This is a genomic window from Microbacterium sp. CIAB417 (genome assembly GCF_022788845.1).
Genome location: NZ_JAHZUT010000003.1, coordinates 623,520 through 680,325, shown reverse-complemented (window position 1 = coordinate 680,325; position 56,806 = coordinate 623,520). Strand labels below are relative to the sequence as shown.

Below are 56,806 nucleotides of genomic sequence, written 5' to 3'. Positions count from 1 at the left end.
GATCTGGGCGTCATCGTGGCGTACGGTGGCCTCGTTCGCGAACCCCTGCTGAGCACACCCCGTCTCGGATGGATCAATCTGCACTTCTCGTTGCTGCCGCGCTGGCGGGGAGCGGCCCCCGTGCAGCGGGCGCTCATCGCCGGAGACAGCGAGACCGGAACGAACGTGTTCCAGCTCACCGCGGGCCTCGACGAGGGCGACGTGTACGGCGGCACGAGGTACCGCATCCCCGCGACGGCCACGGCCGGCCGGGTCCTGGAGGATCTCGCGCGCGACGGCGCGACGGCGCTGGTCGAGGTCGTCGATCAGTTGGCGGCGGGGACGGCTCGTGCCCTCCCGCAGGCGGGCGAGAGCACGTACGCGGGCAAGCTGACAGCCGAGGACGGCCGTCTCGACTGGACGCAGCCGGCGGATGCGGTGCTGTCGCGCTTCCGCGGCACGACGCCCGAACCGGGCGCCTTCACGACGGTCGACGGCGTACGCGTCAAGATCCACGACATGCATCGCGCGGATGGTGCCGCGACCTTGGCCCCCGGCGCCATCCGCGCAGTGCGCTCCGAGGTGCTCATCGGCACCGCGACCGAGCCGGTGGCGCTCGTGCGGGTGCAGCCGGCGGGCAAGGCGGCGATGGCGGCCGGCGACTGGCTGCGAGGGCTCCGCGCGGCGGACGGGCTGGTGGCGTCGTGAGCCGCTTCGATCCGCGACGGGTGGCCTTCGACACGCTGCGCGCCGTCGCGGCATCCGATGCGTACGCGAACCTCCTTCTGCCGGTGGAGATCGCGCGCGCCGGGCTCGACGCGAAGGATGCGGCCCTCGCCACCGAGCTGACGTACGGCACCCTTCGGCGCCTCGGCACCTACGACGCGATCATCGCGTCTGCGGCGGGCCGATCCACCGACGCGATCGACGAGGACGTGCTCGACGCCCTGCGGCTGGGTGCGCACCAGTTGCTCTCGACCCGGATCGCCTCCCACGCGGCCGTGCACGAGACGGTGGCGCTCGTGCGCGAGACGATCGGCGCAGCACCGACCGGATTCGTCAACGCGGTGCTGCGGCGGATCTCGCGCGATACGCCTGGGGAGTGGCTCGCCCGCATCGAGGCGGCGGCCCGCTCCGACGACGAACGACGGGGGCTCGCATACGCGCACCCGGTCTGGGTGATCCGCGCCTTCCGACGGGCGCTGGCCGCCGAAGGTCGCGCAGACGAACTCGACGACCTCCTGCGTGCCGACAACGCCTCACCGCGGGTGTCGCTCGCCGTGCTCCCCGGGCTCGCCGAACGGCCGTCCGAACTCGCACCGACCCGGTACTCGCCGGTGGGTGCGCTCTCGGCGGGCGGCGACCCCGAGCCGCTCATCCGCGCGTCCGGCGGCCGCATCCGCGTGCAGGACGAGGGCTCGCAGCTGGCGGCGCTCGCGCTCAGTCGCGCCGAGCCGGTGCGCGCCGGCGAGCGATGGCTCGATCTGTGTGCGGGGCCCGGCGGCAAGACCGCCCTGCTGGCCGCCGAGGCCGTCGCCGGCGGTGCCCTGCTGGAGGCCAACGAGATCGCGCCGGCCCGTGCAGGACTCGTGCGTCAGGCGCTCGCGGGTGTTCCCGCAGAGGTGGCGGTCAGCGAGGAGGACGGGCGTTCGCGCGCGGGGCGCGGGCGTTACGACCGCATCCTGGTCGACGCGCCGTGCACGGGCCTGGGCGCCCTCCGTCGCCGGCCCGAGGCGCGCTGGCGGAAGTCGCCGCAAGACGTGGCGGCGCTCGCGAGCCTGCAGCGGGAGCTGTTGGAGAGCGCACTCGACGCGCTGACGCCGGGCGGCATCGTCGCCTACGTCACGTGCTCGCCCCATCTGGCCGAGACGAGTGCCGTCGTGACGGAGGTACGAGAGCGCCGAGGCGACGACATCGAGGAGATCGACGCCCGCGCCGTGCTGCAGGATGTCGCGAATCAGCCGATGGATCTCCCAACGCCCGCCGACGGCAGCGGACGAGCCCAGCTGTGGCCCCACCGCCACGGCACGGACGCTATGTCGATCTCGCTGCTGCGGCGGCGTGCGTGACGCTCGCCGATAATGGCAGGGTGAGCGCTCCCCGCATCAACCCCTCGATCCTCGCCGCCGACTTCGTCAACATGCAGGCCGAGCTCGGCCGCATCTCCGGCGCCGATTTCGTGCACGTCGACGTGATGGACAACCACTTCGTGCCGAACCTGACGTTCGGTCCGCAGATGGTCGAACGGGTGCAGGCGACGAGTCCCGTCCCTCTGGACGTGCACCTGATGATCGACGACCCCGACCGATGGGCGCCGGGATACGCAGAGCTGGGCGCGGCCTCGGTGACCTTCCATCTCGAAGCCGCCGCGGAGCCGGTTGCGCTCGCACGACGGCTGCGTCAGATCGGTGCACGCGCCGGGGTCGCGATCAAGCCCGGGACCTCAGAGGAACCGTTGCTGGAGTTGCTGCACGAGTTCGACCAGATCCTGGTGATGACCGTGGAGCCGGGCTTCGGCGGACAGTCGTTCATGCCCGAGACGATGCCGAAGCTCGCGCGCCTCGCCGACGCCGCGCGGCGTGTCGATTCGGCGGTCTGGCTCCAGGTCGACGGCGGCATCGCTCGGGGCACCATCGAACAGGCGGCGTCCGCGGGCGCCGACACGTTCGTCGCCGGATCCGCCGTGTTCGGCGCGGAGGATCCGGATGCGGCGATCGCGGGGCTCCGGGCGCAGGCCGCCGGTGCGATGGCGCACCGGCACTGAGGGCGGCATCCGCGCCGGTCGGCGGACGGTACCCTAGGACGGTGAAGACGTTCGACGACCTGTTCGCGGAGCTCGAGCTCAAGGCCCGGACGCGCCCCGCCGGATCCGGCACCGTCGCGGAGCTGGATGCCGGTGTGCACGCGATCGGCAAGAAGATCGTCGAAGAGGCGGCAGAGGTCTGGATGGCCGCCGAGTACCAGAGCGACACCGAAGCGGCGGAGGAGATCTCCCAGCTGCTCTACCACCTCCAGGTGCTCATGTTGGCCAAGGGCCTGACGCCGGCGGACGTGTACCGACATCTCTGATGCCCGCACCCGCCGCATCCGTCACCTTCCAGAGAGTTTCCCCATGCTGAGAATCGCCGTGCCCAACAAGGGCTCCCTTTCCGAGACCGCGGCGGCCATGCTCGCCGAAGCGGGGTACAAGGGCCGCCGCGATCCGAAGGATCTGCACGCCATCGACCCGCTCAACGACGTCGAGTTCTTCTACCTGCGTCCCAAGGACATCGCGACCTACGTCGGCTCGGGCGCCCTCGATGTCGGCATCACCGGGCGCGACCTGCTGCTGGATGCGCGCATGCCCGGCGCGCGCGAGATCGAAGCGCTCGGCTTCGGCGGCTCCACCTTCCGCTTCGCCGGCCCCCCCGGTCGATTCACCGAGCTCGCAGACCTCGAGGGGATGCGGGTCGCCACCGCGTATCCCGGTCTCGTCGACGCGTACCTCGACGAGCACGGCGTCGCGGTCGATCTCGTGCCGCTCGACGGCGCCGTGGAGTCGGCCGTAGAGCTCGGCGTCGCCGACGCGGTGGCAGACGTCGTCTCCACCGGCACCACGCTCCGCCAGGCTGGGCTCGAGATCTTCGGACCGGTGCTCCTGGAGTCGGATGCCGTGCTGATCACCGGCGCCCAGGAACCCGCAGGGCTCGAGACCCTGCTGCGGCGCCTGCGCGGCGTCATGGTCGCGCGAGAGTACGTGCTCATCGACTACGACCTGCCCGCCGACCTCGTCGACGAGGCGATCGCGGTCGCGCCGGGTATCGAATCGCCCACGATCTCGCCCCTGCGGGATCCGTCGTGGGTGGCGGTGCGCGTCATGAGCCCGCGCAAGGGCGTGAACCAGGTCATGGACGCGCTCTATGCGATCGGCGCGCGGGCGATCCTCGTGACCGAGATCCACGCGGCGAGGCTCTGATGAGCGTGGTCTGCCGGGTCATCCCGTGCCTGGATGTGGCGGCGGGACGCGTGGTCAAAGGCGTGAAGTTCGAGAACCTCCGCGACATGGGGGATCCCGTCGAGCTCGCGAGGCTCTACTTCGAACAGGGTGCGGACGAGCTCACCTTCCTGGACGTCACCGCGACCGTCGACGAACGGGCGACGACCTACGACGTCGTGCGTCGCACCGCGGAAGAGGTCTTCATCCCGCTGACCGTCGGCGGCGGCGTGCGCTCTGATGAGGACGTCGCACGGCTGCTCGGGGTGGGCGCGGACAAGATCGGCGTCAACTCCGCGGCGATCGCCCGCCCGGCCCTCATCGACGAGATCGCGGACCGCTTCGGCGCCCAGGTGCTGGTCCTGTCGTTGGATGTCAAGCGCGCCGCAGGGATGCCGTCCGGCTTCGCCGTCACGACCCATGGCGGCCGAACGCTCACCCGCCTCGACGCGCTCGCCTGGGCCCGCGAGGCCATCGAACGCGGCGCCGGCGAGCTGCTGGTCAACTCGATCGACGCCGATGGCACGAAGAACGGTTTCGACCTCGAGCTCGTGGCTCTCATGCGGGAGATCTCCCGCGTACCGGTCATCGCCTCGGGCGGTGCCGGCCAGGTCGGTGACTTCGCACCTGCGATCCGTGCCGGTGCGGACGCGGTGCTGGCCGCATCCGTCTTCCACTCCGGCCAGCTCACGGTCGGCGACGTGAAGGACGCGCTGGTCGACGAGGGGATCGAGGTGCGGCGATGAGCGAGAGCGTCGACGAGCGCATCTCCCGGGTCCGTTTCAACGACCAGGGTCTGGTCGCAGCGATCGTGCAGCAGTGGGACACCCGTGAGGTGCTCATGATGGGCTGGATGGATGCGGAGGCGCTCCGGCGCACGCTGACCTCCGGCCGTGCCACCTACTGGTCGCGGTCGCGGCAGGAGTACTGGCGCAAGGGCGACACGTCCGGCCACATCCAGGTCGTGCGCGGTGCCCGTCTCGACTGCGACGGCGACGCTGTGCTCCTCTCGGTCGAGCAGACCGGCCCCGCCTGCCACACCGGCACCCGCACCTGTTTCGACTCCGACGATCTGGAGCCCGTGCGAGGCGGCGAGTGATCCGTCGCGCACGCTCGACCTCGGTTATCGCGATCCTCGCGGCGGGCGCTGCGAGCACCCTGGCAGCCACGCAGACCTGGATCCACGTCTCGCTGACAGACGGTGCTGCCGCCGATGTGGCGGTCGCGGGAACCGCCGCCATCCCCGTGCTGACGCCGCTGAGTCTGGCGGTGCTCGCGCTGGGCGCCGCGCTGTCGATCGTCGGCCGAGTGCTCCGTATCGTGTTCGGCGCGCTGACGGTGGCCGCGGCGATCGGTATCGCATCGGTCACGGCGCCCGTCGTCTTCGACGTGCCCATCGACGCGTATGCGCCGAGCGTGACGGAGACCACGGGGATCACCGGCGACTCCTCGGTGGCCGCACTCGTCGCGAGCGCCAGCGTCACCGGGTGGCCGGTCGTCGCCCTCCTCGCTGCCTTCCTGCTGCTGGTGGCGGGCTCCTTCGTCCTCGTGACCGGCTGGCGCTGGGCGGGCGGAGGACGCAAGTACGACGCTGCACGACGGCGGACCGTCGTCGCCGACGACGTACCTCTGGATGCGATCGACTCGTGGGACGACCTCTCACGCGGCGATGATCCGACCTTCCCCGACCCGCCCCGCTAGACTGGATCCGGCCGTCACGTGGCCGCACCCGAAGGAGAGACATGAGCAATTCCATCGACGACCCCGGCCACGGACACTCCCCGGCAGCCTGGACGGCCGTGGTGATCATGCTCGTCGCCGTCGCGCTGGGCACGGTGTTCTTCGTGCTCGACATGCCCGTGCTCGTCTGGGCGTCGGTCGGTCTGCTCGTGGTGGGTCTGATCACCGGGTGGGCGTTGGCCCGCGCCGGCTGGGGCGTCAACGGCCCGAAGTACGTCGCGAAAGAGCACTGATGGTGCTCGCCGACCTCACGGCCGGCGCAGTCGAGGATGCCCGCGAGCGTGAGGCGCGCACGCCTCTCGCGATCGTGGAGCGCGCTGCCCTGGACCGTCCCGCTGCGCTCGACGCCCTCGCGGCCCTCGCCCCGGCGGACCGTGTGAAGATCATCGCCGAGGTGAAGCGCGCGAGCCCGTCGCGCGGCGATCTGGCGGCGATCCCGGATCCCGCCTTCCAAGCCTCGCGCTACGAAGAGGGCGGGGCGAGCGCGATCTCCGTGCTGACGGAGGGTCGCAAGTTCAAGGGCAGCCTCGCGGACCTCGAAGCGGTCCGCGAACGCGTCTCCGTGCCGGTGCTGCGCAAGGACTTCATCGCCACCCCGTATCAGGTGCTCGAAGCCCGCGCGGCCGGTGCCGATCTGGTGCTGCTGATCGTCGCGGCCCTCGAGCAGCCGCTCCTGGCGCAGCTGCACGATCTTGTCCTCCAGCTCGGGATGACGCCGCTCGTGGAGACACATTCCGTCGAGGAACTGTCCCGCGCATCCGATCTGGGAGCACGCCTCATCGGCGTCAATGCGCGCAACCTCAGCACCTTCGAACTCGATCGCGACCTGTTCGGCCGTCTCGCCGATTCGTTCCCGAGCGATGCCATCAAGATCGCCGAGTCGGCGGTGCTCACACCCGACGATGTCCGCCACTACCGCTCCGGCGGCGCGGACGTCGTCCTCATCGGCGAAGCACTCGTGACCTCGGAACCGGTGGCGACCCTGCACGCTTTCCTGGAGGCTGGATCATGAGTCTGCGCGATGTCAAAGGACCCTTCTTCGGTCAGTACGGCGGGCGGTACATGCCCGAGTCGCTCATCGCGGCGATCGACGAACTGACCGCCGTCTACGAGTCCGCCATCGTCGATCCTGCCTTCCAGGCCGAGTTCGCGGAGTTGCTCCACTCGTATGCCGGGCGTCCGTCGGTGCTGACCGAAGTGCCGCGATTCGCTGCCCACGCGGGGGGAGGACGCGTGTTCCTCAAGCGCGAGGACCTCAACCACACCGGCTCGCACAAGATCAACAACGTGCTCGGGCAGGCGCTGCTCACCAAGCGCCTGGGTAAGACGCGTGTCATCGCAGAAACGGGGGCGGGCCAGCACGGCGTCGCGACCGCCACGGCTGCGGCGCTGTTCGGCTTCGAGTGCACGGTCTACATGGGCGAGGTCGACACCGAGCGACAGGCGCTGAACGTCGCGCGGATGCGGCTGCTGGGCGCCGAGGTCATCCCGGTCACGACGGGCTCCCGAACCCTCAAGGACGCGATCAACGAGGCATACCGGGACTGGGTGGCGAGCGTCGAGACGACGAACTACATCTTCGGCACCGCGGCAGGGCCGCATCCGTTCCCCGCCCTCGTGCGTGACTTCCAGAAGGTCATCGGCGAGGAGGCGCGCGCCCAGTTGCTGGAGCAGGTAGGCCGGCTCCCCGACGCCGTGTTCGCCTGCGTCGGCGGCGGATCGAACGCTATCGGCATGTTCGACGCGTTCCTCGACGACGAGTCCGTGGCGCTCTACGGCGTCGAAGCGGCGGGCGACGGAGTCGACACGCCCAAACACGCGGCCTCCATCGAGCGCGGCCGCGCCGGCATCCTGCACGGCGCCAAGACCTACGTGCTCCAGGACGAGGACGGGCAGACCGTAGAGTCACACTCGATCTCTGCGGGGCTGGACTACCCGGGCGTCGGTCCCGAGCACGCCTGGCTGGCCGATATCGGCCGCGCGTCCTACATCCCGGCGACCGACGACGAGGCCATGCAGGCGTTGCGTCTGCTCTCGCGCACCGAGGGCATCATCCCTGCCATCGAATCGGCGCACGCGTTGGCCGGGGCGCTCCGCATCGGCAAGGAGCTCGGCCCCGACGCGGTCATCGCCATCAACCTGTCCGGTCGCGGCGACAAAGACATGGACACGGCCGCCCGCTACTTCGATCTGTACGACGCGGCCGGCGACGAGGGGTCGCCGGTCGACGTCGCGCCTCCGGCCGACGAGGCGCGGGGAGAGGGGACCGAGCTGTGAGTTCACGCGTCGCCGCGGCCATCGAGGCCGCCCACGCCGAGGGACGCGGGGCGTTCGTCGGCTATCTGCCGCTCGGTTTCCCCGACATCGCCACGAGCATCGAGGCTGCCGTCGTGCTCGCCGAGAACGGTGCCGACATCATCGAGCTCGGCCCGCCGTACTCCGACCCGGTGATGGACGGCCTGGTCATCCAGGAGGCGACCCAGGCCGCCCTGGCCGCCGGCTTCCGCCTGCGCGACCTGTTCCCGGCGATCAAGGAGATCACGAGCCGCGTCGACGTGCCCGTCGTGGTCATGACCTATTGGAACCCCGTGTTCCAGTACGGCGTCGACCGGTACGCCGACGACCTGCTCGCCGCCGGGGGAGCGGGACTCATCACCCCCGACATCACCCCCGAGGCCGCTGCCGAGTGGATCGCCGCGAGCGAGCGCACCGGGCTCGACCGGATCTTCCTCGCGGCCCCCACCTCGAGCGACGAGCGTCTCGAGCTGGTCGTGCAGAACTCCACGGGGTTCGTCTACACGGTCTCGACGATGGGCATCACGGGGGAGCGCGCCGAGTTGGACGCGGCGGCACGCACGCTCGTGTCGCGGCTGCGCGAGCGGGGGGTCGAGCACGCGGCCGTGGGCATCGGCATCTCGAACGCGGAGCAGGTCTCGGGCGTCCTGGAGTACGCCGACGGCGCGATCGTGGGCACCGCGCTGGTGCGGGCGCTCCGTGACGGCGGGCTCGAGGAACTGGCACGCACCGCCCGCGCTCTGGCCGACGGCACTCGTCGCTGAGCCCGCTCGCGCGCTGCGTGCGGTTCGCGTAGCGTCGCCGAGGTGACTTCCTCCACGATCCCGCTGTCGCACCCGCTCTACGGGGCGTCCTGGCCTGGCGCCGGCTGCACGACGTGGATAGCAGCGGGCTCTGGTTCTTCCTCGTGCTGATCCCGCTCATCGGGGTGATCGTCCTGCTGGTGTTCACGACCGGGCGTTCCCGTCCCGCGGGCGCCCGCTTCGACAGGTATCCCTGAGCGCGCACGAGGGCGCCATCGACGCCTTTAGACTCGTCGTCATGACGTTCGCCCTCACGAGCGCGCCCGCAGGCGTGCTCGCCAGCATCCCGAGCCCTCCGATCAACGGATTCAACCTGTGGCCGGGCGGCCCGGAGATCCGGTTCTACGCGCTGTGCATCATCGCCGGCATCGTCGTGGCCACACTCCTCACGAACAGGCGCCTCACCAAGCGCGGGGGCGAGCCCTGGGTCGTGGTGGACATCGCGCTGTTCGCGATTCCGCTCGCGCTCATCGGCGCTCGAGCCTTCCACGTGCTCACGCACCCCGGGTTCTACTTCGGCGACGGTAAGAACACCTGGAACCCGTTCGAGCCGGGGTCGGTGTGGGCCATCTGGGAGGGCGGCATCGCCATCTACGGCGCCCTGATCGGCGGCGCGATCGGCGCGCTCATCGGCTGCCGCTGGACCGGCATCCGGTTCTGGAGCTTCGCGGATGCCCTGGCTCCGGGCCTGATCATCGCCCAGGCGATGGGCCGTTTCGGCAACTACTTCAACCAGGAGCTGTTCGGTCAGCCGACCGACGCCTGGTGGGGGCTGGAGATCGCCCGACCCAACGACGCGATCCCCGTCGGACTGCCAGAGGGCACGCTTTTCCAGCCGACCTTCCTGTACGAGGTGATCTGGAATCTGTTGGGCGCTGCCGTCATCCTGTGGGCCGGTAAGCGCTTCACGATGCAGTGGGGCCGCCAGTTCGGTCTGTACCTCGTGTGGTACTCCGCGGGCCGAATCGTCTGGGAGAACATCCGTATCGACCCCAGCGAGGTCTTCCTCGGACTCCGCTCGAACGTCTGGGCCGCGATCTTCGGCGTGATCCTGGGTCTCGTCATCCTGGTGGTCCAGAAGGTGCGTCACACGGGCTTGGAGGCCTCGCCGTACCGGCCCGGTCGCGAGTGGGTGGACAAGACGGCTGTACAATCGCAGAACACCGAGGACTTCGTCGATGTGAGCGCACCCCCCGCCGACGAAACCATCACGACTGGCAGCGCCACAAGCACCGCCGCCAAGTAACTCTCCGGGCCGACGTCGTCCCAGCAACAGCAACAATCGAGGACGGTTGGTATGGCTTCGAGCCCCCGTCACAGCGCCCCCGGATCTCCGGGCTTCGGCGCCTTCCCTGCCAAGCAGGGCATGTACAACCCCGCATTCGAGAAGGATGCGTGTGGTCTGGCCATGGTCGCGACTCTTCGCGGCGAGGCGGGCCACGACATCATCGATCTCGCCCTGACGGCGCTTCGCAACCTGGAGCACCGCGGCGCAATCGGCTCCGACGCCGGAACCGGCGACGGCGCGGGCATCCTCACCCAGATGCCGGACGCGTTCCTGCGCGCCGTCGTGGACTTCGACCTGCCGCCGGTGGGGGAGTACGCGGCGGGCCTCGCGTTCCTCCCGCGCGACGGTGAGGAGCGCGCCGCGCAGAAGGCCGGCATCGAGCGGATCGCCGCGAGCGAGAACCTCGTGGTGCTCGGCTGGCGCGAGGTGCCCACGGAGGAGGAGCACCTCGGCAAGCTGGCCCTCGAAGCGCGACCGGCGTTCGAGCAGGTGTTCCTTTCCCGCCCCGCGGTGGGCGACGCGCCCGCGCTCAGCGGCATCGACCTGGACCGTCGGGTGTTCCGACTGCGCAAGCGCGCCCGCAACGAACTCGACGCCTACTTCGTCTCGCTGTCCAGTCGCACGCTCGGATACAAGGGCATGGTCACGACCCTGCAGCTGGAGCCCTTCTATCCCGACCTGCAGGACGAGCGCTTCGCCTCCGAGCTGGCCGTCGTCCACTCCCGTTACTCGACCAACACGTTCCCGTCGTGGCCGCTCGCGCAGCCGTTGCGGATGGTCGCTCACAACGGCGAGATCAACACGGTCAACGGCAACCGCAACTGGATGCGGGCGCGCCAGTCGCAGCTCGAGTCCGAGGTGCTGGGCGACATCCGTCCGCTCCTGCCGATCTGTACCGACGGTGCGAGCGACTCCGCATCCTTCGACGAGGTGCTCGAGCTTCTCACCCTCACGGGCCGGAGCCTGCCGCACGCCATCATGATGATGGTCCCGGAGGCGTACGAGAAGCAGCCCGACATGGACCCGAAGCTGCGGTCGTTCTACGAGTACCACTCCATGCAGATGGAGCCATGGGACGGCCCCGCCGCACTCATCTTCACCGACGGCACCGTCGTAGGGGCCACCCTCGACCGCAACGGCCTGCGTCCGGGACGCTGGACCGAGACGACCGACGGACTCGTCGTCATCGGCAGCGAGACCGGTGTGCTCGACTTCGAGCCCGAGCGCATCAAGCGCCGCGGCCGGCTGCGGCCCGGTCGCATGTTCCTCGTTGACACGGCACAGCGCCGCATCATCGAGGACGACGAGATCAAGAACGAGCTCGCGACGCTCCAGCCGTGGCAGGAGTGGTTGGATGCCGGTCGCGTGCGCCTCTCGGAGCTTCCGGAGCGCGAGCACATCGTGCACCCCATCGCCTCCATCACGCGTCGTCAGCGCACCTTCGGGTACACCGAGGAGGAAGTCCGCATCCTCCTCACGCCCATGGGTCAGACGGGTGCAGAGCCGCTGGGTGCAATGGGCAGCGACACTCCCGTCGCGGTTCTCAGCGACCGCCCGCGGCTGCTGTTCGACTACTTCACGCAGCAGTTCGCGCAGGTGACCAACCCGCCGCTGGACTCGATCCGCGAGGAGGTCGTCACCTCGCTCTCGCTGGGACTGGGCCCCGAGCCGAACCTGCTGAGCTGGGGCGCGGAGCACGCGCGCACGGTCACGCTCGACTTCCCGGTCATCGACAACGACGAGCTCGCGAAGATCCAGCACATCGACACGGCCCTGCCGGGGCGCACCTCTGCCACGATCCGCGGCCTCTACCGCGTGCAGGCCGGCGCGAAGGGCATGGAGAAGCGCCTCACGCAGATGTGCGCCGAGGTCGACCGTGCCATCGAGGACGGTGCCGAGTTCATCGTGCTCAGCGACCGCGACTCCAACGCGGACCTGGCACCCATCCCGTCACTGCTGATGCTCGCGGCCGTGCACCACCACCTCATCCGCAACGAGACCCGCATGAAGGTCGGTCTCGTGGTCGAGGCAGGTGACGTGCGCGAGGTGCACCACGTGGCCACCCTCATCGGCTATGGCGCGTCCGCGGTGAACCCCTACCTGGCGATGGAGAGCGTCGAGTACCTCGTGCGCGCCGGGTTCATCACGGGCATCTCGCCGGAGAAGGCGGTCAAGAACCTGATCAAGGCGCTTGGCAAGGGCGTTCTCAAGATCATGTCGAAGATGGGTATCTCCACCGTGTCGTCGTACGCGGGCGCCCAGGTGTTCGAGGCGGTCGGTCTCTCCGAGGAATTCATCGCGTCCTACTTCACCGGCACCGAGTCGAAGCTCGGCGGCGTGGGCCTCGACGTGATCGCGGCCGAGAACGCGGCACGCCACGCCTTCGCGTACCCCGAGGATGCGGCCGCGCGTGCGCACGAGCGGCTGTGGACCGGTGGCGAGTATCAGTGGCGTCGCGACGGTTCGCCGCACCTCTTCAACCCGGACACCGTCTTCCGGCTCCAGCACGCCACTCGCGAGCGTCGCTACGACATCTTCCGCGAGTACACGAAACTCGTGGACGACCAGGCGAGCGAGCTCAAGACGCTGCGGGGCATGTTCGGCCTGCGCACCGGCGTCCGGCCTCCCGTGCCGATCGACGAGGTCGAGCCGATCTCGGCGATCGTGAAGCGCTTCTCCACCGGTGCGATGAGCTACGGCTCGATCTCGAAGGAAGCGCACGAGACCCTCGCGATCGCGATGAACCGCATCGGCGGCAAGTCGAACACGGGCGAGGGCGGCGAGGACGTCGAACGTCTGCTCGATCCCGAGCGGCGCAGCGCCATCAAGCAGGTGGCGTCGGGCCGGTTCGGCGTCACGAGCCTGTATCTCACCGAGGCCGACGACATCCAGATCAAGCTCGCGCAGGGCGCGAAGCCCGGCGAGGGCGGGCAGCTGCCCCCGCAGAAGGTGTACCCGTGGGTGGCGCGCACCCGTGGCGGCACGCCCGGCGTCGGGCTCATCTCGCCGCCTCCGCACCACGACATCTACTCGATCGAAGACCTCAAGCAGCTCATCTTCGACCTCAAGCGCGCGAACCCTTCGGCGCGTGTGCATGCCAAGCTCGTGAGCCAGTCGGGCATCGGCGCGGTGGCCGCGGGGACGGCGAAGGCCCTCGCCGACGTCATCCTGGTCTCCGGGTTCGACGGGGGAACGGGCGCCAGCCCGCTCAACTCGCTCAAGCACGCAGGAACCCCGTGGGAGCTGGGTCTCGCCGAGACGCAGCAGACGCTGATGCTCAACGGCATGCGCGACCGGGTGGTCGTGCAGGTCGACGGACAGCTCAAGACCGGCCGCGACGTGATCATCGGTGCGCTGCTGGGTGCCGAGGAGTTCGGATTCGCGACCGCACCGCTCGTGGTCTCGGGCTGCATCATGATGCGCGTGTGCCACCTCGACACCTGCCCGGTGGGAGTCGCGACGCAGAACCCGGTTCTGCGGGAGCGCTTCACCGGCAAGCCCGAGTTCGTCGTCAACTTCATGGAGTTCATCGCTCAGGAGGTGCGCGAGTACCTCGCCGAGCTCGGGTTCCGCTCGCTGGACGAGGCGATCGGGCACAACGAGCTGCTGGACGTCAACGGTGCGATCGAGCACTGGAAGGCCAGCGGCCTCGACCTGGCACCCGTCCTCGAGGGTCCCGCGTTCGCCGAGGATGAGCCGCGCCGGAACGCCCGTGAGCAGCTGCACGAGCTCGAAAAGCACTTCGACGTGGCGCTCATCGAACGTGCGCAGGACGTCATCGCCCACGGCGGTACGGTCGAGATCACCCTCCCGGTGCGCAACACCGAGCGAGCCGTCGGCACCATGCTCGGTCACCACGTGACCAAGGCACGGGGCGCGAACGGACTTCCGAGCGGTTCGATCATCGTCAACCTCACCGGGTCGGCCGGTCAGTCCTTCGGCGCCTTCATGCCGGCGGGGATCACGCTGCGCCTCGAGGGCGACTCCAATGACTACGTCGGCAAGGGCCTCTCGGGTGGGCAGATCGTCGTGCGTCCGCCGCGCGGTTCGAGCTTCGACGCCTCGCAGAACGTGATCGCGGGCAACGTCATCGGCTATGGCGCGACGCAGGGCACGATGTTCCTGCGCGGCGTCGTCGGTGAGCGCTTCCTGGTGCGCAACTCGGGTGCGACAGCGGTCGTGGAGGGTGTCGGCGACCACGCGCTGGAGTACATGACGGGCGGTCTCGCCGTCATCCTCGGCACGACCGGACGCAACCTCGGCGCTGGGATGTCGGGCGGCACGGCCTACGTCTACCGCCTCGACGAGAACCTGGTGAACCGCGAATCGCTCGCCTCGGGCGAGCTCGAGCTGGGCGAGCTGGGATCCGGCGACGCCGCGATCCTGCGCGACCTGCTCGAGCGTCACACCGCGGAGACGGAATCGTCTCTGGCGGCATCGCTCCTCGAGAACTTCGAGGAGGAAGTGAAGAACTTCGTGCGGGTCATGCCGCGCGACTACGCAGCGGTGCTGCAGACCCGCGAGGAGGCGTTGGCGGAGGGGCTGGACCCCGACGGCGACATCGTGTGGAGCCGCATCATGGAGGTGACCGGTGGCTGACCCCAAGGGCTTTTTGAAGGTAACGGAGCGGGAGCTGCCCGCGCGCCGCCCCGTACCCGTGCGCATCATGGACTGGAAAGAGGTCTATGAGCCCGGTGACTCGGCGGTGCTGCGCCGGCAGGCAGGCCGGTGCATGGATTGCGGCATCCCGTTCTGTCATAAGGGGTGCCCGCTGGGCAACCTCATTCCGGAGTGGAACGACCTCACCTGGCGCGGCGAGGGCCGCAGCGCCATCGAGCGTCTGCACGCCACCAACAACTTCCCGGAGTTCACGGGACGGCTGTGCCCCGCTCCCTGCGAGAGCGCCTGCGTGCTGGGCATCAACCAGCCCGCGGTGACCATCAAGCAGGTCGAGGTCTCGATCATCGACGAGGCCTTCTCGCACGGATGGGTCGAGCCGGAGCCGCCGGAGCGGCTGACCGGTAAGACGGTCGCCGTCGTCGGGTCGGGCCCTGCGGGCCTCGCTGCTGCTCAGCAGCTGACCCGTGCCGGTCACACGGTCGCGGTGTTCGAGCGCGACGACCGCATCGGTGGTCTGCTGCGCTACGGCATCCCGGACTTCAAGATGGAGAAGCGCCACCTCGAGCTTCGCCTGCGCCAGATGCAGGACGAGGGGACGCGGTTCCGCGCCGGCGTCGAGATCGGCCGCGACATCACGTGGGACGAGCTGCGCAGCCGGTACGACGCGGTCGTCGTCGCCACCGGCTCGACAGTGCCGCGCGATCTCTCCATCCCCGGTCGCGACCTGGCCGGTGTGCACTTCGCGATGGAGTACCTGGTCGAGTCGAACCGCGCAGTCGCGGGTGAGAAGCTCCACACGCAGATCAGCGCGGAGGGCAAGCACGTCGTCGTCATCGGCGGCGGCGACACCGGCGCCGACTGCATCGGCACCGCACACCGTCAGGGCGCGCTGAGCGTGACGAACCTCGCCATCGGCAAGCAGCCCCCCGCATCCCGCCCGGATGCGCAGCCCTGGCCGACGACGCCGACGATCTTCGAGGTGCAGTCGGCGCACGAGGAAGGCGGCGAGCGGGTCTTCCTGGCCTCCACCGTCGAGTTCCTCTCGAACGAGGTCGGCGAGGTGCGCGCGCTGCGTGTGGCCGAGACCGAGTACGTCGACGGCCGCCGGGTGCCCAAGAGCGGCACCGAGCGCGAGATCCCGGCCGACCTGGTGCTCATTGCGATGGGATTCACCGGGCCGGAGCGTACGGAGCTCGAGGGTCAGCTGCACACGCAGTTCACCTCGCGCGGCAACGTCGAGCGCGACGACGCCTACCAGACGACCACGCCCGGCGTGTTCGTGGCGGGCGATGCGGGTCGCGGCCAGTCGCTCATCGTGTGGGCGATCGCCGAGGGGCGTGCGGCCGCCGCATCCGTCGACCGTTACCTGATGGGTTCGACCTCTTTGCCGGCGCCTGTACGGCCCACCGATATCGCGATCGGGTTGCAGCCCGCGTAGGCTTAACCTGCATCCCCTTCATCGCTAAAAGACCCGGAGTTCGAACTCGGATGAGACGCGCGAAAATCGTCGCAACCCTAGGCCCGGCAACTTCCTCCTACGAGATGGTCCGCGCGATCATCGACGCAGGTGTGAACGTCGCCCGCCTCAACCTCAGTCATGGTGACTACTCGGTCCACGACGCGAACTTCGCGAACGTGCGCCGTGCCGCGGAGGACGCCGGCTCCGCCGTCGCGATCCTCGTCGACTTGCAGGGGCCCAAGATTCGCCTCGGCAAGTTCGCCGACGGCCCTCACGAGCTCGCCGTGGGTGACATCTTCAAGATCACGGTCGAGGACATCCTCGGGACCAAGGAGATCGTCTCGACGACCTTCAAGGGCCTCCCGCAGGACGTCAAGCCCGGTGATTTCCTTCTGATCGATGACGGCAAGGTTCGTGTCGAGGTCGTCGAGACCGACGGCACCGTCGTCACCACGAAGGTCGTCGTCGCTGGCCCCGTCTCCAACAACAAGGGCATCAACCTCCCCGGTGTGGCCGTCAACGTCCCCGCACTGTCGGAGAAGGACGAGGCCGATCTTCGTTGGGGTCTGAACGCGGGTGCGGACATCATCGCGCTCTCGTTCGTGCGCAACGCCGAGGACGTCAACCGCGTGCACGAGATCATGGCGGAAGAGGGTCGGCGTGTGCCGGTCATCGCCAAGATCGAGAAGCCGCAGGCCGTCGACAACCTCGAGGAGATCATCGACGCGTTCGACGGCATCATGGTCGCTCGCGGCGATCTCGGTGTGGAGCTTCCGCTGGAGGCCGTGCCGATCGTGCAGAAGCGCGCCGTCGAGCTGTGCCGTCGAATGGCCAAGCCGGTCATCGTGGCCACCCAGATGCTCGAGTCCATGATCGAGAACCCGGTCCCGACTCGCGCCGAGACGAGCGACGTCGCCAACGCCGTCCTCGACGGCGCGGACGCGGTCATGCTCTCGGGCGAGACCAGCGTCGGCAAGTACCCGGTCGGCGTCGTCGAGACGATGGCGCGCATCGTGGCCTCCACGGAGGAGCACGGACTCGACCGCATCGCTCCGTTGAACACGAAGCCGCGCACGCAGGGTGGCGCGATCACCCTGGCTGCGATGGAGGTCGCGCAGTTTGTCGAGGCGAGCTGGCTCTGCATCTTCACCGAGTCCGGCGACACCGCTCGTCGCATGTCGCGCCTGCGTCCCAGCATCCCGATGATGGCGTTCACGCCGGACCCGGCGATCCGTCGTCGCATGGCCGTGACGTGGGGCATCCAGTCGGCGCTGGTGGAGCACGTGCCGCACACCGACCACATGTTCATGCAGGTGGACGAGTTCTTCCTGTCCAAGGGTCTGGCCAAGGAGGGTGACAAGGTCGTCGTGATCTCCGGTTCCCCTCCCGGAATCGCAGGGTCGACGAACGACATCCGCATCCACAAGATCGGTGACGCCGTCAACGGCCGCGCCCCGATCTGGTCGGGCGAGTAACCCGCGAGGTGCACAGAAGGGACCTTCCCTGAGGGGAGGTCCCTTCTGCTGTGCGGTGCGCTGCCCCGTGCGCGTGCCCTGCGCTCGTGCCCTGCGCTCTTGCCTTGTGCGCGTGCCGCGTGCTCGTGCGTAGGGCGCGTGCGCAGGGCACGCGGCGCACTCGCGGTGTGCGGCACCGTGATGCGTGTCTCAACGGTTCACGTCCTGAGGGCCCCGCGCGTGCACAAGTGAGACACGAAGCCACTCTGGCGCCGACCCGGTGGTGCGTGTCTCAACCGTTCACGTCGCGAGCGCCGCAGGCGTGCACAAGTGAGACACGAAGCACCCCGGGACACCGCGCACCGGATGCGTGTCTCAACCGTTCACGACGTGAGCGCCGCGCGCGTGCACAAGTGAGACACGGAGCCACTCTGGCGCCGACCCGGTGGTGCGTGTCTCAACCGTTCACGTCGCGAGGGCCGCAGGCGTGCACAAGTGAGACACGAAGGGCACGCGCGACCGCGACAAGATGTTGGTGCCGGCGGTGGGAGTCGAACCCACACACCCTTTCGAGTAACCGAGTTTGAGTCGGTCGCGTCTGCCATTCCGCCACGCCGGCATCGACCACGCAGGTGGCCGGATTCGACCTTATCGCACCGGCCGACCGCGGCCCGCCGTCGGGCTCTGCGGCCCGGTCGAGCGTTTTCCTCGGGGGCGGAAGATCGCCTCGACGCCCGCCGACGCCCGCCGACGGCCGCATCCGCGCCGTCGGCGGTGTCGCATCCGGATGTGGACTGCCCGCGTGCCGTAGGATTCAAAGGTGACTGAGCAGGAAACCGCCGCGACCAACCCGACCGCACCCCGCCGCGTGGTGGTGGCAGAGGACGAGTCGCTCATCCGCCTCGACATCGTCGAGATCCTCCGCGACAACGGCTTCGACGTCGTCGGTGAGGCCGGAGACGGTGAGACCGCCGTGCAGCTCGCCACGGATCTGCGTCCCGACCTCGTCATCATGGACGTCAAGATGCCGCAGCTCGACGGCATCAGCGCCGCGGAGAAGCTGAACAAGAACCACATCGCCCCCGTCGTGCTGCTGACGGCCTTCAGCCAGAAGGAGCTCGTGGAGCGTGCGAGCGAGGCAGGGGCTCTGGCCTACGTCGTCAAGCCGTTCACGCCGAACGACCTGCTGCCCGCGATCGAGATCGCGCTGGCGCGCTATGAGCAGATCATCACGCTCGAGGCCGAGGTCGCCGACATGGTCGAGCGCTTCGAGACCCGCAAGCTCGTCGACCGTGCCAAGGGCCTGCTGAACGAGAAGATGGGCCTCAGCGAGCCCGAGGCGTTCCGCTGGATCCAGAAGGCGTCGATGGACCGCCGCCTGACGATGCAGGACGTCGCCAAGGCGATCATCGAGCAGCTCGCTCCCAAGAAGTGACGCGCCCCGCCTGATCCGATCGATCAGGCGATTCCGGCGGTGTCCTTCACGAGGTTCGTGATGCGCACGGTCGAGCAGCGGCGCCCCGCGTCGTCCGAGAGGACGATCTCGTGCACCATCAGCGTGCGCCCGACGTGCAGGGGGGTGCACACTCCCGTGACGAACCCGGATGTGGCCGAGCGTGTGTGCGTCGCGTTGATGTCGACCCCGACGGCGAGGCGCCCGGGGCCGGCGAGGTAGTTCGCGTGCATCGAGCCGAGCGACTCACCCAGCACGACGTAGGCGCCGCCGTGGAAGAGACCCACCGGCTGCGTGTTGCCCTCGACGGGCATGCGTGCGACGGCGCGCTCAGCCGTGAACGCGAGCCACTCGAGTCCCATCTTGTCAGCGAGGGCGCCCGTGCCGCGGCGCGTCACCCATTCCAGCGGATCGATCGTGTACTCGGGCGCGGTCATGCTGCTCCTGGGCTCCGGGGTGTCGTGTCCGCAGGCCTTACTAGGCTGTCAGGGTGACGGACTCCGAAAAGCCTACTCTGCTCGTCGTCGACGGCCACTCGCTCGCCTTCCGGGCGTTCTACGCCCTTCCCGTCGACAACTTCACGACGAAGGACGGCCAGCACACCAACGGCGTCTACGGCTTCCTGTCGATGTTCGTGAACCTTCTGAAGGCCGAGAAGCCGACGCATCTCGCGGTGGCGTTCGACACCTCGCGCGTCTCGTTTCGCACTCGTGAGTACCCCGAGTACAAGGCGACCCGCAGTGAGACCCCGCCCGAGTTCTCCGGGCAGATCCCCCTTCTGCAGGAGTGCCTGCGCGCCATGAACGTGACGGTGCTGACCAAGGAGGACATCGAGGCGGACGACATCCTGGCCACCCTGGCGACCGAAGGAGTCGCTGCGGGCTACGACGTGCTCGTCTGCTCCGGCGACCGCGACACCATCCAGCTCGTCACCGACGAGGTCACGCTGCTCTACCCGAGCGTGCAGGGCGTCTCGCAACTCAAGCGCTACACCCCCGAGACGGTGCGCGAGCGCTACGGGGTGGCCCCGGCGCAGTACCCCGAGATCGCGGCGCTCGTGGGGGAGACGAGCGACAACCTGCCCGGCGTTCCCAAGGTCGGCGAGAAGACAGCCGTGAAGTGGCTCACGCAGTGGGGATCCCTTGACGAGCTGCTGGCCAACGCCGACAAGGTCACCGGCGTCGTGGGCAACAACCTGCGCGAGCACATCGACGACGTGCGTCGCAATCGCGCGCTCAACCGTCTCCTGCGCGATGTCGAGCTGCCGGTGACGCCGCAGGATCTCGCCGTGCGTCCGATCGACGCGCAGGGCGTGCGCGACATCTTCGCCCGGCTCGAGTTCCGCACGCTGCTGCCGCGCGTGTTCGAGGCCACCGGAGCGGATGCGGCCGGCGCCGTCGCCGACGAGGCACCGGTCGTCGCGGCCCCGTCTCCCGTGGAGGCGACGGACCCCGCGATGCTCACCGCGTGGCTCGACGAGGCCGGTGACGCGGAGATCGGGGTGACCGTCGTGCTGGGCGCTTCCGTACCTACGCGGATCGGGCTCGCCCGCGCTGACGCGGTGATCGAGGCGGGGTGGAGCGACGGCGTCGCCGACGCCCTTGCGCCCTGGCTCGCCTCCGCTCGCCCGAAGACCTTCACCGACGCCAAAGGCCAGGTGAAGGCACTCCGGCGTGCGGGACTCACGGTCGCCGGCGTGGCGTTCGACACGCTCCTCGCCGGCTGGCTCATCCGTCCGAGCCTTCCCGACAAATCGCTCGGCGACCTCGTAGACCGTTACCTCGGCGAGAAGCTCCCGGAGGCCGATCCGTCGCAGCTCGTGCCCGAGACCGAGGGGGCGACGCCCGGCCAGCTGGCGTGGTACACGATCCGGGTGGCCGAGCCCCTGCGTGCCGCTCTGGGCGACGGTCCGTCCTCCGTGCTCACCGATATCGAATTGCCCACCCTGCTCGCGCTGGCCGACATGGAGCTCGCGGGCGTGGCCGTGTCGCACGAGGTGCTGTCAGGCTTCTCGGCCGAACTGGCCGAGCGCGCGGACGGCCTCGCGCAGCGCGCCTACGCGGCGATCGATCGCGAGGTCAACCTCGGTTCGCCGAAGCAGCTGCAGGAGGTGCTGTTCGAGCAGCTCCAGCTGCCCAAGACCCGCAAGACGAAGACCGGTTACTCGACGGATGCGGCCGTCCTCGCCGACCTGCAGGAGTCGCACCCGCACCCCTTCCTCGACCTGCTGCTGCAGCACCGCGAGGCGACGAAGCTGCGTCAGATCATCGAGACGCTCGACGCGGCGATCGCCGCCGACGGACGCATCCACACGACCTACCTGCAGACCGGTTCGCAGACGGGCCGGCTCTCGAGCACCGACCCCAACCTGCAGAACATCCCGATCCGCACCGAGGAGAGCCGCCGCATCCGTTCGGCGTTCCAGGTGGGCGCGGGCTATGAGACGCTTTTGACGGCCGACTACTCGCAGATCGAGATGCGCATCATGGCGCACCTGTCGGAAGATCCCGGGCTGATCGAAGCGTTCAACACGGGGGAGGATCTTCACCGGTTCGTCGGTGCGCGCGTGTTCGGCGTGGCCCCGGAGGAGGTCACACCGCAGATGCGCACGAAGGTCAAGGCGATGTCCTACGGTCTCGTCTACGGCCTGTCCGCGTTCGGGCTCTCCAAGCAGCTGCGCATCGATCAGTCCGAAGCGAAGCAGCTGATGGGGGAGTACTTCGCGCGCTTCGGTGCGGTGCGCGACTATCTGCGCGCCTCCGTCGAGAAGGCCCGCGAAGACGGCTACACCGAGACGATCTTCCAGCGGCGTCGTCCGTTCCCCGACCTCGCCAGCCCCAACCGGGTGCTGCGCGAGAATGCGGAGCGCGCAGCGCTCAACGCCCCCATCCAGGGGAGCGCGGCCGACATCATGAAGATCGCGCTGTTCCGCATCCACGCCGAGTTCCAGGAGCGTCAACTCGCCTCGCGCGTGCTGCTGCAGATCCACGACGAACTCGTCGTCGAGGTCGCTGCAGGAGAGTGGGACCAGGCCGAGCAGATCGTGCGTGCGCGCATGGGGGATGCGGCGCAGCTCACGGTCCCGCTCGACGTGCAGATCGGCCGCGGCGCTGATTGGAACGCGGCCGGGCACTGAACGGCTCCGACCGTCGGCGTAGGCTCGAATCCATGAGTGAAACGTCCCGCCCCACCACTCCCATCGACACCATCGCCGACGCGTGGGTCGACACCGTGGCCGAGTTGTCGCCCACGACCGCTACGTACATCGGTCGGTTCGAGTTCAACGACCGATTCGGGGACTACTCGCCCGAGGGGGCCGAGCGCTACGCCGAGGCAGCCCGCCGCACTCTCGCCGACCTCGATGCGGCCGAGCCCGTCGACGACATCGACGCCGTCACGAAGGCGGACCTGTCGCGCGAGCTGCGCCTGGACCTCGAACTGCACGAGGCCGAGGCGGGCCTGCGCGACCTCAACGTCATCGCATCCCCCGCACAGGACATCCGGTCGGTGTTCGATCTCATGCCCACCGACACGATCGCGGACTGGGAGGTCGTCGCCCGCCGTCTGCACGCCCTGCCCTCGGCGATCGACGGCTACATCGCGACACTTCGGGCGGGGATCGCGGCGGGAACAGTCCCCGCGCGCCGCCAGGTGCTGGAGGTCGTCACGCAGATCGAGCGGTACACCGCGGAGACCGGGTTCTTCGCGACGTTCGCCGGAGATGCCGCCCCCGACAAGGGACAACTGCCCGCATCCCTCGCTCGCGAACTCGCCGATAAATCGGGCGCCGCCCGCGTCGCGTACGACGATCTCGCACGTTTCCTGTCTGCGGAGCTCGCCCCGGTGGCCGGCGACCAGGATGCGGTGGGCCGGGAGCTCTACGCCCTGCATTCGCGTCGTTTCCTGGGCGCCGAGATCGACCTCGACGAGACGTACGAGTGGGGCATCGAGGAACTGGCCCGGATGGTCGCCGAGCAGGAGTCCATCGCGAACGAGATCCTGCCCGGCGCGAGCGTCGCTGAGGCCGTCGCGCACCTGGAGGCGGACCCCTCGCGCAAGCTGCACGGCACCCGCGCGCTGCAGGAGTGGATGCAGGCGACGAGCGACCGTGCGGTCGCCGAGCTCGGTCGCACCCACTTCGACATCGCGGAACCGATCCGCACGCTCGAGTGCATGATCGCTCCGACGCAGGAGGGCGGCATCTACTACACGGGCCCGACCGACGACTTCTCCCGGCCGGGCCGCATGTGGTGGTCGGTGCCCGAGGGGGTCACCGAATTCGACACGTGGCGCGAACTAACCACCGTGTATCACGAGGGCGTCCCGGGGCACCACCTGCAGATCGCGCAGGCCGTCTACAACCGCGCGCAGCTCAACTCCTGGCGGCGTCTGCTGGCCGGAACCTCCGGACACGCCGAGGGCTGGGCCCTGTACGCCGAGCGCCTCATGGAGCAGTTGGGGTACCTCGACGACCCCGCCGACCGCCTGGGCATGCTCGACGGACAGCGGATGCGGGCGGCCCGCGTCGTGCTGGACATCGGCGTGCACCTGGGCAAGCAGCGTCCGGACGGCGCCGGCGTCTGGGACCACGATTTCGCTCTCGCGTTCATGCGGCAGAACGTCAACATGCCGGACGCGTTCATCCAGTTCGAGGTGAACCGCTACCTCGGGTGGCCGGGGCAGGCACCTTCCTACAAGGTCGGTCAGCGCATCTGGGAGCAGATCCGAGACGATGCGCGTCAGGCGCAGGGCGACGCCTTCTCGATCAAACTGTTCCACAAGCGGGCTCTCGACATCGGCGGTGTCGGTCTCGACACGCTGCGCAACGCGCTGCGCGATCATTGAGGGAATGACGGCGCTCGCCCGCGAGTTGTATCCGTCTGAATGAAAGGTGGTCGCGATGACCGTGGAGTTCGGACTGGACACTTTCGGTGACGTCACCGCGGACGCGCAGGGCGTGCCGCTGACGGACGCGCAGACGATTCGCAACGTGGTCGAGCAGGCCGTGCGCGCCGACGAGGTCGGGCTGGCGTTCTTCGGCGTGGGGGAGCACCATCGCAAGGAGTTCGCGGTCTCCAGCCCCGAGATCGTGCTCGCCGCCGCGGCCGCACGAACGCGCGACATCCACCTCGGCACCGCCGTGACGGTTCTCTCCTCAGACGACCCCGTGCGCGTGTACGAGCGCTTCGCCACGCTGGATGCGGTCTCGAACGGGCGTGCGGAGGTGATCCTCGGGCGCGGGTCGTTCATCGAATCCTTCCCGCTCTTCGGTTTCGACCTCGCCGATTATGAGGTGCTCTTCGACGAGCGCCTCGATCTGTTCAGCAGGCTGCGCGATGAGAGACCGGTGACCTGGCAGGGGAGTACCCGCGCCGCGTTGAAGGACGCCGACGTCTTCCCCAAGACGGAGAACGGCTTCCGCGCGTGGGTCGGCGTGGGCGGCTCACCGGAGTCGGTCGTCCGGGCCGCGCACCATGGCTATGCCTTGATGCTCGCGATCATCGGGGGAGCAGCGGCACGATTCCGTCCGTACGTGGACCTCTTCCACCGCACGCGCGACGCGATGGGCGCGCAGCGCCTGCCCGTCGGCGTCCATTCGCCGGGTCACGTCGCGGACACGGACGAGCAGGCGTGGGACGAGATGTATCCGGCGATGGAGGCGAACCGCAACGCGATCGGTCGCGAGCGCGGCTGGCCCCCGTACAGCCGCGCACAGTTCCAGAACGACGTCGGTCCCGACGGCGCCGTGTACGCCGGATCGCCGGAGACCGTGGCGCGCAAGCTCGCGGCCACCGTGCGGACCCTCGGGATCGACCGGTTCGACCTGAAGTTCTCGAACGGCACGCTCGCGCACGAGAAGATGCTGCACTCGATCGAGCTCTACGGCACAGAGGTGGCCCCGCGGGTGCGCGAGCTGCTGGCCGAGGGCGACGAGTAGGCTCGACGGGTCCGGCACGGAGAGCCGGCGGAACAGGGGAACGCGTGCCCGACATCCGGTACGTCGCGATCGGCGATTCGTTCACCGAGGGAGTCGGTGACGAGCTTCCGGACGGTCGTGTGCGCGGTTGGGCGGACCTCACCGCGCAGGGCTGGGCGAACTCGCTCGGTCATGAGATCTCCTACGCGAACCTCGCCATCCGCGGAAAGCTGATCTGGCCCATCGTCGCCGAGCAGCTGGAGCCCGCGCTCGCGCTGAGGCCGACGCATCTCTCGTTCAACGGCGGTGGTAACGACATGCTGCGCCCGCGGACCGCCATCTCGCACGTGGCGGATGCCTTCGACCAGGTGCTGCGCCGGTGCGACGAGGAGGGAGTGACGCTCATCGTGCTCAGCGGCGCGAATCCCGCGCCGCACCTGCCGATGGGGCGCCTCATCCAGCGTCGCGGCGACGAGCTCTCGGCCGCGGTCGTCTCTCGCATCGAGAACCGACCGGACGTCGTCCAGGCGTTGAACTGGCCCGACAGAGAGTTGTCGTCGCGAGGCTACTGGTCGGACGACCGCCTGCACATGAGCGCGCGGGGCCATCATCGCGTGGCGGCTCGCGTGCTCGAGTCCCTCGGGGAGACGCCGGATCCCTCGTGGTGGTCGCTTCCCAGCGAGTCCGCCGCGCGCACGAGCTCCGGCCTGGCGTACTACCGCACGCACGTGGGGCCCTGGGTTCAGCGTCGCTTGACCGGCCGGTCGTCAGGCGACGGCCGAGTGCCGAAGTTCGGCGACTGGGTCACGGTGACACCGACAGCGTGACCTGCGCGAAAGGCCCGTCCGTAGCGGCCTCTTCCACACGCAACCGCGTGTAGTCCAGGCGACGGGGCAGGAGCGGACGTCCCGACCCGAGGACCGCCGGAGCGTAGGTCACGATGATGCGGTCGAGGCGGCCGATGTCGGCGAACTGACCAGCGAGGTCGCCACCGCCGACGATCCAGACATCCCGCCCCGCGGCCGCTGCTTCGAACTCTGCGAGATGCGACGAGCCGGGTCCACGGAGGTGCCGTGCATCAGCCCCTGCCGCGGGTGCCACCTCACGTGAGCTGAACACGAACGCGGGGCGGTCCGCGTAGGCGTCGTGCCAACGCTCGGGGTGTTCGTCGAGGCGCTCGTGCCGATACACCCAGTCGAACGTCGTCGATCCCATCACCAGCGTGCCCACACTGTCGAGGAAGCTTGCAAACGCGCCGGCGTCATCGGCGCTGGGCACGTTGAGCAGCCATTCCAGGCTGTCCGCATCGTCGGCGAGGAAGCCGTCGAGAGTGGATGCGGTGCCGTAGACGTAGCGGACCATGGTGTCACCGTATGTGGGGCGTCCGACATCCCTCGGCCCCTCACGGTCCATGGTGTGCCGCGTCCCGATCCTTCCTACGATGGCACTGTGGACGTCTCGTGGGAGAGCGCGCTCGGTTGGCGGATGGCACGCCAGGGACTCAGCGAACCCCGTGAGTCAGTTCGAGAGGTTCTCACGCGTCTCCTCGCGATCCCCGCGTGGTCGGGAGATCCTGCCCACGTGCTAGCGGTGCGTTCTGCGGGCGGCACGGTCGATGCGGCCCACACTCTGCTCTCGAGCCCGGATGTCATCCGTACGTTCGCGGCCGGTGGGGCGACCGCCTTCACCACCCCACGCGCGGCGGCCGACCTGCTGGCGCTTCGCGCCGCCGGGCGGCAGTGGGAGAGGCGAAGCTGGCAGAGCTTCTACAGGCTGACGCCCGCGCAATGGCTGGAGCTTCGCGCCTGCGTCCGCTCGGCCCTGGCCGCGGGCCTGTTGACCCGGCGACGGCTTGCCGAACGGGTCACGCCGGTTCCGGCGTTCGCCCACCTCGGTGACGCGTTCACGCATCCGTCGTGGACCTTCATTAAGCCGTTCGCCTGGCAGGGGGACCTGCGACTCGGTCCGACGATCGACGGCGAGGCGACCGTGCAATCCTTCGACGGTGTCGCCGGCTGGAGGGGGACGTCTTCGCTCGCCGAGGCAGGGCCGCGCGCCGTCCGCGACTTCCTCGCCGCCTACGCGCCGGCGACGGAGACGCAACTGCACGCATGGTTCACGGCGGGCCTGACCGTGCGTCGACGGCTCGTACGCGAGTGGCTCGACGAGCTCGACTCGATCACAACCGTCACGGTGGCGGGGGAGCGGGCCTATCTACGCGCCGAGGATGCGGAGGAACTCATGGGTGCGACACCGTCCGAGACGGTGGCGCTCCTACCCGCGTTCGATCCCTGGCTGTTCGCCGGAGGCACCGACTTCGCGCCGATCGTGCCGGGGACGCGTCGTGCACTTATGAGTCGCGGGGGCCGCCCTCTCGTCGCCGGGGGAGCAGTGCGCGGCGTGTGGCGTCTCGAGGGTGGGAGCGTGGATGTCGAGCTGTTCGAGGAGGTGCGGCCACCGGGAAGCGAAGACCTCGCGGCGGGGGTCGCCCGTCTCTCCGAGGTGCTGCAGCGAGAGCTCAGCTGGCGGATGAGGACGATGTAGAGGGAGTGATCGACGAGGACAGTCGTCCTCGTCCGAACGGCAGCAACGGTGCGCGGTACACCAACGGTCCCGCTGTCTCGGGCTCGAGGTCGATGGCGGCCGATCCGAAACGCCAGACGCGGTTGAACAGGAACACGCCGATCCGCTCGGATCGCGTTGCCGAGACCTGCCAGGTTCCGCGTCCCCACTGCACCGGCTGTCCGCGGCCGTCGATCACGACGGTGGGACGCACCGCGTACAGAGCCAACCGGGGCTTGCGCAGATCGAGCTCGATCCGTCGGGTGGCAGGCGTGGAATCGGGCGGCATGTTCTCGACAGTAGTCGGCGCCGCGGGCGACCTCGGGCGAAGGGATGTCTGTGCAGATCCGCCCGGTGGGGGCCGCCGATCTCCCGCTCCTCGAGCGAATCGAGAACGAGGCCGACACGCTCCTGGTGGATCTTCTCCAGCCAGACCAGTGGCACCCCGCACCAACGAGTGCCGAGCGCCTCGCCAACGGGGGCATCATTCTCGTCGCCGAAGGGGAGGCCCAGACTGTCGTCGGTTTCGTTCACATCATCGAGTTTGACGGCGGGGCGCATCTCGAACAGGTGTCCGTGCTGCCCGCCTTCGGCGGCCGCGGCATCGGACGCGCGCTCATCAAAGCAGCCAAGGATGCGGCACGCCGGGCCAGATACGCCAGGTTGACGCTTCGGACCTCCGCCGATGTTCCATGGAACGCGCCGTTCTACGCCTGCGCGGGGTTCGCAATTGAAGTGCCGTCCGGCGACGTCCATCGCATGCTGGTCGAGACGGAGACGCGGCTCGGACTCGACCGTTTCGGGCGGTGCGTACAGATGGGCGTCGATCTTCCGCGGTAACTGCTCGGATGAGCAGAGCTGACTCCGGCACGCGGTCGGAGCGGTAGGGGGAGCGCTCTCATCGGCGTGTCCGGACAGATCACGAGCCTCTGCGCAACGGCGCAGGGGGGAGCGGTAACGACGAGCCGATCGGATCGGCATCCAGGCCGTGCTGCCGGAGCCTGTTCGTTGACTCGACTGCGAGAATCTGCTCCAAGCGCCGGAGTGCCCGCTGATGGCGTGTGCGCGCCGTGGACTCGTTCACCTCGAGGATCCTCGCAGCCTGCGCGATGAGGAAGCCGTCCCAGTGAACGAGCATGACGAGCTCGCGCGTCTTCCGGTCGAGAGACATGAGCGCAGCTCTCACCTCGTGGTCGCGAATTCGTGCCTCGGCCGCGGTGCTGGCGGCGTTGTCGAGGACGGCGGTTGCCCGGAGGTGGTCTCTCAGACGGTCCGCGAGTCCGATCTGCTTCGTCTGGTGGCGGTAATAGCGCCGCATCACATTGCGGGCAACGCCGAAGCACCACATCCGTGCTTGCTCAGGATCTTCCGGCAGGCGCGTGTGCTTCTCCCAAACGACGAGAAGCACACTACCGAGAAGGTCTGCAGCGTCTTCGCGGTCATGGACACGCCGTTGGAAGTACTGAAGCACATCTGCGGCGTTGGCTTCCAACACTGCCCGCGTCCGCTCGTCGGACGGCGGATTGGTCGCTGGGTTCGTCGTCAATGCAGTCGTCCTGCACAGTCCGATGTCGCACCCGCGCTCGAACCCGGCTCCCGCAACGCGGCCGGGATCTCTTGCCAGATGAGATCCTGGGCTTGCGAGAATGAGAAGCTGTCGCGGACCTCAGGGGTATCCACTTGCAGATCGCTGTCCGGCCCCGGCACGAATGGGTGCGCCACTGCTTGGTCATAGATCCTCTGCCCGATTCCGCTCCAGTCATGGCTTTTGACGAATGCAACGAGTCGTTCATCCACTGCGGTCCGGTTCTCGGGCTCGCCGAAGTAGATCCCGTAACGGCAGCTCACCGTGATGCCGGTGTCGGTGGTATAGGTGATCGGGATCACGACGTCGAGATCAACAGGCGTTCCGTTGACGGAGAGCCCGAGCGGGAGCAGCCACACGGCACCCGTCAGGATGGCGGCGCCGGCCAGCCCGAAGGGAAGCAGGATCCTACGCCGTCGCCACCAGCGGCGGCGTGATGCGGGAGCGTCCGTGGATGCGGCACGGGCGTCGGAGATCATCCCGTGCAGCAGCGGAGCAAGTGCGTCATCCGCGCGGCCTGCGAGAGGATCAGCGGATGCGAGTTCCCGTTCTGTGTCGTGCGTCACTGTGACTCCCTTACTACTCCTTCTCTGTAAGACATGCAGGGGAGGAGCCGAACCGTCTCACACACGTTCTCCCTCACTCGTAAATGACATAATGTGCATTATCGGTAATTGACCTCGGTGTCCGTCGGAGTGGGCGGCTCTGCGCACAGGCGACCCATAGGCTGAAGACGTGCTGGAGACGCTGACCGGGTTCGCCGTTGTCGGAACCGCGATCATCGTCGGCTACATCATCGGACGTATCGATCTGCTCGGTCCGCACGCACGGCACGTGCTGAGCCGGCTCACGTTCTACGTTCTCTCGCCCTTCCTCCTCTTCACGGTGCTCAGCCAGGCGGACATCACGACGCTGTTCTCCGCACTGCTTCCGGTGTCCACGATCGCCGCCGCCGTGATCATCGGGCTGCAATGGCTGCTCTCGCGCTTCGTGTGGCGACGCTCCGTGGCGGATGCGACGATCTCCGCGCTGTCGGCGGGTCAGGTCAATTCCAACAACATCGGAATCCCGCTGTCGCTGTACCTCCTGGGCAGCGCCGCATACCCGGCGCCGGTCATCCTCATGCAGCTGTTGCTGTTGACGCCCATCGCGCTCGCGATCCTGGATGCTGCCACCACCGGCACCAGATCCTTCTGGCGCGTACTGGGGCGAACCGCCCGCAATCCCATCGTGATCGGCTCGGCACTCGGCACGCTCGTGTCGCTGTCGGACGTCGAGCTTCCGACGATCGTGTTGGAGCCCGCGCTGCTTATCGCGAATGCCTGCGTCCCCGTCCTTCTGATCAGCTACGGCATCTCGCTCCACGGCCAGCGCGTTCTCGCCGACGCCGGCCGCCGCAGTGAGGTGCTGATCGCGAGCGCGCTCAAGTTGGTTGCGATGCCCGCGGCGGCGTGGGCTGTGGCGACGCTCTTCCGACTCTCCGCGCACGAGGTCCTGATCGTCACCGTGCTGGCGGCCCTGCCGACGGCGCAGAACGTCTTCAACTACGCACAGCGCTACAGCGTCGGCGAGACGGTCGCGCGAGACACGATCTTCCTCACGACCGTGGGGAGTGTGCCCGTGCTGTTGGGGATCGTCCTGTTGCTGTGACGCGCCGCGTCCAGCGCCACTCCCCTGCGGCGCCTCGCCGCGCTACGGTGGGATCGTACACTCAGCTTCTTCTCAGAAAAGAGCAGGACATGTCCGAGACTGTCACCCCTGGCGCCGACAAGACGTTCATCAACGGCATCCGCACCGCCTTCGGCATCGGTGGCGCCATCGCGCTCATCGTCGGCATTCTGATCCTCGTGTGGCCGCTGAAGACGGCCGCCGTAGGAACCGCGATCATCGCCGTCTACGCCATCGCATCGGGGCTCGTGTACGCGGGTCTCGGCATCTTCTCCAAGACCCTCGGCGGGTGGTCCCGCGTCGGTCATATCGCTCTCGGCGTGCTGTTCGTGGCCGCCGGAGTGATCGCACTCGCGAACCTCGGCGACACCACGGTGTTCCTCGCCATCTTCGTGGGAGTGTTCATCGGCATCACCTGGATCGTCGAAGGTGTCGTAGCCCTCACAACCCTCGGCAACAGCGCCTCACGGGGTTGGACCATCTTCTTCGCGGTGATGAGCCTCATCGCCGGTGTCATCCTGGTGTTCTCGCCGCTCTATGTGGCGCTGCTCTGGCTGTTCGTGGGCGCCTCGCTCGTCATCCTCGGCATCATCCAGCTCGTGCGCGCCTTCACCTTCGGCCGCGCCTGACAGCACGAGAACGGCCCCGGATCCACGGATCCGGGGCCGTTCTGCATTCTCACTCGGCGACGAAGGAGCTGGTCTCCCCCACGAGCCGCGTGTTGTCCGCGGGAACCGGTTCCACGGCGGCGAGGGCGACCTCGGCCGCGAACTCGGACACGTTGTAGAGTTTGCCGGCATCCTCACGGCGCAGCGCGATGGCTCCGGGATTGGCGCGTTCGAGCAGTGTGGCGGTGATGGTGCCTTCGATCATGTCGCCCGAGACGACGACGAACTCGACGCCGCGCTCGGTCAGAGCGGGGATCCGCTCACGAAGCGCATCTTCACCGGCGCGCTTCGAGAGCGCGACCGGCTCGTACTCCGGCATCGTGGGCGTGGTGTGGATGAAGTGCGCCTGGTGGCTCGTCACGAACACGACGCGCGATCCCGAACCCAGCAGCGGCAGTGCCGTCTCGAGAACGCGCACCTGCGCGTCGCGATTCAGCTGCAGTGCATAGTCCGCGGCCATGCCGCCCTCCATGCCGCCGGAGGCGTTGAGCACCAGGATGTCGAGGGATCCGAACGTCTGCTCCACCTCTGAGAACATCGCCTCGACGGATGCCGCATCCGTCAGGTCCGCTCCGACCACGAGCACCTCCACGCCGAGTCCGCGCAGCTGCGTGGCGAGCTTCTCGGCGCGCGGCGCCTTGTTGCGGAAGTTGATGACGACATTCGCGCCTGCCTGCGCGAAGTAGCGCACGGTGTCGGCTCCGATGCCGCGCGACGAACCGGTCACGAGGGCGGTCTTGCCGGCGAGGGAACCGGCGGCGAGGGGGGTGAGCGAATCGGTCACGGGCACTCCTGAATCTGGTGCGAGAGGACGTCGCCGGGCTCCGAAACGGCGCATCAGGGCGACACCCGACCCTACCAATCCCCGCTCGGCGTCGCGCGCGATAGCGTGGGCGCCGTGACGCATCCCTACCTGAGTCGCACACCCACTCCCCGCGTGTTCGCGCACCGTGGCCTCGTGCCCGTAGGCGCGGTGGATCTCGTGGAGAACTCGTTCGCGGCGATCGCCGCCGCGCACGCTGCGGGCGCGGTCTACGTGGAGTCGGACTGCCACCTGACGCGCGACGGCGAGGTCGTCCTGTTCCACGACGACGACCTCTCGCGCGTCGTCGGTGATCCTCGCCTCGTGCGCGATGTGACGCTCCGAGAGCTCGAGGAGCTCATGGCCGAGCGCGGCGGGCTGGCGAGCTTCGCGCAGGCGCTGGAGAGCTTCCCCGACATACGTTTCAACATCGACGTCAAGGCGGATGCGGCCGCCGAGCCTGCCGGGCGTCTTGCTTCGAGCGCGGCGGAGCGTGTTCTGCTCACGAGCTTCTCCGAGCGTCGGCGCCGAGCCGCCCTTGCCGCAGCAGCGCGCGCCCGCTCATCGCTGCTGCCCGCCACATCCGCGGGGGCGACGCTGGTCGCGCGTGCAGCCGCTGCCGCCCTCAGCGGCTCGCGCCGGCTCATGCGCCGAACCCTCGAGGGCATCGATGCACTCCAGGTCCCGGAGTATCAGAACCGCATCCGTCTCGTGACGCCCCGCTTCCTCGATGCAGTGCACGATGCGGGGGTCGAAGTGCATGTCTGGACCGTCAACGAAGAAGCAGACATGCGACGACTGATCGAGATGGGAGTCGACGGCCTCGTGACCGACCGTGCGGATCTCGCGCTGCGAATTCTCGGCTCTGGACGCTGAAGATAGACTGTGAGTTCTGCTCCGTCATAGCCGCCTCGGATGATCCTCCCAACTCGACGCGTTATACCGGGTAAGCACCACGCGACGAGAGGACCACACAATGGCAGACCGCAGTCTTCGCGGCATCCGACTCGGCGCCCAGAGCCTACAGAGCGAAGAGGGCGTCGTTTTTCATGAGCGCACGCAGCAGACCTACGTCTGCAGCGTGTGTTCGAAAGAGACCACACTGACTTTCGCGGCAGACGCTGAGCCGCCGCAGACCTGGGAATGCCGCGCCTGCGGCGGAGAGGCACTGCTGCGCGTGGGCGAGCAGACCGTCTCCGTCGACCACAGCGACGACAAGGCCGCGCGCACCCACTGGGACATGCTGCTCGAGCGCCGCACGATCCCGGAGCTCGAGGAGCTTCTCGAGGAGCGTCTCGCCTTCGTCCGCGCCCGTCGCGGCGCCGGTGACGACGTCACCAAGAAGACCGCCTGAGCGCAGTCGTCCGAACGGCGCCGCCCCCTCGGGGTGGCGTCGTTCTTCGTCATCCGCGGTTCTCGCGCGCTCCGCGCACCTTCGCCCCCAGCCACGCTGCCAGCAGCACGATCAGACTCCCCCAGGCGAACACGGCGTGCAGCGCCGGCCCCAGCACCATCGCAGCGGTCGTGCCGTTGCGCAGCGGCACCTGCGTCAGCATCGCCCCGGCGGTGTCGGCGGCGATGCCGTCGATGACCTCGCCCGTGGGCGCGATCACCTGACTCGTGCCGACGGTCGAGATGTTCACGACGGCGCGTCCCGTTTCGATCGCTCGTGCGCGCGCGAATGCCAGCTGCTGAAGGTTCTCGTCGGTACCCCGGAAGTCCGCGTTGTTCGTCTGATAGACGAACACCTGGGCGCCGCCGTCAGATGCCGCCCACACCACATCGTCGTAGATGACGTCGAAGCAGATGGCGAGGCCGATCGGGATATCGCCGAGCTCGACGACGGGTTCGGCCGTACCCGGTGTGTACTCCCGTTGGATGAGGTTGATCAGATCCGGCGCCAGTGCGGCGAAGAAGGGACGATCCGGAACATATTCCCCGAACGGCACGGGGTGGATCTTGTCGTAGGAGGCGACGACGCCTTCGCCGGCCTCCCACAGCATCGAGGTGTTGAAGTAGCGGTCGCCGCGCGCGGTGGCGGCGTTCACGAGCAGGGGCGCACCGATACGGTTCGACAGTGTGTCCAGCGTCGCGGCCGTGGTCCCGTTGCTCGTGGGATCCGAATCGATGCCCCCCTCAGGCCACACGAGGAGATCCATACGATCATCGGCGATCGCCTCGGTGGCCTTCAGCTGTGCATCGAGCAGCGCGCCTCGTGCTCGCTGGTCGAAGTACCCCGCCGGGCCGTTGCCCTGCACCGACCCGATGCGCAACGTGCCGGCGGCGGTCGTGGCGAACGCGGGCGTGACGACGGCGATCGCGGCCACCAGGAGCGTGGGGACGATCGTGCGGACATCGCGGAACCGCCGGACGCGCACATACTCGATCGCCGACGCGCACAGGAAGACGACCACGAAACCGACGCCCGACATCCCGACCCACGACAGCAGCGGGGCAAGCGGGCCGTTCACCTGGGTCACACCGACCCTCCCCCACGGAAAGCCGCCGTAGGGGAATGTTCCGACCCATTGTTCGCGCAGCACCCAGAGGCCCGCCACGAGCAAGGGAAGCACGATCAGGCGAGGCCACATCCCCCGCAGTGCCCGGGGCACCCACCGATACGCCCAGGTGATGAGGATGGCCGCAGCACCGGTGAGGACGGCTTCCAGCACGGAGAGGGCGAGCCAGGGCACGGGCCCCAGGTAGCGCGCGGTGAAGGAGACATTGACGAGGAAGAACGCGGCCCCGTACGCCGTGCCGACGAGGAACGCACCACCGACGCTGCGGCCGATGAGCGAGACGAGCGCGAGCGGGATCGCGACGAAGACCATCGGCCACCAGCTCAGCGCCGGGAACGCCGTCGTCAGGGCGAGCCCGCCGAGAACGGATGCCAGCACGGCAGCCCAGAGCGGTAGGAGGGCACGCGGTCTCGGCACGATCTCCAGCCTAGGCGGATCCTGCTATGGGCCCGCCGTCAGACGCCGGAGTACGCGACGATGCCGCGTCGCACCGAGTCGAGAGCAGTGCGCGCGGTCGTGGCCAGTGGCGCATCCGCGACGAGGGAGAGCTGATCGAGCAGATCGATCGTCTGTTTGGCCCACCGCACGAAGTCGCCGGCCGCCATGTCGGCCTCGGTGAGGACACGGTCGAGGATCGACCCTCGCGCCCACGAGTACATCGCCTGCGACAGCCCCACCGCGGGCGGCGTGGAACCGGGCAGGTGATGATCGCGTTCGATGTCGTCGAGACGCTGCCACAGGTCCTCGGTGGCGGTGAGGGCGGTGCGGAAGGCGCCGCGCGGCAGGCCGCGCTCCCCCACTCCCGCCTCGTCGCGTCGGGGCTCGTACACGAGTGCGCACACCAGCGCCGCGAGTGATGGGGCGTCCAAACGATCCCAGATGCCGGTGCGCAGAGACTCCGCGACGAGGAGATCGCGCTCCCCGTAGATCCGCCGCATCCGCCGGCCCGATGCGGTCAGGACGGTGCGTCCCTCGTCGTCATGGGCGACGTAGTCGAGTTCACTCAAGACATCGACGACGCGGTCGAAGACGCGCGCGACCGTGCCGGTACGCGAGGAGATCTGGGCGCGCATGCGTTCCACACGCTTGTTCAGCTTGAGATAGCGCTCGGCCCATCGTGCGTGCGACTCACGGTCCGGGCAGGAGTGGCACGGGTGATGCTGGAGCCGACGACGGAGCGATTGAATGCGACGGGTGCGTTCGTCACGAGTCGCCCGGGAGGCGCTCGCGTCTTTGCGCCCGAGCTTCTCCAGTTCGGAGACCTCCTGTCGCAACTGCGCGTACTCCGTGTAGTCGCCACGGTCGCAGGTCATCGCCTCGCGGTAGCCCGCCAGCGACTCCTCCGCCGAGCGCACCTCTCGAGCCAGTCCCACGACGGAGCGGTCCGCCTGGAACTGCGCGAACGAGGATTCGAGGATCTCGCGGGCGCGCGGGCGGCCGAACTGGTCGATCAGATTGACCGCCATGTTGTAGGTGGGTCGGAAGCTCGAGTTCAGTGGATAGGTGCGGCGGGACGCGAGGGCCGCCACCGCCTGCGGATCCATCGTCTCGCTCCACTGCACCACCGCGTGCCCCTCGACATCGATGCCGCGACGCCCCGCCCGGCCGGTCAGCTGGGTGTACTCCCCCGACGTGATGGCGACACGCGCTTCGCCGTTGAACTTCTCGAGCTTCTCGAGCACCACCGTGCGGGCGGGCATGTTAATCCCCAGCGCGAGCGTCTCGGTCGCGAAGACGACCTTGACGAGCTTGCGACGGAAGAGTTCCTCGACGATCTCCTTGAAGGCGGGCAGAAGACCGGCGTGGTGGGCCGCGACCCCGCGTTCGAGGTTCTCTCGCCACTCCCAGAAGCCGAGAACAGCCAGATCTTCATCCGGGAGGTTGCGTGTGCGTTCCTCCACGATCTCTCTGATCGCGCGACGCTCGTCGGCGTCGGTGAGGCGGAGTCCTGATCGCCGCACCTGCTGCACGGCACCGTCGCAACCCGCGCGCGAGAAGATGAAGAAGATCGCGGGGAGCAGGTTGGCGCGTCCCAGCAGGTCGACGACCTCGGGGCGGTCGATCCGTTCGAGCCGTCGGGTGTTTCCCGATCGGAGTTGCTTCGTTCCGTGCCGATGCGGACGACGATGAGCGTCGGGATCCCGCCGCGCCTGCTGCCCGTAGCGCTTGCGGTCGTGTCCCGGTCCCCCGCCGGAGCGGATGCGGAGCAGCTCCTGGTTGACTTGGGCGGCGGCGACGCCGGCGCGATCGTCGAACAGGGGCAGAAGGTCTCCGCGCACCAGGACATGCTGCTCGAGAGGGACGGGTCGCGTCTCGGAGACGATGATGTCGGTCTCGCCGCGCACCGTGTCCAACCAGTCGCCGAACTCCTCGGCGTTGGAGACCGTGGCGGACAGGGAGACGAGCCGGACGCTCTCCGGGAGGTGGATGATCACCTCTTCCCAGACCGCGCCGCGGAAGCGATCGGCCAGGTAGTGCACTTCGTCCATCACGACGAAACGGAGATCGCGTAACGCGGAGGAGCCCGCATAGAGCATGTTGCGCAGCACCTCGGTCGTCATCACCACGATGCGCGCATTTCCGTTGATGTTGGTATCGCCGGTGAGCAGGCCCACGTTCTCCGGTCCGTAGACCTCGGTCAGCTCGCGGAACTTCTGGTTCGACAGCGCCTTCATAGGCGTCGTGTAGAAGGCCTTGTCGCGCGAGGTGAGCATGGCCAGATGGATGGCGAACTCCCCCACGATGGTCTTTCCTGCACCCGTGGGCGCGGCGACGAGGACACTTCGCCCCTCTTCGAGAGAGGCGCATCCCTCGAGCTGGAACGGGTCGAGCTCGAAGCGCTGGGCGGCCGCGAACGCAGCCGTCTCCGGATGGGAAGCCCGCGACTGTGCGGCGGCGAACCTCTCGGCGGCGGAGAGTTCGGTCACAGCGTCGTGTCCAGCAGCGCCGCCTCGCGCTTTCGGCGCCGGCGGTCGAAGATCATGGACAGTCCAGCCGCCGCGAAGAACAGCACGATCAAAATGGCGCCAAGCAGCAGCATGCTGACGACGTCAGCGGCCGGGGTCGCGACGGCGGCGAAGATCGTCGCGACCAGCACGGCCACCCGCCATCCCTTCAGAATGGCCATTCCCGACATGATGCCCGCGAGGTTGAGCGCCACCAGGAACACGGGCAGCACGAACGAGACGCCCACGACGATCATCAGTTTGAAGATGAAGTCGTAGTACTCCGACGCCGAGTAGAAGTTCACGGCACCCTGGGGCGTGAAGCTCCACATGACCTCGATGACGTGAGGCATGACCAAGACCGCGACGTAGCACCCGGCGAAGAACAGCGGGATGGCGGACGCGACGAATCCGATCGTGTACCGGATCTCCTTGCGAGTGAGCCCGGGCATGATGAACGCCCAGATCTGCCACAGCCAGACGGGGGCGGACAGGAAGATGCCGATCGTCACCGCGATCCGCATCCGCATCTCGAACGGCGATGTGACCGTCGCGAAGTTCAGGGCGGAGAAACTGTCTCCGCGCTTCTCTGCCACGAACTTGATCGGGCCCATCAACCAGTCCAGGATGGGGTCCGTCACGAAGAAGGCGATGATCATCGCCGCAACCAGCGCGATCGCCGCGATCATCAGACGACGCCGCAGCTCGATGAGGTGCTGTCCCAGCGACATCCGCTTCTCGCGGCGTGGTTCTTCAGCTCCCGTGATGGGCGAAGCCGGGGCCGTCACGGCCGGTCAGGCGCGAGTGTCGGGCGAGGTCCCCGTGTCGGGAGCCTTCGGCGCGGACTCCGCCGGGGTAGGAGCCGGCGCGGTGTTGGTGACGGGGGACGGCGCCGCGGCGTCGTCTTCTTTCATGGCCTTCATCTCTCCGCGGAACACCCGGGCGGACTGTCCCACGCTCTTCGCCAGAGCCGGCAGCTTGGCAGCGCCGAAGAGGAGCAGAATCACCGCGAGGATGACCAGCAGGTGCGGCCAACCGAAAGCGCCCATGGAGATCTCCAAAAGTTCGAGGTGCCCCCAGTGTAACCCGCGCACCTGCGACGGGGCCGGGGATCAGTCGGAGTGTTCGTACTGCGCCAGACCTGCGTGCGCCCAGGATGCGGCGGCTCGGCGGGCCGCCTCGGGCGCCAGGATCTCGACGTCACCGGCGCGGCGGGCGGCGAGCCTGCGCAGCACGCCTTCATCCGCCAGGCGCACCGTGGCGGTCGCCATGCCGCCGGAGCTCTCGATCTCGGCGTGCGTCAGGAACTCGCCGAGAAGCGGTGCCACTGCCTCCGGGAACCGCAGACGCGCGACGATATCACCCTGGAGGGTGTCGAACAGCGCGGGCAGCGGATCCGCGCCGTGCGTTACCGGGATGTCGGTGACCTCGACATCGGACACGCGGTCGAGGTGGAACGTGCGCGTGGCCTGGCGCAGGTGGCACCAGCCCTGCAGATACCACTGTCCTTCGGCGATGTGCACCTTGACCGGGTCGACCGTGCGGGTCGTCGCGGCCGCATCCGGGGTCTTGTACGAGAACGAGATCGCACGACCGCGACGGAGTGCCTCGTCGACGCGCTCGCGCACGTGGTCGACGGGGGCGGGGGCGACGATGACGTCGGCGGGCGCCGATGCCGCGCCGCGCGCGAGTTTCGCCAGGAGGCCCTCCAGGAGGGCGGAATCGCTCACTCCCGGCAACGAGCCCGTGAGCTGGAGCCCGGCGAGCAGGGCCGCGGCCTCGCGAGCCGTCAGGCGAGGGGTGCGCTCGAGGCCGACGGTGTGCGTCAGCGCGATGCGGTCCTGCGTGTCGAGCAGATCCCAATCGATGTCGAAGAGGTCACCGGGCAGCGACCAGAAGCCCCCCTCTCCGGGACGGCCGATGACCGTCAGCTTCTCGACCATTCCCCGCATCTGCGCGGGGCTCACCTCGAAGTCGCGCGCGGCGTCGTCCAGGGCGACATCGCCGCGTTCGAGCAGGTAGGGCACGAGTTGCATGATCAAGGCGGCGCGCTCGGTGGCGACCAGCGGACGCGAGGCGTTCACGCGCGTCCTCCGTGCAGCGCCACCACTGCGCGCAGGCGCTCGACCACGAGATCGCGCAGGTGGGGCGGGTCCACCACGCGTGCCTCGGGACCGTAAGAGGCGAGCTCGTCGGCGAGGATGTGCGCGTCGACGTACGGCACCAGGATGCCTTGAGCGGCCGAGCGGCCACGGCGGGCGAGGCGAAGCGCGGCCTCGGTTCCCGGGTGCACTTCGATGAGGGCCTCCTGTCGTGCCGCGAGCTCCTGGAGCTCGCGGAGGGCGCGTTCCCCCGCGCCCGCGCGCAACGAGGGGTCGAAGCTTTCCTTGGTGATCTGGACCGCGTCGGTGATACGGGACAGGAGGAATGTGCGCTCCGCACCGAGCGTCACATCCGTGCCGTACACGTGCCAACGGGCCTCGTACTCGACGAGAGCGAGCGGGCGCACCCGGCGCCGGCGCGCTGTCGACTCCCCCGGTCGCACATAGGTGAACGAGACGACGCGCGCCTGCTCGATGGCACGCTGCAGCGGAGCGAACGCCGTGTCGCGCACGCTGATGCGCGGCGCATAACCGACGATCTCCGCGTCGACCTCGTTGCCCAGGGCTCGGATCTTCCGCAGCCCGCTCCGTGCCGGCAACGACATGCTGTTCTCGCTCCAGACAGAGCCCGCCAGATTGAGCAGGGCGATCTCCGCGGGCGTGAACGTGATGTCGGCGGGGAGCGCGTACTCCGCGGTCGGCACACGATAGCGGGCCTCGCGGAGATCATCGGGGTCGGCGTGGTCACCGATGGTCTCGATCGGGACGCCCAGCGCGCGCAGGTTCTCCTTGTCGCGCTCGAACATCTTCTCCAGAGCGGTCTTCGACGCCCCGGCCTCCGCCTGCTCCCGGTACCCCGAGACCGATCGCAGGATCGTGTCCTTGGTGAGGCCCTGTTCCGTCGCCATGAGCGCGACGGCGAGGTTCACCAAGCGCTCCTCTGGCGCGACGGAACTCGCTTCGTTCATGGGCACCCCCATATCCTAGGCGCGCCACCGAGCGCCGGCGCGGCGGGGTTCAGCCCAGCGAGCCGAGGATGTCGATCACGTAGATCGAGGCGTCGGAAGAGGCATCGGCGGGCGGCTCGACGACCAGCACCTGCGAGCCGATCGGAAGGCCGGCGATCGTCTGAGAGACGACCGAATCGCCCCCGAGCGCGACCGCGTCGGGCTTGTCGTCCCAGGTGGTCTTCGTGACGCGCTTGCTCTTCCAATCGACCTGCAGCACGTTCACGACGACGGTGGAACCGTCGGCGGGGACGTCGTGGTCACCCTTCTTCAGGACCTCCACCTTGCGCTCGGACGGGGCGGAACCATCGGGGACCACCACGCCGGGGTGGCCGTCGTCGGTGAGCACAACCGACGGCATGCCGTGCGCCTCGTTGTACTGCGGCGCGCCGTCGGCGGCCGAAAGCATCACAGAGCGCAGGTCCAGGACGGCGACGAGCGGAGTGCCTTCGGCGAGTCGCAGCTGCTCGAGGAAGCCTGCGTCAACCTGATCGCCGGCGAGACCCACGACGATCTTCGACCCCCCGGTCGCGCACTCCAGCGCGCTCTTGATCCCCGGCATCGCCTGGGTCAGGCTCGTCAGCGGCAGATAGAGCGGCTGCCCGTAGCCCTCCGCAGCCAGGACTTCGCCGCTCGTCGCATCGGCGAGGGTGAAGCCCACGTCCACCACCTGGTTGTCGGAGACGATGGCATTTCCGTCGCCGGTAACGAGGTCGTCGTACTGCACGCCGTCGATATTGATCGGCGAGGACACCTGGACCGTGGGTGCGACGGTGCCGTCGTCGCCGGAGACGGCGACGAGCGAACCGATCGCGCCGACGGAATCAGGGCGATCGCAACCCGATGCTGCCGAGGACGAGCAGCCGACGAGGGCCAGGGTCATCAGGCCGACTGCGGCGGCCGCGGCGGGGAGTCTGCGCACCGGATCAGTCTACGTGCTCGTCGGCGGCGTCCTCCCTCGCCGCCTGGCGCGCACCGGCAGCCGCGCGCTGCGCCTCGCGCACGCGCTTGCGGAGGTTCTTGTCGGTGATCTGCCGCTCCCCCACCGCTCCCGGCGTCCACAGCTCCACATCCTCGTCGCTGTAGCTCGACTTGGAGGCCCGCCGCTTCTGCTCGGGAAGCACGGCGCCGGGAGCGAGTCGCCGCGCCGTCAGCAGGAACCCGGTGTGCGCGACCATGCGGTGATCCGGGCGCACCGCGAGCCCCTCGACGTGCCAGCCGCGCACGAGCGTCTCGCTCGCCTCCGGGTCGGTGAAGAGCTCGGTCTGGCGGATGTACTCCGCGACACGGCTGAGCTGCGTCGCGGTGGCGACGTAGCAGATCACCACGCCGCCGGGCGCGAGCGCATCGGCGACCACATCGATGCACTCCCACGGCGCCAGCATGTCGAGCACGACCCGGTCGACGGATGCCGGTTCGACCGCTTGCGGCAAGCGCTCGACGAGATCCCCGACCTCGAGCGTCCAGTTCTCGGGCACCCAGCCGAGGAAGGTCTCGACGTTCGCACGCGCGACCTCGGCGAAGTCCTCCCGCCGTTCGAAGGACGTCAGCCGTCCCGCCGCTCCGACTCCACGCAGGAGCCAGAGCGCGAGCGCACCCGACCCGACACCCGCTTCGACGACGACCGCCCCGGGGAAGATGTCGGCCTGCGCGACGATCTGCGCCGCGTCCTTCGGGTACACGATCGCGGCACCACGCGGCATCGACATGACGAAATCACGCAGCAACGGGCGCAGGGCGAGGTACTCGTGGCCGCCGCTGTTGGCGACGACGGAGCCGTCAGGCAGGCCCTCGATGTCGCGATGACGCAGCACGCCGTGATGCGTGTGCAGCTCGCCGCCGTCCTTCAGCGTGATCGTGTGCAGTCGACCCTTCGGTCCTGTCAACTGGATGCGATCGCCGAAGCGGAAGGGGCCGCGGGGTGCGGAGGCGGGAGTGGTCATCGTGCGACGTCCTCGAATTCGTGGTGTGCGGTGAACAGACGCGCGATGTCGTGCGCGTCGGTGTCGGCGAGCGAGGGCCACAGGGCGGCGGCCCCGACGCCCTCGAGCGACACCATGTGGGGAACGCCGAGTGCGACGGTGCCGGCCGCGATGGCGGAGCGCAGACCGTTCGGCGAGTCCTCGATCGCGACGGTGCGCGCCGGATCGACGCCGAGCGAGGCGCAGGCCTGCAGGTACGGATCCGGGAAGGGCTTCGGGCGGGTCGCCTCGTCGCCGGCGATCACGAGGTCGAAGGCGTCGAAGTCGATGAGCTCGACGACCGCGTCCGCCATGCGACGCAGGGACATGGTCACCAAGGCTGTGCGCACCCCCGCTGCACGGAGACTGGCCAGCAGCTCTCGGGCACCGGGGCGGAAGGGCACGCCGTCCTCCCGCAGCGACTGCATGACCCGGCTCGTCAGGGTGTCGATGATCTGCTGCTCGGCAAGGCGAACGCCTGCGCCCTGCAGCAGGCGTGCCGCATCGTCGAGCCCGAGGCCGACCAGTCCCAGCGCCTGTTCGTGGGTCCAGACGCCGCCGTAGGAGGCGACGAGCGGCCCCTCGGCTGCCATCCAATAGGGCTCGGTGTCGACGAGAGTGCCGTCCATGTCCCACAGGACGGCCTCGGGAAGCTGGGGGTTCACCGTCCCATGCTACGAGGCACCCCGACCGGACCCGCGCCACGCGGCGTCGCTGCGCCTATCCTGGAACGATCCCCGCGGCGCTCAGCTGCTGCGGAAGAGAGGGAGTGACGGTGGAGGGACTCGGTCGGCGCGTTCTGGTCGCCGCCTTCGACGGCTGGAACGACGCGGGTGAGGCGGCCTCGGCCGCCGTGGCGCTCCTGCGCGCCGAGGGCGAGTACGAGAGCGTCTACTCGGTGGACCCCGAACTGTACTTCGACTATCAATACACCCGCCCGACGGTGAGCCTGGATGCGGAGGGCAATCGCGCGCTCTCGTGGCCGGAGGCGACGCTGCTGCGCCCGGCGCAGCAGACCCGGGGCACGCAGCTGTGGCTGCTGACCGGCGTCGAACCTGCGCGAGCGTGGAAGGCGTTCGCCTCCGAACTCGTCGACTTCGCTCTCGCCGAGGACATCACCGGCTTCGTCGCGCTCGGCTCGATGATGGCGGATGTGCCGCACACCCGTCCGATCTCGATCTTCGCGGGCAGCGACAGCGACGCGCTGCGCACCGGCCTGGGCCTCGAGAGAAGCTCCTACGAAGGACCCGTCGGCATCCTGAGCGTCCTCGCCCATGTCGCTGAACAGGCCGGCATCCCGGCGGCGTCGCTGTGGGCCAGCGTTCCGCACTACGTCGCGGGACACACGCCTTCTCCGAAAGCCACGCTGGCGCTCCTGGACCGTCTGGAGGACATCACCGGGGCGAAGGTCCCCCGCGGCGAGCTGTCGACGCAGGCCGCTGCGTGGGAGGCATCCATCGACGCGGCCGCTGCCGACGACGAGGAGATGACCGAGTACATCCGTGGACTCGAGCGCACGCGCGACACGTGGGACTCCCCGGATGCGTCCGGCGACGCGATCGCCCGTGAGTTCGAGCAGTACCTGCGTCGCCGCGGTGACGGGCCGGGCAAGCCCGGCCGCGATGAGCCGCGGCGCTGACGCTGGAGCGTGATCAGGCGGCGATGACGCCCGTCGCGAGCATGATCATCACGAACGCACCCAACGCGACGCGATAGATCACGAACGGCAGGAAGCTGCGCTTGGAGATCCACGCCATGAAGTACTTGATCACCACGAGCGCGACGAAGAACGCGACGATGGTCGCGGCTCCTGTCTCCCACAGGTTGAAGACGGGGTCGACCTCGGGCTCGCGGAGCACTTTGAACAGCTGGTAGAAGCCGCTGCCGAACACCGCAGGAATCGCGAGCAGGAACGCGTATCGCGCCGCCGCCGCACGCTCGTACCCGAGGAAGAGACCCGCGGTGATGGTGCCGCCGGAGCGCGAGACCCCCGGCACGAGCGCGAGCGACTGCGCCAGGCCGAAGACGATGCCGTGGCCGACCGTGAGGTCCTTGAGCTTGCGGCGGTGTGCGCCGACCGCATCGGCGATGCCGAGGAGGACGCCGAAGAAGATGAGCATGCCCGCGACCAGCCAGAGCGAGCGGAACACGCCCTCGATCTGATCCTGGAAGAAGAGCCCCAGCGCGACGATCGGCACCGACCCGACGATGATCAACCAGCCCATCCGCGCGTCGGGATCGTTGCGCGGGACGCGTCCGGTGAACGAGCCGAACCAGTGCGAGATGATGCGGACGATGTCCTTCCAGAAGAAGATCACGACCGCGGCCTCGGTACCGATCTGCGTGATCGCCGTGAATGCCGCGCCCGGATCCTGCGCGGAAGGCAGGAAGGCTCCGAGGATCGCGAGATGCGCACTGGATGAGACCGGAAGGAACTCGGTGAGACCTTGGACGAGGCCCAGGAGGAGCGCTTCGAGGAAATTCTGCATCGACGGCCTTTCGCCTTATCGGATGACGGGTCAGCAGGTGCGGAGGAAGTCGGTCAGCACGCGCTGCCCGAACACGAGGGAATCGATCGGGACGCGTTCGTCGACACCGTGGAACATACCGGTGAAATCCATGCCCTGCGGAAGGCGCAACGGCGCGAACCCGTAACCGGTGATCCCCAGACGCGACAGCGCCTTGTTGTCGGTTCCCGCACCGAGCAGGTACGGGATGACAGGCGCCTCGGGATCATGTCGCGCGAGGGCTGCGACCATGCGATCGACGAGGTCGCCGTCGAAGGTCGTCTCCAGGCCAACGTCGCGCACGACCGTCTCGATCTCGATCCCCTCACCGACGATCCGACGGATGTCCGCGAGCGCCGCCTCCTCGGTCCCGGGCAGCACACGGACGTCGATCAGTGCCTCGGCCCGATCGGGGATCACGTTGTGCTTGTAACCGGCGGCCAGCCCCGTCGCGTTCGCCGTCGTGCGCAGACTCGCCCGGAGGAACGCGGATGCGGGACCGGCGGCGTCGGCCAGCGCATCGGGATCGTCGGCATCCATCCCGGTGAGACGCGACATCTCGGCGAGGAAGCGCTCGGTGGTGGCGGTGAGCCGCAGGGGCCACTCGGTGCGCCCGAGCGCTGCAACGGCCTCGGCGAGGCGGACCACGGCGTTGTCCGGGTGGAATCTGCTGCCGTGGCCGGCCGCGCCGCGCGCCACCAGCCGCAACCAGAGAAGCGCCTTCTCCCCCACCTGGAGGAGGTAGGCACGTCGAGAGCCGACGTCCACGGAGAAGCCGCCCACCTCGCTGATCGCCTCGGTCGCGCCGGCGAAGATCTCCGGTCGATGCTCGACGACGAGCGAAGAGCCCTCGACGCCGCCGTTCTCCTCGTCTGCGAAGAAGGCCAGCACGAGATCGCGCTCCGGCTGCTTCCCCGCTCGTACGAGCTCCGCGACCGAGGTGAGGATCATCGCGACCATGTTCTTCATGTCCACCGCACCGCGACCCCACAGCATCCCGTCACGGACGACGCCCGCGAACGGGTCGACGCTCCAGTCGTCCGTTACCGCGGGGACGACGTCGAGGTGGCCGTGCACGACGAGAGCCGGCCGCGTGCGGTCCCGCCCCGGCACACGCGCGAACACGTTGGTGCGGCGCTGGATCGGCTCGTAGTACTGCGTGTCGAGACCAAGCTGCTCGAGGTAGGCGCCGACATACTCGGCGGCCTCGCGCTCGCCGGCAGCACGACCGCCGCCGTAGTTCGTCGTGTCGATGCGGATGAGATCGCGCGCGATCCGCGCGACCTCGGGCAGATCGGGCGCGCCTGCGGCAGTCGCGTCCGTCATGGGGTTCAGGCTACCGGCTTCGTGTGTCCGTCCTGTGACGCGCGACACACGCGGGGCGATCCGGATTAACGGCCGGACACGGGACGTGGTAACGTTGCTCCTCGTTGCGAAAGCGACGAAAACACTGCGCGGGTGGCGGAATAGGTAGACGCGCTAGCTTGAGGTGCTAGTGCCCGTATAGGGCGTGGGGGTTCAAGTCCCCCCTCGCGCACAGTGACAGAAGAGGGTCCCGGAAGGGGCCCTCTTCTCCTTTTGTGCGTGTGCCATCCCGCACGCCGACGCAGTGCCCCGCTCAGCTGTGGACGCGCTTGCGCAGCAGTTCGATCCGTGCCTGCAACTGCGCCACGGTCGCGTGAGAGACCGCAGGTCCCCCGCACAGGCGCCGCAGTTCGGTGTGCACCGCGCCGTGCGGTTCGCCGCTCTGTCGCGCGTACAGCCCCACCAGGCTGTTGAGCAGCTGTCGCTGCTCCTTGAGCGTGCGGTGCAGAGGCGCGGGGATGTCGCTCGGCGGCTCCTGCTCCCCCGCCGCCTCGCGCGCTTCCCGCGCGGAGCGATGGCGTCCCTGACGGGCCTGGCGCTGCATCAGGAGTTCGTGCACGTGCTCCGGCTCGAGCAGCCCCGGGATACCCAGGAACTCCTCCTCCTCAGGCGTGCCGGGCACGGCGAGCTGACCGAACTCCTTGCCGTCGAACAGCACGCGGTCGAAGTGGGCGTTCGCGCCGAGCGCCTGGTACGCGAACTCTTCCGTCAGGGCGTCGGATGCGGAGTCCTCGCGCTCCGCCTGGTTCATCATGTCCTCTTCGGCGTCCCACATGTCCTCCGCGTCGCTCTCGCGGTCGAGCGCGTGGTCGCGCTGGCGCTCCATCTCGTTGGCGAGGGTCAGCAGCTGCGGGACGTTGGGCAGGAAGACGCTCGCGGTCTCGCCGCGACGCCGAGCGCGCACGAAACGACCGATCGCCTGTGCGAAGAACAGCGGCGTCGAGGCGGAGGTCGCGTACACACCGACGGCCAGGCGCGGTACGTCGACGCCTTCGGACACCATCCGAACGGCCACCATCCAGCGCGAGTCCGAGGCGGAGAAGGTCTCGATGCGAGAGGACGCCTCGGCCTCGTCCGAGAGGACGACGGTGACGGACTCACCGGAGATCTGCTGCAGGATGTCGGCGTACGCGCGCGCCGCCGTCTGGTCGGTCGCGATGACGAGGCCGCCCGCATCCGGAACCTGTTCCCGCACCTCCGAGAGGCGCCGATCGGCCGACCGCAGGACGGCGGAGATCCACTCCCCCTCGGGGGCGAGCGCAGTGCGCCATGCCTGGGAGGTGATGTCCTTCGTGTTGTCCTGACCGAGCTGCGCCTCCATCTCGTCGCCCGTCTTGGTGCGCCAGCGCATGTGCCCCGCGTAGACCATGAAGAGCACGGGACGCACGACGCCGTCCTCGAGCGCCCGGCGGTAGCCGTACGCGTAATCCGTGCGCGAGACGCGGTTGCCCTTGGCATCGGGGTGGTACTCGACGAACGGGATGGGGGCCGTGTCGGAGCGGAAGGGCGTCCCCGACAGCAGCAGCCGGCGGGTGGCGCGTCCGTACGCCTCGCGCAGCGCGTCGCCCCAGCTGAGGGCGTCGCCGCCGTGATGCACCTCGTCGAGGATCACGAGGCTGCGCTTCTCGATCGTCAGGTACTGATGGACGGACGCCTTCACCGCCACCTGCGCATACGTCACCGCGACGCCGTGATATTGCCTGGCCGGAACGGTGTGGCGGTTGCTGAAGTGCGGGTCGAGTCTGATGCCCACCCGGGCCGCCGCATCCGCCCATTGCGTCTTGAGATGCTCCGTCGGCGCGACCACGATGATGCGGTCGACCACGCCACGGCGCAGCAACTCGCTCGCGAGGCGCAAGGCGAAGGTGGTCTTTCCAGCACCGGGTGTGGCAGCGGCGAGGAAGTCGCGGGGGCCCTTGCCGATGCCGCCGGGACCATCCATGGAGAAGTACTGATCGAGGGCCTCGGCCTGCCAGGCGCGCAGGCGCTGCGCGGTTCCCCACGGTGCGCGCTGCGGGTATGTCGGGGAGAGGTGCTCGGCGGCGAAACTGCCGATGTGCTCGGCTCCGTGCTCGTCTGTCCGATCGGCGTCGATGGTCATCTCCCGCTCCTCGTCCATCGCACCTCCGTTCTCGAACGCGAGAATCCACGATAGGCGAGATCACGGACAGCCGGACCCGACCCCGACTCAGGGCACGGGGCTACGCTGAGAGGTCAGGAGGAACGATGACCACCGAATCGGCTCTGCCCCACCGCACTCCCTACGTCGCCAACGACGAGGGACACCCGTGGCGGCGATTCGTCGCCATCGGCGACTCCTTCACAGAGGGCATCGGCGACCCCTCGCCCGACTCGCCCGGGGGCAACCGAGGCTGGGCGGACCGTGTCGCCGAGGTGCTCGGCGCCGGCGTGGACGACTTCGCCTACGCGAACCTCGCCGTACGCGGCCGCTTGATCGGCCAGATCGTGGCGGAGCAGATCGAGCCCGCCCTCGCCCTCTCCCCCGACCTCATCAGTTTCTGCGCGGGAGGGAACGACGTCATCCGCCCGGGCACCGATCCCGACGAGATCTCGCAACAGTTCGAGGACGCCGTCATCCGGCTCTCCTCGACCGGCGCCACTGTCATCGTGTTCACGGGCATCGATACGAACTTCTCGCCGGTGTTCCGCGGTTTCCGCGGAAAGGTCGCGATCTACAACGAGAACCTGCGCGCCATCGCCGACCGCTACGACTGCATCGTGGCCGACCAGTGGGGTCTGAAGGAGATCCAGGACGCCCGTTTCTTCGCGGATGACCGCCTGCACCTGAACGCTCTCGGTCACCACGAGGTGGCACGGATGGTGTTGCGGGCGTTGAACGTCCCCAACGACCTCGCCCCGATGCAGCCCGCGCCGATCGCGGTGCGCAACTGGCGAGCGGCGCGCGCCGACGACCTCGTCTGGGCGCGCACCTACCTCGTTCCGTGGGTGCTGCGGCGCTTGCGGCACCAGTCGTCCGGCGACAATGTGACCGCGAAGCGCCCGGAGCCTTCGAGCGTGTCGCGCCTCGACGGTCAGACACCTCCGGCGGGCGGGTGAGCGAGCGCCCAGAGCGCCACGGCGCCCGCTGAAGCGACGTTGAGCGAGTCGACACCGCCCGACATCGGGATGGTCACCACGGTGTCGGCTGCGCGCAGCGCCCCGCGACTCAGCCCGTCGCCCTCGGCTCCGAGCAGCAATGCCACCCTCTCGGGCCTGGACGCCGCGAACGACTCGAGCGCGACGGCATCGTGCGCGAGCGCGAGAGCGGCGAGGTGGAATCCCGCCTCGTCGAAGAGGTGCCTCGCCTCCGGCCACGCGGGCAGCCGCGTCCACGGGACCTGGAAGACGGTGCCCATGCTCACGCGCACGCTGCGTCGGTAGAGCGGATCCGCGCACCGCTCGGTCACGAGCACCGCATCCGCCCCCATTCCTGCGGCCGCGCGGATCGCCGCGCCCACGTTCGTGTGGTCGACGATGTCCTCGAGGACGAGCACCGTGCGGGCGTCGCGCAGGAGGCCGGCAACATCCGGCAGCTCCGGGCGATGCATCGCCGCCAGAGCGCCGCGGTGCACGCTGTAGCCCGTCACCGACTCGGCGACTTCAGCCGGCACGACGTACACCGGTGTGTCGGTGTGCGCCAGGAGCGCCGACACTTCGTCGACCCACTTGCGCTGCACGAGCACGGATCGAGGTCGGTGTCCCGCCGCCAGCGCCCGCGCGATCACTTTTGCGGACTCGGCGATGTACAGCCCCTCTGCCGGCTCCGACATCCGCCGTAGCGCGACGTCGGTGAGGTCGCGGTAGTCGTGCAGTCGCGTGTCGTCGGCGTCGGTGATCTCTTCCAGGTGCATACGTCCCTCCTCGGCCAGCTAACCAGCCTCAGAAGCCAGCGACGAAACATGCCCGCAAACCGGCAGGCGTAGGCTCGGCAGCAGGAGGTACTGTGCCACTCGTGACGGAACCCGATCCGACCGCCCTCGCCGAGCTGGAGCGCGCGATCGACGCGCTGGCCGGTCGACGGGTCGCCGTCCTCACCGGCGCCGGAGTGTCGACCGATTCCGGGATCCCGGACTACCGCGGGCAGGGCGCTCCCGTGCGCAAGCCCATGAGCGTCGAGCAGTTCCTCTCCGAGGAGAGCGCCCGGCGGCGCTATTGGGTCGGCAGCCACCTCGGGTGGCGGCGCTTCGCCGCAGCGCAGCCCAACGAAGGCCATCGCGCGCTCGCCCAGCTGGAGGCAGCGGACATCACGAGCGGGGTCATCACCCAGAACGTCGACGGTCTGCACGTGCGTGCCGGCTCCCGTCGCGTGGTCGAGCTGCACGGCACCATGCGCCGCGTGGGCTGCCTGCAATGCGGGCAGGTGTTCGACCGACGCGATCTCGCAGTGAGGGTGGAGGCGGACAACCCCTGGCTGAGCGAGACGGAGGAGCTGCCGCTCGGGCCCGACGGCGACGTCGCGGGCGCCGAGGTGGACGGCTTCCGCATCCCCGAGTGCAGCGTGTGCGGGGGCGTGCTCAAGCCGGATGTCGTCTTCTTCGGCGAGTTCATCCCTGCCGAGCGGTTCCGCGAGGCCGAGCAGCTCGTGCGCGCCGCGGACGCGCTTCTCGTGGCGGGTTCGTCCCTGGTCGTGAACTCGGGTATCAGATTGGTCGAGCGCGCCCGGCGACGTAGGCTTCCGGTGGTCATCGTCAACCGCGGACAGACCCGGGCCGATGCCCGGGCCACGGTCAAGATCGACGCCGGGACGAGTGAGGTGCTCACCGCCCTGGCGGAGGCGCTCCCCCGCCGACGCTGACTCCGCTTCGACACACCGACAGGCCCGTGACCCACCTCATCCTCATCCGCCACGGCGAGACCGACTGGAACCGCGCCCGCCGCATCCAGGGCGCGACAGACATCCCCCTCAACGAGACCGGACGCACACAGGCCCGCGACGCCGGCCTCGCCCTGCGCGACCGTCTCGACGCAGACACGCCGCTGCTGCTCGTCTCGAGCGATCTGCAGCGCGCAGCCGAAACGGCGGACATCATCGGGGCGATCCTGGAGCGGCCTGTCGCGGGGAGATATCCCGAACTGAGGGAGCGTTCGTACGGCGAGGCCGAAGGAGTATCCATCGACGAGCTCGCCGAGCGCTGGGGACGGGGACCCGACGCCCGTGTGCCGGGAGCAGAGACGCGAGAACAGCTGCGCGAGCGCGCGCTGAGCGGTCTCGCGCGGGTGATCGCCGACGCATCGGCGGACGAGCCGCCTCCCGTGGTGGTCGCCGTCGCCCACGGCGCCCTCATCCGCGAGGTGCTGGCCTTCGCCACCGACGAGCAGCTCCCCGCCGACGGCGATCGGCTCGGCAACGGCTCTGCGCAGGAGTTCTCGTGGCAGGACGGCGTGCTGCGGCTTCTCTCCTACTCCGCCGCCTGAGCCGCTGAGTCGGCTCGACGGCGATGCCGTAGCCTGACACACACGATGAGCCGTCGATCGAAGAACGATCCACCCCCGGACGCCGGAGCCGCATCCCGGCGCGACTTCCTCCGCGTGGGCGGACTCGCCCTCGGCGGACTGGCCCTGGGCGGCGCCGCCGGAGCGGGCGCGGCGGCGGTGCAGGCCTCGACGCGCCCCTCTCACGCCGAGAACGAACCCGCGTTCTCTCACGTGGTGGTCCTCATGGGTGAGAACCGGTCGTTCGACAACCTCCTCGGCCACCTCTACACGCCGGCCACTGTGCCCACCGGTGCACGTTTCGACGGCCTCGCATTCGGCGACTTCTCGAACCCCGCACCTGACGGTCGATCGGTGCCTGCGCACGTGTATACGGGCAGCACCGATGAGATCATGTGCTCACCCGACCCGGATCCGGGCGAGACGTACCCGCACGTGAACACCCAGATCTTCGGCACGGTCGACCCTGCGTCCAACGAGACCTCGTGGCATCGACCGCTGCGCGCACCCTGGAACGCGCCGTCTGCCGACACGACCCCGACCATGCAGGGGTTCGTCCGCGACTACATCGCCAACTACCGACGCACGAGCAAGGGCAAGGAGCCGTCGCCCGCCGAGGCCGACGTGATCATGGGCGGATTCTCCCCCGCGATGCTGCCCGTGCTCTCGACGCTGGCTCAGGGGTTCGCGGTTTACGACCACTGGCACTGCGCGGTGCCAAGCCAGACGTACTGCAACCGCTCCTTCTTCCACGCCTCCACCTCACACGGATTCGTCACGAATCGCGGTGGCGGCGGCTACGGCAAGTGGTTGGATGCGCCTGCGGCACCGACGATCTTCAACCGCCTGGAGGAGGCCGGCCGCAGCTGGCGCATCTACTTCGACGAACAGCAGCTCGTCTCGCTGACCGGCGTCATGCACGCGCCCGTGCTGGAGAAGTACTGGCGGAGCGAACATTTCGCGTACATGGACCAGTTCTTCGCGGACGCGAAGGCGGGAACCCTGCCCGACTACGCATTCATCGAGCCCCGGATGGTCTACAACCACAACGACTTCCACCCTCCCTTCGGCGTCGTGCGCGGGAGCGACGTCGACGGCTCCCCCGTGTTCGATTCGGCGGTCTCGGACGTCCGCGCCGGCGAAGCGCTCGTGGCGAGCGTCTACGACGCGATCCGCACCTCCGCCAGCAGCGACGGCTCCAACGCGCTCAACACGCTCCTGCTCATCACGTTCGACGAGCACGGCGGTACCTACGACCACGTCGTCCCGCCCAAGGCCACCCCTCCGGATCCTGAGGCCGCCGAGGGCGAGATGGGATTCCGTTTCAACCGACTCGGCCTGCGCGTGCCGGCGATCGCCGTGTCGGCGTACACGAGGGCGGGCACGATCATCAACGAGGAGATCCATCACGCCGCCGTCATCGCGACCCTGTGTCAGCTGCACGGCCTCGAGCCGCTGACCGATCGCGACCGCGGCGCCCCGACCCTGTTCAGCGCGACCAATCTGGCCGAGCCCCGCGATCCATCCACCTGGCCCACCGTGAGTCCCGCCTACGTACCGCCGCTGCTCGAAGAGGACGAGCTGGAGGAGATCCGCACCTCCGACAAGCCGCTGACGTCGCCCGCGAAAGGCCTGCTCGGACTCCTTCTGGAGCGTTACGGCCCGAGCGGCGCGCCGGAGCCGGAGACCTACGCCGACGCCTACAACATCCTCAAGGCGCACGGACTGGGGCTCTTCACGACTCAGGGCGCATCCCCGACGCCGACGGCGACGTAGCGTCGGCCGCGCAATATGCGCAAACGGTGCCGCTCACTGCTGCTAGCGTTGCGCATCATGCCCGCTTTGGACCGTATCGACATCGAGCTGCTCCGCGCGCTTGCTGACGACCATCGCGCAACGGTCGTCGCTCTCGCCGAGCGCCTGCAGCTGTCCCGTAACACCATCCAGGCGCGGCTCGCCCGCCTCGATCGCACGGGAGCCTTCCTCAGCTACCAGCGCGCCCTGTCGACCGCTGCCCTCGGATTCCCCATCGAGGCCTACGTCAGCGTGACCGTGCGGCAGCACGAGCTGCCGCGTATCCGGGAGCAGCTGGCGGAGGTGCCGGAGGTCCTGCAGGCCCACGGCCTGGCGGGTTCGGTCGATCTTCTGGTCCGGGTCGCGTGCCGCGATGCGCAGCATCTGTTCGACACCGACGCCCGCATCCTGGGGATCAGCGGGGTGGAACGCACGGAGACCTCCCTCGTCATGGACGAGGTGATCCCCTACCGCGTGACACCCCTCATGGGGTTGGCGCAACCGCAGCGATAGGCGCCGCTGACGGGGACGTGTCCATTCTCACGAGCACGACCCCGACGATCAGGACCACGCCGCCGACGATTTGCACCGGACCGGGCGCCTCGCCCAGAAGCGCCCAGGCGAACAGCAGCGCGAAGAGGACCTCGGAAAGACCCACGAAGGATGCGACCCGAGAGCCGAGCATCGGCACGGCGATCACTCCGAGGGCGTACCCGAGGGTCGTCGCGACAGCACCGACCCAGCCGATGGCGGCCCACGCCGGGAGCTGGATCCCCGCCAGGGCGACGGAGACGTCGGGAGCGGCGAACGGCAAGAGGCCCGTCATGCACAGGACGGCCATGAGAAGGGCTCCGACGATGAGCCCGCCCGCGGCGAGAGCCAGCGCCGGCAGCTCTTCGCCGGTGCGCTCGGACAGGAGGAAGTACGCCCCGACACAGACCGCGGCGCCCAGCGCGAACACGGTGCCGAGCAGGTCGAAGCGCGCGCCGGCGATGTCCACTACCAGCACGAGGCCGACGATCGCGACTGCCGATCCCATGAGCACCAGTCGCGACGGAGCGCGACGGGTACGCACCCATGCAAGCAGCACCAGCAGCACGGGGGCGAGGTACTGCACGAGGAGGGCCACCGCCACCGGCATCCGCTGCATGGCAGCGAAGTAGAAGATCTGGCAACCCGCGACGCCCGTCAGGCCGAATCCGACGATGAGGGGCCACTGGCGGCGCAGGAGTCCCGGCCGGCGCCGAACGGCCCGCACGAGAGCAGGCGACAGGATGAGTGCCGCGAGCGACATCCGCACCAGGAGAGCCGCGCCGAGAGTCCACCCGGCCTCGATGAGCGGCTTCACGACGGGGCCGCTGGATGAAAAGGCCAGCGCCGACGCGAGCCCGACCGCGAGTCCCGCGACACGGCCCCCGGGGACGGGCAACGGCGCGACCACGGCCAGGGAGGAGGTCTGGGCGACCATCGGCGTCTCCGGATGTCAGGAGTAAACTAGAGGGACACTGGTGACGCTATCCCCCATCAAGTCAGGAGTCAACTTGATCTTCACCCCTGACACACGCTCGTCTCTCGTCATGACCGCGGACATGGTGAACACGCTGCCCGGCACGGCGTCGCCGGACCTCGACGGCCTCGTCGATCTCGTCGATCTCGCCGCATATCTTCGGGTGCACCCTTACTCGGGAACCATCCGTCTCGACGCCACCGAACTCGACGCGATCCGCCGCATCCGACCGCGCCTGCGGGAGCTCTGGTCCGTCGATCGCGACTCCGCGGTGCCCCTCGTGAACGCCATGCTGCACGAGAGCAACGCGGTGCCGCGCCTCGTGCGCCATGACGCCTACGACTGGCACATCCACGCGACGCCGGATGACGGTCCTCTTGCCGATCGCATCCTGATCGAAGCGGCGATGGCGTTCGTCGATGTCATCCGCGCAGACGCGTATGAGCGGATCCGCGTCTGCTCGGCCGACGATTGCGGAGCGGTCTACGTCGACTTCTCCCGCAACGGATCCAAGCGCTACTGCGACACCGGCAACTGCGGCAACCGGATGAACGTCAACGCGTACCGTCAGCGGAAGGCGAGAGAAAGCGACTGATCGCGGCCGCTGCCGGCTCCGGCGTCTCATAGTGGATGAGGTGCCCGACGCCGGGGATCTCGACGAGCTCGGCATTTCGGAACAGCGTACGCAGGGTGCGCTCGGCCTCGATCGGCGTGATGTCGTCGAGCTGAGCCGCGACAAGCAGCGTGGGCTGGGAGATGCGCGGCGCGAACTCGCGCACGTCATGCGAGACGGAAGCCACGAACGCCTGCAGGAGCACGTCGCGGTCGGCGAAGCGCGAGAAGTAGCGGTCGTGCTGGTCGTGGACGAACCGGCGCAGCAGCGGCTGACGCGTCTTGACCATGGCGACGCTCATGCCCCGCACGATGGCCCGGTTGCGCAGCAGCGCGTCGCCGATGGGCGCCGGGAGACGCGCCGCCGCACGGTAGTAGAACACCGCGAGGCGCGTGAGGAAACCGCGCGGGCCCTCCAGCGCCGGCGCTCCGATCGGATTCACGAGCACGAGTCGGTCCGTGGCGAGGCCTGCGGCGACCGCCGCCGAGGCCACGATCGACCCGAACGAGTGACCGAGGATCGGTGATCCTGCCGCGACCCGCTGGGCGAAACCATGCAACCACTCCGCGTAGAGCTCCAGGTCGTGCTCGCGGTGCGGAACAGGTTCGGTCTCGCCGAAGCCCGGAAGATCGGGAGCGATCACCCGGAAGCCCGGCAGGTTCGCGACGACCGGCTCGAGCCCGTGGTGGTCCCCGCGGAAGCCGTGCACAAGCAGCAGCGTCGTGTGGGCGTCTTCGTCGCCATACTCCCAGTAGACGGTCTCGCC

General features: G+C 68.8%; 56 protein-coding genes and 2 tRNA genes (2 of these 58 only partly in view). 36 read left to right on the top strand and 22 right to left on the bottom strand.

Annotated elements, in window-relative coordinates; genetic code table 11:
* The 17 genes from fmt to pyk form a co-directional block, all read left to right on the top strand.
* Nucleotides 1-687, top strand: the 3' portion of a protein-coding gene (fmt, locus tag KYX17_RS15630) for a methionyl-tRNA formyltransferase (RefSeq protein ID WP_243227862.1). Its footprint begins 234 nt before the window's first position; the window shows 687 of its 921 coding nt (coding positions 235-921); its start codon lies beyond the left edge, outside the window; its stop codon occupies nt 685-687.
* Entirely contained in the window at nt 684-2,048 is a 1,365-nt protein-coding gene (locus KYX17_RS15625) for an RsmB/NOP family class I SAM-dependent RNA methyltransferase (RefSeq protein ID WP_243227861.1), read from the top strand. The genes fmt and KYX17_RS15625 overlap by 4 nt, the downstream gene beginning before the upstream one ends.
* 20 nt (nt 2,049-2,068) lie before the next feature.
* Nucleotides 2,069-2,743: a ribulose-phosphate 3-epimerase gene (gene rpe / locus KYX17_RS15620; protein WP_308220901.1), complete on the top strand. Its 675-nt coding sequence runs from the start codon at nt 2,069-2,071 to the stop codon at nt 2,741-2,743.
* Nucleotides 2,744-2,784: 41 nt separating this feature from the next.
* Nucleotides 2,785-3,048, top strand: a complete 264-nt coding sequence (locus tag KYX17_RS15615; protein WP_137416985.1) for a phosphoribosyl-ATP diphosphatase — start codon at nt 2,785-2,787, stop codon at nt 3,046-3,048.
* Nucleotides 3,049-3,091: 43 nt separating this feature from the next.
* On the top strand, nt 3,092-3,934 hold the full coding sequence (gene hisG / locus KYX17_RS15610) for an ATP phosphoribosyltransferase (protein WP_243227860.1): 843 nt from the start codon (nt 3,092-3,094) through the stop codon (nt 3,932-3,934).
* The gene (gene hisF / locus KYX17_RS15605; RefSeq protein WP_243227859.1) at nt 3,934-4,698 is read left to right on the top strand and encodes an imidazole glycerol phosphate synthase subunit HisF; all 765 of its coding nucleotides are present in this window, start codon (nt 3,934-3,936) and stop codon (nt 4,696-4,698) included. The genes hisG and hisF overlap by 1 nt, the downstream gene beginning before the upstream one ends.
* Nucleotides 4,695-5,051: a phosphoribosyl-AMP cyclohydrolase gene (gene hisI, locus KYX17_RS15600; protein ID WP_243227858.1), complete on the top strand. Its 357-nt coding sequence runs from the start codon at nt 4,695-4,697 to the stop codon at nt 5,049-5,051. Before hisF ends, hisI begins: the two co-directional genes overlap by 4 nt.
* Nucleotides 5,048-5,653 (top strand): Trp biosynthesis-associated membrane protein, encoded by a 606-nt coding sequence (locus KYX17_RS15595; RefSeq protein ID WP_243227857.1) that lies wholly within the window; start codon nt 5,048-5,050, stop codon nt 5,651-5,653. Before hisI ends, KYX17_RS15595 begins: the two co-directional genes overlap by 4 nt.
* Before the next feature lie 41 nt (nt 5,654-5,694).
* Nucleotides 5,695-5,925, top strand: a complete 231-nt coding sequence (locus tag KYX17_RS15590; RefSeq protein WP_137416990.1) for a DUF6704 family protein — start codon at nt 5,695-5,697, stop codon at nt 5,923-5,925.
* A 2-nt stretch (nt 5,926-5,927) separates the two neighbouring features.
* Entirely contained in the window at nt 5,928-6,704 is a 777-nt protein-coding gene (gene trpC, locus KYX17_RS15585; RefSeq protein WP_243228210.1) for an indole-3-glycerol phosphate synthase TrpC, read from the top strand.
* The gene (gene trpB, locus KYX17_RS15580) at nt 6,701-7,969 is read left to right on the top strand and encodes a tryptophan synthase subunit beta (protein WP_243227856.1); all 1,269 of its coding nucleotides are present in this window, start codon (nt 6,701-6,703) and stop codon (nt 7,967-7,969) included. Before trpC ends, trpB begins: the two co-directional genes overlap by 4 nt.
* Nucleotides 7,966-8,751 (top strand): tryptophan synthase subunit alpha, encoded by a 786-nt coding sequence (gene trpA / locus KYX17_RS15575; protein ID WP_243227855.1) that lies wholly within the window; start codon nt 7,966-7,968, stop codon nt 8,749-8,751. The genes trpB and trpA overlap by 4 nt, the downstream gene beginning before the upstream one ends.
* Nucleotides 8,752-8,840: 89 nt before the next feature.
* Nucleotides 8,841-8,987: a DUF805 domain-containing protein gene (locus KYX17_RS32065; protein ID WP_283818168.1), complete on the top strand. Its 147-nt coding sequence runs from the start codon at nt 8,841-8,843 to the stop codon at nt 8,985-8,987.
* A 41-nt stretch (nt 8,988-9,028) separates the two neighbouring features.
* Complete coding sequence (gene lgt / locus KYX17_RS15565; protein ID WP_243227853.1) at nt 9,029-10,036, top strand: prolipoprotein diacylglyceryl transferase; 1,008 nt, start codon at nt 9,029-9,031, stop codon at nt 10,034-10,036.
* A 51-nt stretch (nt 10,037-10,087) separates the two neighbouring features.
* Complete coding sequence (gene gltB / locus KYX17_RS15560) at nt 10,088-14,677, top strand: glutamate synthase large subunit (protein ID WP_374208960.1); 4,590 nt, start codon at nt 10,088-10,090, stop codon at nt 14,675-14,677.
* Nucleotides 14,670-16,136, top strand: a complete 1,467-nt coding sequence (locus tag KYX17_RS15555) for a glutamate synthase subunit beta (protein ID WP_243227852.1) — start codon at nt 14,670-14,672, stop codon at nt 16,134-16,136. The genes gltB and KYX17_RS15555 overlap by 8 nt, the downstream gene beginning before the upstream one ends.
* Nucleotides 16,137-16,186: 50 nt before the next feature.
* On the top strand, nt 16,187-17,632 hold the full coding sequence (gene pyk, locus KYX17_RS15550) for a pyruvate kinase (protein WP_243227851.1): 1,446 nt from the start codon (nt 16,187-16,189) through the stop codon (nt 17,630-17,632).
* Between the two features lie 512 nt (nt 17,633-18,144).
* Here pyk and KYX17_RS15545 read toward each other — a convergent pair.
* Nucleotides 18,145-18,230, bottom strand: a tRNA-Leu gene (locus KYX17_RS15545).
* Nucleotides 18,231-18,431: 201 nt separating this feature from the next.
* On the opposite strand from KYX17_RS15545, the gene KYX17_RS15540 reads away from it, so the two are divergent.
* Nucleotides 18,432-19,046 carry an ANTAR domain-containing response regulator gene (locus KYX17_RS15540; RefSeq protein WP_137416998.1) on the top strand — a complete coding sequence of 205 codons (615 nt, stop codon included), beginning with the start codon at nt 18,432-18,434 and terminating at the stop codon, nt 19,044-19,046.
* Between the two features lie 23 nt (nt 19,047-19,069).
* On the opposite strand, the gene KYX17_RS15535 is transcribed toward KYX17_RS15540, so the two are convergent.
* On the bottom strand, nt 19,070-19,501 hold the full coding sequence (locus KYX17_RS15535) for a hotdog fold thioesterase (RefSeq protein ID WP_243227850.1): 432 nt from the start codon (nt 19,499-19,501) through the stop codon (nt 19,070-19,072).
* A 53-nt stretch (nt 19,502-19,554) separates the two neighbouring features.
* Between KYX17_RS15535 and polA the strand changes: the two genes are divergently transcribed.
* Genes polA through KYX17_RS15515 form a run of 4 tightly spaced genes read left to right on the top strand, consistent with a single transcriptional unit; the run spans nt 19,555 to nt 25,808 of the window.
* The gene (gene polA / locus KYX17_RS15530; RefSeq protein WP_243227849.1) at nt 19,555-22,200 is read left to right on the top strand and encodes a DNA polymerase I; all 2,646 of its coding nucleotides are present in this window, start codon (nt 19,555-19,557) and stop codon (nt 22,198-22,200) included.
* 32 nt (nt 22,201-22,232) lie between these two features.
* The gene (locus KYX17_RS15525; protein ID WP_243227848.1) at nt 22,233-23,909 is read left to right on the top strand and encodes a DUF885 domain-containing protein; all 1,677 of its coding nucleotides are present in this window, start codon (nt 22,233-22,235) and stop codon (nt 23,907-23,909) included.
* Between the two features lie 55 nt (nt 23,910-23,964).
* On the top strand, nt 23,965-25,002 hold the full coding sequence (locus KYX17_RS15520; protein WP_243227847.1) for an LLM class flavin-dependent oxidoreductase: 1,038 nt from the start codon (nt 23,965-23,967) through the stop codon (nt 25,000-25,002).
* Nucleotides 25,003-25,046: 44 nt separating this feature from the next.
* Entirely contained in the window at nt 25,047-25,808 is a 762-nt protein-coding gene (locus tag KYX17_RS15515) for an SGNH/GDSL hydrolase family protein (RefSeq protein WP_243227846.1), read from the top strand.
* Here KYX17_RS15515 and KYX17_RS15510 read toward each other — a convergent pair.
* Nucleotides 25,786-26,343, bottom strand: a complete 558-nt coding sequence (locus tag KYX17_RS15510) for a dihydrofolate reductase family protein (RefSeq protein ID WP_243227845.1) — start codon at nt 26,341-26,343, stop codon at nt 25,786-25,788. The genes KYX17_RS15515 and KYX17_RS15510 overlap by 23 nt on opposite strands.
* Before the next feature lie 219 nt (nt 26,344-26,562).
* On the opposite strand from KYX17_RS15510, the gene KYX17_RS15505 reads away from it, so the two are divergent.
* Nucleotides 26,563-27,525 carry a DNA glycosylase AlkZ-like family protein gene (locus tag KYX17_RS15505; protein WP_243227844.1) on the top strand — a complete coding sequence of 321 codons (963 nt, stop codon included), beginning with the start codon at nt 26,563-26,565 and terminating at the stop codon, nt 27,523-27,525.
* Here KYX17_RS15505 and KYX17_RS15500 read toward each other — a convergent pair.
* Nucleotides 27,500-27,832, bottom strand: coding sequence for a hypothetical protein (locus KYX17_RS15500; protein WP_243227843.1), 333 nt, complete (start codon nt 27,830-27,832; stop codon nt 27,500-27,502). The two genes, KYX17_RS15505 and KYX17_RS15500, sit on opposite strands and share 26 nt — an antisense overlap.
* 44 nt (nt 27,833-27,876) lie before the next feature.
* Here KYX17_RS15500 and KYX17_RS15495 point away from each other — a divergent pair, with 44 nt between their 5' ends.
* Complete coding sequence (locus KYX17_RS15495) at nt 27,877-28,383, top strand: GNAT family N-acetyltransferase (protein WP_243227842.1); 507 nt, start codon at nt 27,877-27,879, stop codon at nt 28,381-28,383.
* Between the two features lie 79 nt (nt 28,384-28,462).
* Here KYX17_RS15495 and KYX17_RS15490 read toward each other — a convergent pair whose 3' ends face one another.
* The gene (locus KYX17_RS15490) at nt 28,463-29,089 is read right to left on the bottom strand and encodes an RNA polymerase sigma factor (RefSeq protein WP_243227841.1); all 627 of its coding nucleotides are present in this window, start codon (nt 29,087-29,089) and stop codon (nt 28,463-28,465) included.
* The gene (locus KYX17_RS15485; RefSeq protein ID WP_243227840.1) at nt 29,086-29,694 is read right to left on the bottom strand and encodes a hypothetical protein; all 609 of its coding nucleotides are present in this window, start codon (nt 29,692-29,694) and stop codon (nt 29,086-29,088) included. The genes KYX17_RS15490 and KYX17_RS15485 overlap by 4 nt, the downstream gene beginning before the upstream one ends.
* 169 nt (nt 29,695-29,863) lie before the next feature.
* Here KYX17_RS15485 and KYX17_RS15480 point away from each other — a divergent pair, with 169 nt between their 5' ends.
* Both KYX17_RS15480 and KYX17_RS15475 read left to right on the top strand, forming a co-directional pair.
* Nucleotides 29,864-30,778, top strand: a complete 915-nt coding sequence (locus KYX17_RS15480) for an AEC family transporter (RefSeq protein WP_243227839.1) — start codon at nt 29,864-29,866, stop codon at nt 30,776-30,778.
* An 89-nt stretch (nt 30,779-30,867) separates the two neighbouring features.
* A complete protein-coding gene (locus KYX17_RS15475; RefSeq protein ID WP_243227838.1) occupies nt 30,868-31,425 on the top strand; it encodes an HdeD family acid-resistance protein in 558 nt (185 codons plus the stop codon).
* A 49-nt stretch (nt 31,426-31,474) separates the two neighbouring features.
* Here the strand turns inward: KYX17_RS15475 and KYX17_RS15470 are convergent, their stop codons facing one another.
* A complete protein-coding gene (locus KYX17_RS15470) occupies nt 31,475-32,248 on the bottom strand; it encodes an SDR family oxidoreductase (RefSeq protein ID WP_243227837.1) in 774 nt (257 codons plus the stop codon).
* A 114-nt stretch (nt 32,249-32,362) separates the two neighbouring features.
* On the opposite strand from KYX17_RS15470, the gene KYX17_RS15465 reads away from it, so the two are divergent.
* Both KYX17_RS15465 and KYX17_RS15460 read left to right on the top strand, forming a co-directional pair.
* The gene (locus tag KYX17_RS15465; RefSeq protein WP_243227836.1) at nt 32,363-33,142 is read left to right on the top strand and encodes a glycerophosphodiester phosphodiesterase family protein; all 780 of its coding nucleotides are present in this window, start codon (nt 32,363-32,365) and stop codon (nt 33,140-33,142) included.
* Nucleotides 33,143-33,242: 100 nt separating this feature from the next.
* Nucleotides 33,243-33,620 (top strand): RNA polymerase-binding protein RbpA, encoded by a 378-nt coding sequence (locus KYX17_RS15460; RefSeq protein ID WP_243227835.1) that lies wholly within the window; start codon nt 33,243-33,245, stop codon nt 33,618-33,620.
* A 49-nt stretch (nt 33,621-33,669) separates the two neighbouring features.
* Here KYX17_RS15460 and lnt read toward each other — a convergent pair whose 3' ends face one another.
* The 9 genes from lnt to KYX17_RS15415 form a co-directional block, all read right to left on the bottom strand.
* Nucleotides 33,670-35,202 carry an apolipoprotein N-acyltransferase gene (gene lnt / locus KYX17_RS15455; RefSeq protein WP_243227834.1) on the bottom strand — a complete coding sequence of 511 codons (1,533 nt, stop codon included), beginning with the start codon at nt 35,200-35,202 and terminating at the stop codon, nt 33,670-33,672.
* 38 nt (nt 35,203-35,240) lie between these two features.
* Nucleotides 35,241-37,712 (bottom strand): RNA helicase, encoded by a 2,472-nt coding sequence (locus KYX17_RS15450; protein ID WP_243227833.1) that lies wholly within the window; start codon nt 37,710-37,712, stop codon nt 35,241-35,243.
* Entirely contained in the window at nt 37,709-38,461 is a 753-nt protein-coding gene (gene tatC / locus KYX17_RS15445; protein WP_243227832.1) for a twin-arginine translocase subunit TatC, read from the bottom strand. Before tatC ends, KYX17_RS15450 begins: the two co-directional genes overlap by 4 nt.
* 63 nt (nt 38,462-38,524) lie before the next feature.
* Nucleotides 38,525-38,779, bottom strand: a complete 255-nt coding sequence (tatA, locus tag KYX17_RS15440) for a twin-arginine translocase TatA/TatE family subunit (RefSeq protein WP_243227831.1) — start codon at nt 38,777-38,779, stop codon at nt 38,525-38,527.
* 63 nt (nt 38,780-38,842) lie between these two features.
* Nucleotides 38,843-39,814 carry a YafY family protein gene (locus KYX17_RS15435; RefSeq protein ID WP_243227830.1) on the bottom strand — a complete coding sequence of 324 codons (972 nt, stop codon included), beginning with the start codon at nt 39,812-39,814 and terminating at the stop codon, nt 38,843-38,845.
* Nucleotides 39,811-40,812, bottom strand: a complete 1,002-nt coding sequence (locus tag KYX17_RS15430; RefSeq protein WP_374208959.1) for a helix-turn-helix transcriptional regulator — start codon at nt 40,810-40,812, stop codon at nt 39,811-39,813. The genes KYX17_RS15435 and KYX17_RS15430 overlap by 4 nt, the downstream gene beginning before the upstream one ends.
* Nucleotides 40,813-40,849: 37 nt before the next feature.
* Nucleotides 40,850-41,761: a hypothetical protein gene (locus KYX17_RS15425; RefSeq protein WP_243227829.1), complete on the bottom strand. Its 912-nt coding sequence runs from the start codon at nt 41,759-41,761 to the stop codon at nt 40,850-40,852.
* Between the two features lie 4 nt (nt 41,762-41,765).
* On the bottom strand, nt 41,766-42,782 hold the full coding sequence (locus KYX17_RS15420; RefSeq protein WP_243227828.1) for a tRNA (adenine-N1)-methyltransferase: 1,017 nt from the start codon (nt 42,780-42,782) through the stop codon (nt 41,766-41,768).
* Nucleotides 42,779-43,465: an HAD family hydrolase gene (locus KYX17_RS15415; protein ID WP_374208958.1), complete on the bottom strand. Its 687-nt coding sequence runs from the start codon at nt 43,463-43,465 to the stop codon at nt 42,779-42,781. The genes KYX17_RS15420 and KYX17_RS15415 overlap by 4 nt, the downstream gene beginning before the upstream one ends.
* A 110-nt stretch (nt 43,466-43,575) precedes the next feature.
* Here KYX17_RS15415 and KYX17_RS15410 point away from each other — a divergent pair, with 110 nt between their 5' ends.
* Nucleotides 43,576-44,439 (top strand): PAC2 family protein, encoded by an 864-nt coding sequence (locus tag KYX17_RS15410; RefSeq protein WP_243228206.1) that lies wholly within the window; start codon nt 43,576-43,578, stop codon nt 44,437-44,439.
* 13 nt (nt 44,440-44,452) lie between these two features.
* Here the strand turns inward: KYX17_RS15410 and KYX17_RS15405 are convergent, their stop codons facing one another.
* Together KYX17_RS15405 and KYX17_RS15400 are read right to left on the bottom strand one after the other, a co-directional pair.
* Nucleotides 44,453-45,289 carry an undecaprenyl-diphosphate phosphatase gene (locus KYX17_RS15405; protein ID WP_243227827.1) on the bottom strand — a complete coding sequence of 279 codons (837 nt, stop codon included), beginning with the start codon at nt 45,287-45,289 and terminating at the stop codon, nt 44,453-44,455.
* Between the two features lie 30 nt (nt 45,290-45,319).
* Nucleotides 45,320-46,633 (bottom strand): M20/M25/M40 family metallo-hydrolase, encoded by a 1,314-nt coding sequence (locus KYX17_RS15400; protein ID WP_243227826.1) that lies wholly within the window; start codon nt 46,631-46,633, stop codon nt 45,320-45,322.
* A 126-nt stretch (nt 46,634-46,759) separates the two neighbouring features.
* Here KYX17_RS15400 and KYX17_RS15395 point away from each other — a divergent pair.
* Nucleotides 46,760-46,844: transfer RNA gene (locus KYX17_RS15395), tRNA-Leu, on the top strand.
* 81 nt (nt 46,845-46,925) lie between these two features.
* On the opposite strand, the gene KYX17_RS15390 is transcribed toward KYX17_RS15395, so the two are convergent.
* A complete protein-coding gene (locus tag KYX17_RS15390; protein ID WP_243227825.1) occupies nt 46,926-48,773 on the bottom strand; it encodes a DEAD/DEAH box helicase in 1,848 nt (615 codons plus the stop codon).
* 125 nt (nt 48,774-48,898) lie between these two features.
* Here KYX17_RS15390 and KYX17_RS15385 point away from each other — a divergent pair, with 125 nt between their 5' ends.
* On the top strand, nt 48,899-49,750 hold the full coding sequence (locus tag KYX17_RS15385; RefSeq protein ID WP_243227824.1) for an SGNH/GDSL hydrolase family protein: 852 nt from the start codon (nt 48,899-48,901) through the stop codon (nt 49,748-49,750).
* On the opposite strand, the gene KYX17_RS15380 is transcribed toward KYX17_RS15385, so the two are convergent.
* Nucleotides 49,726-50,544 (bottom strand): RNA methyltransferase, encoded by an 819-nt coding sequence (locus tag KYX17_RS15380; RefSeq protein ID WP_243227823.1) that lies wholly within the window; start codon nt 50,542-50,544, stop codon nt 49,726-49,728. The two genes, KYX17_RS15385 and KYX17_RS15380, sit on opposite strands and share 25 nt — an antisense overlap.
* A gap of 101 nt (nt 50,545-50,645) precedes the next feature.
* On the opposite strand from KYX17_RS15380, the gene KYX17_RS15375 reads away from it, so the two are divergent.
* From KYX17_RS15375 to KYX17_RS15360, 4 genes are read left to right on the top strand one after another with little or no spacing between them, the layout of a single operon-like run.
* On the top strand, nt 50,646-51,488 hold the full coding sequence (locus tag KYX17_RS15375; RefSeq protein WP_243227822.1) for an NAD-dependent protein deacetylase: 843 nt from the start codon (nt 50,646-50,648) through the stop codon (nt 51,486-51,488).
* A gap of 26 nt (nt 51,489-51,514) precedes the next feature.
* Entirely contained in the window at nt 51,515-52,108 is a 594-nt protein-coding gene (locus KYX17_RS15370; RefSeq protein WP_243227821.1) for a histidine phosphatase family protein, read from the top strand.
* Between the two features lie 45 nt (nt 52,109-52,153).
* On the top strand, nt 52,154-53,902 hold the full coding sequence (locus KYX17_RS15365; protein ID WP_243227820.1) for an alkaline phosphatase family protein: 1,749 nt from the start codon (nt 52,154-52,156) through the stop codon (nt 53,900-53,902).
* Nucleotides 53,903-53,959: 57 nt separating this feature from the next.
* Nucleotides 53,960-54,433 carry an Lrp/AsnC family transcriptional regulator gene (locus tag KYX17_RS15360; RefSeq protein ID WP_243227819.1) on the top strand — a complete coding sequence of 158 codons (474 nt, stop codon included), beginning with the start codon at nt 53,960-53,962 and terminating at the stop codon, nt 54,431-54,433.
* Here KYX17_RS15360 and KYX17_RS15355 read toward each other — a convergent pair.
* Nucleotides 54,405-55,388 (bottom strand): DMT family transporter, encoded by a 984-nt coding sequence (locus KYX17_RS15355; protein WP_243227818.1) that lies wholly within the window; start codon nt 55,386-55,388, stop codon nt 54,405-54,407. The genes KYX17_RS15360 and KYX17_RS15355 overlap by 29 nt on opposite strands.
* 73 nt (nt 55,389-55,461) lie before the next feature.
* Between KYX17_RS15355 and KYX17_RS15350 the strand changes: the two genes are divergently transcribed.
* Nucleotides 55,462-56,022 carry a CGNR zinc finger domain-containing protein gene (locus tag KYX17_RS15350; RefSeq protein WP_374208957.1) on the top strand — a complete coding sequence of 187 codons (561 nt, stop codon included), beginning with the start codon at nt 55,462-55,464 and terminating at the stop codon, nt 56,020-56,022.
* Here KYX17_RS15350 and KYX17_RS15345 read toward each other — a convergent pair.
* On the bottom strand, nt 55,982-56,806 hold the 3' portion of the coding sequence (locus tag KYX17_RS15345; protein WP_243227816.1) for an alpha/beta fold hydrolase. Its footprint extends 75 nt past the window's final position; only the last 825 of its 900 coding nucleotides appear in the window; its start codon lies off the right edge, out of view; the stop codon is at nt 55,982-55,984. The two genes, KYX17_RS15350 and KYX17_RS15345, sit on opposite strands and share 41 nt — an antisense overlap.

What these genes read in the sequence shown, in the direction of transcription:
- hisG (WP_243227860.1), top strand. Translation starts at nt 3,092, where the DNA reads ATGCTGAGAATCGCCGTGCCCAACAAGGGCTCCCTTTCCGAGACCGCG.
- hisF (WP_243227859.1), top strand. Translation starts at nt 3,934, where the DNA reads ATGAGCGTGGTCTGCCGGGTCATCCCGTGCCTGGATGTGGCGGCGGGA.
- hisI (WP_243227858.1), top strand. Translation starts at nt 4,695, where the DNA reads ATGAGCGAGAGCGTCGACGAGCGCATCTCCCGGGTCCGTTTCAACGAC.
- KYX17_RS15590 (WP_137416990.1), top strand. Translation starts at nt 5,695, where the DNA reads ATGAGCAATTCCATCGACGACCCCGGCCACGGACACTCCCCGGCAGCC.
- trpB (WP_243227856.1), top strand. Translation starts at nt 6,701, where the DNA reads ATGAGTCTGCGCGATGTCAAAGGACCCTTCTTCGGTCAGTACGGCGGG.
- lgt (WP_243227853.1), top strand. Translation starts at nt 9,029, where the DNA reads ATGACGTTCGCCCTCACGAGCGCGCCCGCAGGCGTGCTCGCCAGCATC.
- gltB (WP_374208960.1), top strand. Translation starts at nt 10,088, where the DNA reads ATGGCTTCGAGCCCCCGTCACAGCGCCCCCGGATCTCCGGGCTTCGGC.
- pyk (WP_243227851.1), top strand. Translation starts at nt 16,187, where the DNA reads ATGAGACGCGCGAAAATCGTCGCAACCCTAGGCCCGGCAACTTCCTCC.
- KYX17_RS15535 (WP_243227850.1), bottom strand. Translation starts at nt 19,501, where the DNA reads ATGACCGCGCCCGAGTACACGATCGATCCGCTGGAATGGGTGACGCGC.
- KYX17_RS15525 (WP_243227848.1), top strand. Translation starts at nt 22,233, where the DNA reads ATGAGTGAAACGTCCCGCCCCACCACTCCCATCGACACCATCGCCGAC.
- KYX17_RS15520 (WP_243227847.1), top strand. Translation starts at nt 23,965, where the DNA reads ATGACCGTGGAGTTCGGACTGGACACTTTCGGTGACGTCACCGCGGAC.
- KYX17_RS15510 (WP_243227845.1), bottom strand. Translation starts at nt 26,343, where the DNA reads ATGGTCCGCTACGTCTACGGCACCGCATCCACTCTCGACGGCTTCCTC.
- KYX17_RS15500 (WP_243227843.1), bottom strand. Translation starts at nt 27,832, where the DNA reads ATGCCGCCCGATTCCACGCCTGCCACCCGACGGATCGAGCTCGATCTG.
- KYX17_RS15495 (WP_243227842.1), top strand. Translation starts at nt 27,877, where the DNA reads ATGTCTGTGCAGATCCGCCCGGTGGGGGCCGCCGATCTCCCGCTCCTC.
- KYX17_RS15475 (WP_243227838.1), top strand. Translation starts at nt 30,868, where the DNA reads ATGTCCGAGACTGTCACCCCTGGCGCCGACAAGACGTTCATCAACGGC.
- KYX17_RS15460 (WP_243227835.1), top strand. Translation starts at nt 33,243, where the DNA reads ATGGCAGACCGCAGTCTTCGCGGCATCCGACTCGGCGCCCAGAGCCTA.
- tatC (WP_243227832.1), bottom strand. Translation starts at nt 38,461, where the DNA reads ATGTCGCTGGGACAGCACCTCATCGAGCTGCGGCGTCGTCTGATGATC.
- tatA (WP_243227831.1), bottom strand. Translation starts at nt 38,779, where the DNA reads ATGGGCGCTTTCGGTTGGCCGCACCTGCTGGTCATCCTCGCGGTGATT.
- KYX17_RS15430 (WP_374208959.1), bottom strand. Translation starts at nt 40,812, where the DNA reads ATGGGGGTGCCCATGAACGAAGCGAGTTCCGTCGCGCCAGAGGAGCGC.
- KYX17_RS15420 (WP_243227828.1), bottom strand. Translation starts at nt 42,782, where the DNA reads ATGACCACTCCCGCCTCCGCACCCCGCGGCCCCTTCCGCTTCGGCGAT.
- KYX17_RS15405 (WP_243227827.1), bottom strand. Translation starts at nt 45,289, where the DNA reads ATGCAGAATTTCCTCGAAGCGCTCCTCCTGGGCCTCGTCCAAGGTCTC.
- KYX17_RS15400 (WP_243227826.1), bottom strand. Translation starts at nt 46,633, where the DNA reads ATGACGGACGCGACTGCCGCAGGCGCGCCCGATCTGCCCGAGGTCGCG.
- KYX17_RS15390 (WP_243227825.1), bottom strand. Translation starts at nt 48,773, where the DNA reads ATGACCATCGACGCCGATCGGACAGACGAGCACGGAGCCGAGCACATC.
- KYX17_RS15385 (WP_243227824.1), top strand. Translation starts at nt 48,899, where the DNA reads ATGACCACCGAATCGGCTCTGCCCCACCGCACTCCCTACGTCGCCAAC.
- KYX17_RS15380 (WP_243227823.1), bottom strand. Translation starts at nt 50,544, where the DNA reads ATGCACCTGGAAGAGATCACCGACGCCGACGACACGCGACTGCACGAC.
- KYX17_RS15365 (WP_243227820.1), top strand. Translation starts at nt 52,154, where the DNA reads ATGAGCCGTCGATCGAAGAACGATCCACCCCCGGACGCCGGAGCCGCA.
- KYX17_RS15360 (WP_243227819.1), top strand. Translation starts at nt 53,960, where the DNA reads ATGCCCGCTTTGGACCGTATCGACATCGAGCTGCTCCGCGCGCTTGCT.
- KYX17_RS15355 (WP_243227818.1), bottom strand. Translation starts at nt 55,388, where the DNA reads ATGGTCGCCCAGACCTCCTCCCTGGCCGTGGTCGCGCCGTTGCCCGTC.